This is a genomic window from Gilliamella sp. Occ3-1 (assembly GCF_001690655.1).
Classification (GTDB): Bacteria; Pseudomonadota; Gammaproteobacteria; order Enterobacterales; family Orbaceae; genus Gilliamella; species Gilliamella apicola_P.
Genome location: NZ_LZHQ01000011.1, coordinates 173,015 through 230,685 on the forward strand (window position 1 = coordinate 173,015; position 57,671 = coordinate 230,685).

Here is a 57,671-nt window from a genome sequence, read left to right on the forward strand (position 1 = left end):
TACAAATCTCATTACTATTCTCTCTTACTATCAATAAATTAAATTAGTGTATTGCTTTGTTTATACAAAATAAATTTTGAGTTCTGATTATTATTTTTTATTGTTAAAAAATAATGCTAATCAAGATCACTTGGTGAAAAAGACCAAGGTAATAATTCTCCCACTGTTGTTTCCTGAATTTTACCGTTCATATTGGTCAAAATAACAGGCATATCTTTAGCACAAAACTCACTAATAACTTGACGGCAAGCTCCACATGGTGAAATAGGCCCATCAGTATCTCCAATTACCACCAATTTTTTAAATTTTGTTTTACCTTCAGAAACCGCTTTAAAAATTGCCGTTCTTTCGGCACAATTTGCTAGTCCATAAGATGCGTTTTCAATATTACAACCTAAAAATGCTTCATCATCTTCAGTAACTAGCACGGCACCAACCTGAAATTTAGAATAAGGTACATAAGCTTTGGAACGGGCAGTTTTAGCAAGTTCAATCAGTTTTTCAATTTTCATATGAATAATCCTTTGAGTCGTAATAATTTTAATTAATTTTTAGGTTGAGTATTAATTGGCGACTGCAAATCTATCCGATAAACACCCAAACCAGATGTATCTGTATCGATAAAATGAATAGGGTAAAGTGAATATTTTTCGATATAAGATTTAGCTTCATCTGATGGTGATGATTCAAAGCGAATATCTAATTTTGTATTGCTAGTAATTGGGGAAATTTGCCAATTATTATCGACGGTAACATTGGTTATACCATACTTTTGGGTTGTATTGGTAATGTAAGCGGAAAGGATGACTCTTAAATCATCGGGAGAATTAAATTTAATATTTTTTTCACCTGTGCCTGGGAATATACCACTATAAGCACGATAATTATTAGTGGCAATCAAGAATCCTTGATTAGGATCAATTGGTTTTTGTTGATAAGTAAGATTAATGATTCTTTCAGATGTAGAATTAATTAACTGACAATTTGCATCATAACGGGGTGGTTTGGTAACATCTATTTGATAATTCACTCCATCAATGATATCAAAATTATAGGTTCTGAATTTATCCCAATTAATTAAATATTGTGATTGTGATGAATTTATGTCAATTTGGTTATATATACCTGCTGAACATTCCAGCCACTCTTTAATTTCCTTACCAGTAATTTTTACAGCCGATAAAATATTAGGATAAAGGTAGATATCTGCTGCATTTCTAAACTTTAAATCCCCTTTTTTGACATCAACAAAAGCACTTGGATCGTTTTTTCTACCTCCGGCTTTGAATGGTGCAATAGCGGATAAAATGGGCAAACCATCAAGATCAGGATCTCCTTGAATAAACTGCTTAACGTAATCAATTTGCGCATCGCTAATGAGCTGTAAGGCAGAAGTATCTCCAACCAGTGCTAAATAGCTAGTAATATCTGTTGATACTTTACCTATTGGTATACTAACAAACTCACGTGTTCCTTGGTGATCTTTAGTCAGTATCTTGATAATCTTTTTATCTTCTTTAACTAGTGCTTTTTTATTTATTACATCATAGATTGGTCTAGCTTCTGATTTACCTGAAATCACTTGCCATTTGGATTTATCATCATCAAGAACTAAGTCTACTACCCCCAAATGGCTACCCCATTGACCAGGCATCACAGCAGGAACATGATTAATATTGCCAGTATTAATATCTGTATTTGGTAATGATTTGAAATCTTCACTCGGAAATATGCCGTGAGAATGGCCAAACATAATTGCATTAATACCCTCTACTTGGCTCAAGTAGTACACTGAATTTTCAGCTAATGCTTTATAAGGTTCAGCTGAAACACCAGAATGTGGAATAGCAATAATAACATCAGCACCTTCTTTTTTCATTTTAGGTACTAATAATTTGGCCGTTTCTGTAATATCTTTAACGACAACTTTACCATCAAGATTAAGTTTATCCCATTGCATAATCTGTGGCGGTACAAAACCAATATAGCCAATTTTAATAGTATGTTTATTGCCGTTTCTATCAATAACAGGAGTATCTAAAATAATATATTGTGTAAAGAATGGCTTTTGGGTTTGGGCATCATAAACATTAGCGTTAATGTAAGGAAATTTTGCTCCGGAAAGGCTTTTTTGCAGAAATTCCAATCCAAAATTAAATTCGTGGTTACCAATATTACCCACAGTATAATTAAGTGTATTGAGTGCTTTATAAACAGGATGAATATCGCCATCATTAAAACCCTTCTTTACGGCATAATCAGCCATTGGGCTGCCTTGAATTAGATCACCATTATCAACAAGAACACTATTTTTTACTTCATTTCTTGCTTGATGAATTAAATTAGCAGTTTTTACTAATCCAAAAGAATCAACAGATTGATCTTTAAAATAATCATAATTCATCATGTTCCCATGCAAGTCGGTTGTTTCAATTATCCTTAAATCAATCGTTGCAGCATTAACAACGCCAGATATAAATAGGGTTAAAAGAAACAGGGTTAACTTATTTTTTTTCATGCAAATCTCCTATTATTCTGACAAATAAATTAGTTAACAGGTATGGTTAGTAACAGTTTTTGATACCCTAAAAATCGTTCAATGATTGCTGGATTGTATTCTTTTTCATTAATATTTTTTTTCAGTAATAGCTTATCATTAGAAGTAAAAAATGAAAGAACATGCTCAGTCAAACGGCTTTTAACCGAATCTTCGACAAATGCAGCTTGAACGCCACACAACGTTATATCAAGTAATTCTAATCTTGAAAAGCCAAATACTGTATGAGCAATGTGATACTCTTTTTCAATATCTGTACCAAAAATACCAGCATCATCTGTATTTAAGGTAATGCGAACGCCTTGGTCATAAAGTTGCCTTATTGGATGTTGATAAATATCGCCATGCAGTTCATTCACTAAAATTCGATTACTAGTTAAAGCAATTTCTAGAGTGATTTTTTTTTCGACCAGTTTACAAATAAGCGCTTTGTTTTCAATGGCACGAATACCATGACCAATTCTATTTGCACCGTGTTTAATAGCTTGAATAATGCTCTCATTTGAATCAATTTCGCCAGCATGATACGATTTTTTTAAATTCAGCTTTGCCGCCAACTCATGGGAATCTTTAAAATCATCAAAATGCCCAATCATTTCGTTACCAGCAATATTAAATCCCGTAATAAAGGGATGATAATTATTTTGAATAAAACGCAACGTATCATAAACAACATTAGCGCCTAAGTGCCTAACACCAATAACATGATATCTAACTATAATATCATAGTCGTTTTGTACCTTAATAATCGCTTTGTCCATGTAAGAAAGAGTTTGATTAAATCTTTCTTTATCCCAAATCAACTCTCCATTAACTTCGGTTGTACAAATATGATAGGGGGACAAAAATAGCTCGCAATAAATTAACCCTTGTTTAGCATTCCTATTAAGAAAATCGTAAGTAATAGAATAATAATCTTCAGGATCTTTTAGAAAGCTAGAAACGGTATCATATGTATTAATAAACTCTTCAAATTTGGATTCGTCATACAAATATCTACCATTTTTATATTCTTTGGCATTGTATTGACCAGATTGGTAACATAGTGTACTAGGAAAAGGGATATTATTTTTTTGTGCTAACTGATGAGCCATGACAGGGGTAATACTGCCTTCAATATGCTCGTGCAATATAACTTTAGGTATTATTTTATCGTTCATTAGGTATTTAATCTATTTTTAAATGAGCTAAATTGGCTTTAGTAAAAATGATATTAAACGTTTATTAAAAAATTTTTAATAACATGTATATCATTGTTAATTGGGTTATTTTAACTTGATAAGATACTTATCTGCTATATCTTTTGCATCACTTATTTATATTTTTGTGCGGTAAATCAAATTTTTACGATAATTTATTGTTAGTAAAAAGGCAACAAAATGTATTGTTGCCTACGTATTGATTGAGTGGGAAAAAGCTCCACCACATAATGAACAATTAATAAATGATTTAAACGGTTTTTGAATTAGGCTTTTCGTTTTTAAAAATTAACATAAATACAATTGCTAAAACCAAAGCATAACCTGCAAAAATAAGCCAAACTGTTTGCCATTTAGTAACATTTCCAGCTGTATAATAATCGACTACATAACCACTGCCTACCGAACCTAAATAAGCACCGAACCCATTAGTCATGGTCATAAATAATCCTTGAGCACTATTGCGAATAGTTGGCGATACCGATTTTTCAACATACATTGAACCAGATATATTGTAAAAGTCAAAAGCACAACCATAAACAATCATTGAAAGAAGAAGTAATACAGAACCGAAAAGAGACGGATCGCCATAAGCAAATAAACCAAAACGAGCAACCCAAGCAAGCATACTAATTAGCATAACATATTTAATACCTAAACGTTTCATGAAGAAAGGTACAAATAAGATAAATGCGACTTCTGACATTTGAGAAATAGACAACAGTATAGAAGGGTATTTAACCACTAAACTATCAGCATATTCAGGGAATCTTTCAAAATCATGTAAAAATGGATTACCAAAAGTATTGGTTATTTGTAAAATACCGCCTAATAAAACCGCAAATAGAAAAAATATAACCATTCGTGGCTGTTTGAATAAAACAACAGCATCTAACCCTAATGAGCTAATGATGTTTTTTTCTTCAGTTTTATTTTTTGCTGTTGGAATCAATGGTAGCAAGAATGAATAAAGGCTGAGTAATAAAGCAGATGCAGCTGCAATATAAAGTTGCATGCTGCTCAGTTCTAATTTTAAAATACTTACAAGCCACATAGCAACAATAAATCCAATGGTGCCAAAAATTCTGATGCAAGGGAACTCGGTAATAACATCAAGTCCACGTGATTCTAAGCAAGAATAAGCGATTGAATTTGAAATGGCGATGGTTGGCATGAAAGCTAGGCAATGAATCAATATCACAATCATCATCATGAAAGGAGATGTTATTGAAGCCGCAATAAATAGCGTTAAAGCACTGATTAAATGACAAAGCATATACAAACGGTTAGCAGGTATCCATCTATCCGCTACAATTCCAAGTAAGCCTGGCATAAACAAAGAAGCGATACCCATTGTTCCGTATATCGATCCTACTTCAAGACCAGTAAATTGTAATTTACGTATCATATAAGAACCGAGAGTTATTAACCAACTTCCCCAGATAAAATATTGTAAGAAAAATATAACCCTAAGTTTAAAATGAATATTCATTTATAATTCCTTAATAAACGAGATTTACTATAATCTAATATCTAAATATCAATAAAATAATTATTTGATCAAAATAAAAAATGGCAGATTAACCTGCCATTTTTTTAGTTTTGATTTAATAAAACAGACTCCAGTGCAACAGTGATCATTTCTTTGAACCCTAATTGTCTTTGTTCTGCTGACATTGCTTCGCCTTTTCGGATATGATCCGAAACCGTACAAATAGCCAGTGCTTTTGCACCATATTCAGCCGCAACGCCATAAATGCCAGCTGCTTCCATTTCGACGCCTAAAATATTGTACTTTTCCATAACATCAAACATATCAGGTTCAACACTATAAAAAAGATCAGCAGAAAAAAGGTTACCAACTTTAACATTCACACCCAATTTTTTAGCTGTATTAACGGCATTACAAGTTAAATCAAAATCAGCGATAGCGGCAAAATCATGATCTTTAAAACGTAAACGGTTGACTTTTGAATCGGTACAAGCACCTAACCCAACAATAACATCCCCCAAGTTGACATTAGGGCTAATTGCACCACATGAACCAATACGAATGATGTTTTCAACACCATAAAATTTAATTAGTTCGGTTGTATAGATTGAACAAGATGGAATACCCATTCCATGCCCCATAACTGAAACCTTTTTATCTTTGTAATAACCAGTGAAACCCAACATGGATCTTACATTAGTAACTTCTGTTGCATTCTCTAAAAAGGTTTCTGCAATGAATTTTGCTCGTAGCGGATCGCCGGGCATTAAAACGGTTTTTGCAAAGGCATTATCAACAGCATTAATATGCGGGGTAGACATTAACTTCTCCTGATATTTGTTTCGAAATCGATATTACTTAAACTTAAATTATTTATTTTTTATAAAAGATTTACCGTAATCCATTGGCGATAAATCAAAATAATCGGCAACACTCTGTCCTATATCGGCAAATGTTTCACGATGACCTAAAGAGCCAACAGGCACACTATCTCCGTAGACAATGACAGGTATATGTTCGCGAGTATGATCGGTACCTGACCAAGTTGGATCACAACCATGATCCGCGCTAATAATAAGCAGATCGCCAGGTTGGATAAGCGCTAACATCTCCGGAAGACGACTATCAAAATATTCTAAAGCAGCGGCATAACCTGATACATCGCGGCGATGCCCATAAGAAGAGTCAAAATCGACAAAATTAGTAAATACAATCGTATTATCTTTAGCCTGCTTGATTTCTTCAAGTGATGCATTAAATAAAGCTTCAAGACCGGTTGCTTTTACTTTTTTGGTAATTCCAACTTGTGCATAAATATCGGCAATTTTACCAATTGATACTACGGTACCTTGTTTTTCATCAACTAGTTTTTTAATCATCGTTGGTGCTGGTGGTTCAACAGCAAGATCGTGGCGGTTACCCGTACGCACAAATTCGCCAGCTTTTTTGCCAACAAAAGGTCTAGCAATAACGCGGCCAATGTTGTAATTACCTTTATTTAGCTCATCACGTGCAATTTCGCAGACTTCATAAAGTTTATCTAAACCGAAAGTCTCCTCATGACAGGCAATTTGGAATACAGAATCAGCAGAAGTATAAAAAATAGGCTTGCCAGATGCCATATGTTCTTCGCCAAGTTCATCAAGAATAACTGTACCAGATGAGTGACAATTACCGAGGTAACCAGGAAGTTTTGCACGAGAGACAATTTTATCTAAAAGATCTTGAGGGAAGCTATTAGTGGTATTAGTAAAATAACCCCAGTCAAAAAGGACTGGCACTCCAGCTAATTCCCAATGCCCTGATGGAGTATCTTTACCTGAGGAAATCTCGCTAGCATAGCCATACGAACCAATAATTTCGCCTTCGGTTTGCATGCCTTTAGGGTAGTGACCAGTTGATTCATACGCCGCTTCGATTAAGCCTAATTTGCCTAAATTAGGTAAATTTAATGGGCCACTACGGCCATGTTCTGCTTTACCTAAAGCACAAGCCTCAGCAATATGTCCTAAAGTGTCAGCGCCTTCATCGCCATATTTATTTGCATCTTCAGCGCCACCGATTCCAAACGAATCTAGGATCATAATAAAAACTCTTTTCATAATTTCCTCTATCTAATAAGCAAAACTTAACTTATGTACAATTAATAAAATCAATAGCAATCAATCTAATAAAAATGCCTGCTTTTTGTATTAAAATTCTAACTATAATTCATAAAACGCTACTTAGTTAGCTATAATACACGATAACAAAAAACAAAAAAGATTTAAGCGCTGCTTTAACTGAATATTTGTTTAAATAATGTGATGAATTTGATCTTAGTCATACTTTTGTAGCCCAAAATATATAAAACGTTTTTTGATGACCAGCTAATAGCAAAATTATAGAAAAACTTAAAATCACACACGACTAAATATTTAATCAAATAAGGTTAACCAATGTGGTAATATAAACTCTAAATACGATAGATTGCAAACTATAGAAATAACCTAAAAAATTGATTGATTTTTGGATGTCTATTTTCACAAAAAAATAAAGGTAGTTATCAATGAAACAAAAAATTCCTAATACATTTGGTTTAACTGTTTTTGCGCAAAAAGTTGTTACTGTAACCAGTCCCGAACAATTACAACAAGTTTGGCAAGATAACTCCCAAAATTTACCAATTATGATTATTGGCGAAGGCAGTAACACACTTTTTACCTGTGATTTTGATGGTATGATTATTGTTAATCGCATCAAAGGTATTACCATTAGTGAAACAGAACAAGCATGGCATTTGAAAGTTGGTGCTGGCGAAACTTGGCATGATCTAGTATCAACAACCATCAAGGAAAATATACCTGGGCTTGAAAATCTAGCATTAATTCCTGGATGTGTAGGTTCGGCACCGATTCAAAACATTGGTGCTTATGGAGTTGAGTTTCAAAAAGTTGCTGATTATGTGGAGCTGCTTGAACTAGCTACAGGTAAAATCACCACTGTAACTGATGGCCAATATGGATATCGTGAAAGTATCTTCAAAAAAGCGTATTTGCAAGGTTATGCTGTTATCAATGTTGGTATAAAATTACCAAAACAGTGGCAGCCAGTTTTAACTTATGGGGAATTGCGAAACTTTGATCCCAAAATTGTTACTGCAAAAATGATATTTGATAAAGTGTGCGAAATTCGTTGTAGTAAATTGCCAGATCCAAAGGTTTTAGGCAATGGTGGAAGTTTTTTTAAAAACCCAGTGATCGATAAAATTGTGGCGGACAAGCTACTTGAAATTTATCCAAACATGCCAATATATCCACAAGCTAATCATCAAACAAAATTAGCTGCAGGTTGGCTTATTGATCAGTGTGGTCTTAAAGGCTATCAAATAGGCGGAGCGGCAGTGCATCAACAACAAGCATTGGTTTTAGTTAATAAAGACCAAGCAACAGCACAAGATGTGGTTGAATTAGCTCGACATATAAAAAAATGTGTATTACAAAAATTTTCGGTGAATTTATCACCAGAAATCCGATTTATCGGCAACTCGGGTGAAATTGATGCAGACAATTATTTATAATTAGCACCAAATTATAATTGCCCGCAAATTTTAACCCATAATTATACGTGATAACATTATGAAACATTCGTATTCATTCCCTATTTTATTAACGAGTTTGCTCTTTGTAACAATCTCTTTGTCAGCATTAAACACACAGGTACCATTGTGGTTAGTGCGTAGTGAGTTTTCGCTTGGGCAAATTGGTCTTGTCGGATCAAGTTATTTTACTGGCAACTTGCTAGGTACCATTTTCGCCAATTGGTTTATTAATAAATTCAATGCTCGGCACACATACACCTATAGTTGCATTATTTTTGCCATTGCAACCATTGGATTAAGTTTTTCAATGAATTTTTATAGCTGGATAATGTGGCGATTTTTTATAGGCATTGCTTGTGCGGTCACTTGGGTGGTTATAGAAAGTTGTATATTACTCACTGGTCCTGTACGTACGCGAGGAAAAATGCTGGCAGTTTATTTAACCACTTATTACCTAGGTACGGTTTTAGGGCAAGCTTTGTTGCAGTATTTTCCGCAAAACATATTATATTTTGGATTAGTTATTATGTTACTGATGGGATTAGCAATTTTATTTATTTTGCTGACCCATTATAAATTACCGAAAAGAAAAAAAAGCAGCTTTAACATCATGCCAATGATATTAAATAAACCCTCTCGAATTGGGTTAACCGGTTGTGTGATTGCAGGGATGCTCATTGGATCGTTATATTCACTCTTACCAGCCTATTACTCACACTTAGGATATAGTGATATTCAAGTGGCTAATTGGATGATTTTAATGATTTTATCAGGAGTGATTGCACAAATGCCCGCCAATTGGTGTGCAGATAAATTTGGACGGCAACTTGTATTATTAATTGAATCGTTACTAATGTTAATTGCATGTATTATGCTGATATTCAATTGGTTTAATGCGTTGGCGATTATCTTATTAGGTGCAACCATTTACACCATTTATCCCATATCCATGGCTTGGGCTTGCTCGTGTGTTAGAAAGCAAGATATTGTGGCGATGAATCAAGCAATGCTATTAACCAACACATTAGGGAGTTTAGCTGCTCCTGCGGTGATAGCATTTATTATGGATAAAACAAGTAATACCTATTTATTTGTTAGTTTTGCTATAATTTCGTTATACTTCATTATATTATTAGCCCAAAAAAGAGGAACGGATGCGCAGCTACAAAAATCCGCTTAAATTAATTGAAATACTAGCCGATGGTCAATTCCATTCAGGGGAAGAATTGGCAACAATTTTTGGCATAACCCGTGCTGGTATTAATAAATACATCAAACAACTGCGTGAGTGGGGGATTGGGCTAAACTCAGTACATGGTAAAGGCTATTGCTTGGCAGCGCCTCTTAATTTGCTTAATAAAACCAAAATTAACCAGCATTACCAATCGAATAGTCGATGTGAAATATTACCGATTATTGATTCAACTAACCAATATCTACTGGATCGAATTGATCAACTAACATCGGGCGATTGCTGTGTGGCCGAATTTCAATCCAAAGCACGGGGAAGGCGAGGGCGAAAATGGTTTTCACCTTTTGGCACTAATCTATACTTTTCAATGTATTGGCGACTAGAACAAGGTGTAGCTGCGGCAATGGGATTGAGTTTAGTTGTTGGTATTGTTATTGCTGACACCTTACGTGCATTATCTGGCCAAGACATCAAAGTTAAATGGCCAAATGATCTATATATTAACGATCAAAAACTAGCTGGTATTTTAGTTGAGCTTGCAGGTAAGACTGGTGACTGTGCCCATGTTGTGATTGGTGTTGGCGTCAATTTAACCATGACAAACCCAGATACCAACATAGTTAACCAAAAATGGGCTAATTTAGGCAATGTTGATCGTAACTTATTAGTTGCGCAGGTTGCCAAAACCTTAAAAAGTCAATTAATAGAATTTGAAAAACATGGTTTAGTGCCATTTATTAATGATTGGAATAGACTAGATAACTTTGTTAACCGTCCTGTAAAACTATTAATTGGCGATAACATTATTCGCGGAATAGCAAAAGGTATAAATGACCAAGGAGCCTTATTGTTAGAACAAAATGGTAAAATTGAAGCTCATATTGGTGGCGAAATCTCATTAAGAAGTGATGAATAATAGCCTAATAATCATTTAAGAAACCTATTCCACTTGCTACAAGCGAAATAGGTTAATTAAACCAATTTTAACTTTTATTCTTAAATTTCAAAACTCGAAGCGCATTAGCTGTCACAATCGCAGTCGTACCTGAATCAGCTAACACAGCCAGCCACAGTCCAGTAAAGCCAAATAAGCTGGTAATTAAAAATACTAACTTAATTCCCAACGCAATTGTAACATTTTGTTTAATATTACGAGAGGCAAAACGAGTTAAACCAATTAGCTTAGGCAAACTTAACAAGCTATTTTTAGTTAATGCGGCATCAGCGGCTTCTAGCGCAACATCAGTACCACTACCCATAGCAATACTTGCGGTTGCCGCTTTCATGGCTGGAGAATCGTTAATTCCATCGCCCACCATAGCAATCGACGTTGAGATACGCATCTTTTCAATTTCTGCTAATTTATCGGCAGGTAACAACTCTGCACGGTAATCCATACCTAATTGCGAGGCAATGGCTTTGGCCGCTCGCGCATTATCGCCTGTCAGCATCAAAGTCTTAACGCCAAGCTTATTAAGCTCATTCATTGTAGTAATTGCATCAGCCCGCAACACATCTTGCAATGCAATAATGCCCATCAATTGTTGACTTGTTACTGCAACTACTACAGTTTTACCAGCGTTTTCAAGCTCCTCAATAATTTTGGTATGTTCATCTTTCAATGGTGATGAAACTGTCACAACCTTACTTGGTGACACAATATAAAAAGTCTGATTATCAATCTCGCCTTGAACGCCAACCCCTGCAATCGCTTTACGATTATCGGCCTCATTGATATTTAATTGATTCTGCAATGCATAATCAACAATAGCCTTAGCAATGGAGTGATGCGAACCACTTTCAATAGCGGCAACTAATGTCAATAATTGCTCTTTTGCAATATCTTGACTAATCACATCGGTGACTTGCGGTTTACCTTCGGTTAACGTACCAGTCTTATCAAATGCAACCAGTTTAACTGAACCAATATGCTCTAGCGAGGCACCACCTTTAATTAGCACGCCTTGTTTTGCCGCATTAGATAAGGCCGACGTTATTACAGCAGGCGTTGAAATAACCAATGCACAAGGGCAACCAATTAACAATAGAGTTAAACCTCGATAAAACCAAGTATACCAATCAGCATTGAACAACAAAGGTGGCGCAATAATTACTAACAGAGCAAATAAAGCAATTGCTGGCGTATAATAACGACTAAATTTATCAATAAATCGTTCAATAGGAGCTTTACGCTCCTCAGCATCTTCAATCAACTGTAAAATACGATCTACCGCATTTTGCCCAACTTCTGATACCACTTTTAATTGGATTGTATTATCAACCACGAGCGAACCAGCCAAAACCTTATCGCCTGAAAGATAATTAACTGGAATGGATTCACCGGTTAATGCGCTTTCATCAATATTGGCTTGCTCGCTTATTAAAATCACATCAGCAGGCAACCTTCCGCCAGATGAAATTTCAATAATATCATCGGGTTTCAATCTATGACTGGCAACGGTTTTTCGTACACCGTCAATGATAATAACGGTCTCTTCTGGCATAAGCTGAGCGAGCGAGGAGATGCCTTTTTTGGCTTTACTTGTTGCAACACCTTCTAACATCTCACCAATCATAAATAAAAATATAACCATAGTGGCTTCTTCGGCAGCTCTAATAAACAAAGCCCCAATAGCTGACACGCTCATTAACGACTCGATCGCAAATGGTGTACCACTGCGCGTTAAAACTACCGCTTCTTTCAAAATAGGTATTAACCCAACAATTGCTGTGACCATAAAGGCATATTCGCCAACGGTTTGATTAAATAACAACAGGATATAGCTCACCACAATTAAACCGCTTAATACCCCTAAAGGAATTAATGCTTTTTTATCAAAACTATGGGAATGATCATGATGATGAGAATGTTCTGGAGATGATTCAAAAATAGGCTTATAGCCTAGCTCGATAACTTTGTTTTCTATTAATTTAATGGTTTTTTCATTATATTGGGGAACAAATACCACTAACTTTTCGGTAGAAAAAACAATCTTAATTTGGTTAATATTGGGTAACGCTTTTAGGCTGTTTTCAATTTGTTGTGCACAGTGCGCACAATCCATGCCTTTTATTTTCCAAGTTAATTTAATTTTCTCGCTTAGCCTGTCGGGATCATCAGGGGGATCGTCAAACTCATTTTTAGAAGTAGTATGAGTATCGCCCCCACAGCTATGTATTGATTCTTGATGACAAGTTATATCGTGAGATAAATGAACATGATTATGTGCCATATTTAAACAATCATCATGACAACACTCATGGTGATGATGTTGATGATGCATGTATTTGTTATTATATAACATAACTTTACCTCTATTTATGGATGATTTTGATTGTACGCCAAAAAATAAAAAAGAAAATCATTTTTACCTTTAGTAATAAAAAAAGAACTAACGTTATACAACAATGAATATGATATTAAACGTTTGGTTAAGGACGAAGAGTTCATTGAAGATAAATTAAAATGACGAGTTAAATGCTATAATAAAACCTATTTTGGCGAATTGCTTCAATCCATCTTATTAAGCAAATTTTTACGAATCCCGTATACTCATAAACAAATGGGCAAAGTCAAAAAGTGTAATACGTACTTTAATACAGTTGTAGCATAATCAGCAAATATTTAACGATTCAAAAGATAGAAAATAAAAATTTAAGCAATTTATTAACTTTTTATAAATTTATTAATTTTTATAATACGATTAAAGTGCAAATAACACGTTGTTTTATTATAGGTTAATGGTTATTGGTTAGTTTTGGAAACGGTAATGTTTCAGACGTCTTGACCTTTAGGGGGAAAGAAATAACATTAACTAACTACCTCTTATCCCATACCAGTAAGTAACAAAATAAAGCTAAAACTTAACGAAATTCAGTCTTAACAAAAATTTACAAAAATAATGGACCGAAAACTAGTCATGATTTTTTTTTACAGCTATACTTTTAAAGTTTAAAAAACGATCTTTTTTAAACTTTAAAAGTATAAAAAATAAAACAAATAACTTGACAGGTGAAATATAATGAATCATCAGCTTAACCACTATTATTGGCGGTTTTATTCGTTTGATTTATCAAGAAAACAAGCTGTACGAGTTTTCTCAGAAGCCTCTTTTTTATGTTTGAAGTTATCCTTCAAATTATCATTAAAATTATTTTCTAATGTTCCAATGGCATTAGCGCCGTTGTTATTATTGCCATATTCGTTGGATTCACAGGCATTATCAGCTCATACAAGCAATGTTATTTATGGTACTGGACCTTATTTAACATTTGATAATGGTGTAACTAAAGCTCGCTCAATAGAAAATTTACTAAGTATCAAATTATCAAATGGTCAAGAAATAACACCGCAGAACAATCTCTCAACTCCAACAAATCCAATTGAACTACCTAATGTTGGTGAGCGTTTTACTGATATAGGTATAATGATACCTTCATCAACCAATTCAGTGAGTTTAATTGATTTAGTGACAACGTATGGCTATTGGGGAGATGATGATGGTGATGGTGACTTAACTGCAAGTGGAACTTTAACTGTCAATATCACCGATAGAAATGGTAAAGTCATTAATAATCGAAGTAATGAGCTAGATGTTTGCAGTGCACCTTATAAGGTTGTCTTAACTAGTAATGGAGGAAGATTAACAACTCGATACGGTGAGCCTAAAGATAGTTATTTTGGCAGTGACGCAGCAACATATTACATCACCCCAAAATCTTCACCTGTAATCTGCTTTGTAAAGCCAAGTTTGAGATATGGTAAAGATTATTCATATACAGGGGGCTCAAACTATAAAGGTCCTGATAATATCTGGGATCCGACTAATGGATTTATCCCGCAATCAACAAGCTATGCAACATACGATAGTAATTTCCCTACTACAGGTGCTAATGGATTATATTTTGATTTAGAAGTAAGAGGAGGAGATGGTAAACTGACATGGGCGCCAGTCACTCATGAAGGTATAACAGCTTCTATTTCTATACCACCAACCCGTAGTAGTATTAATACCTCCAGTGTAAGAGTCACTTTAAAAGGTCCAGAGGCAAGCTCTCAAATACACAATAATAATCCTAGTCAAATTAGCCAGCCAGTTTTACCTCAGACATTTGAGTTAATAGGTAGAGATAATAGTGGTAATGAGGTAAAATATGGATTTGTCCTGCAAAAGTGGTTCGTCAACCGAGGAAGAGTAACCGATAATCCTTCAAATCAAACTGCTTGGTGTAATAATATTGGATATCGAATAATAGAAGTTAAAGATGTCACCAATGCAATTTGTTCAGGTTCTTCGATAGGAAGTTGTCAAGGTATTGTTAGCGCAATGCCATCCTCAATTGGTAATTATTACCAGCGTCGAATAGGGGCGGGATTATTTACTGAATGGGGCTACATGAAAAATTACAAAAATTCAAACTTCTTTGCTGATTATTATTGGACTGGAGACGCTACGGGAAACAAAAAGTTCAAAGTGCATTCGAACTCTGGTTACATATCCTACAGTTACACAAGTCCCAATAGACACGGACTTTGTGTCTCTCCTTAGTTTTTTAGTTGTAGTTTAGATTATGGAGCTAAATAAGATTAAGCAACCAAGAAAAGATGCATTTTAGCAAAGAAGTTTACTAAGGCGACAAAGTTTGTGCTTTTGTCGCTGAAAGTAAGATGTTTCCCTAAAATAAAAAACAAAATCCTCCATAAAGTAAATAGAAAACACCTTAATGAGTATTTAATTTTAATTAAATACTCATTAAGGTAATAAATAAAAATTCAGATAAAATTTTAAACTTCACTAATCCTTTGTTGTTGAGTGTTATCGGAATTGCTATTTTCTGCTATATTTTTGAAAGGACAAATGGGACATCAAATCAATCAACAGAATAATGCTATTGAGATTGCTAAAATCGCACAAGCTAATTTGTATATTTTAAAGACTATTCAATGGTGAGCATCACCGATTTATTTATCCTAACCGAGGTTTCGAAAGAAATCTTAAATTGCTACAATACCAAAACTTATTAAAAAGCGTTTAGTTAGTACAACTAAGCATGATTATTTGCATGCTATTTAATGTTTGTGTGAGTGGTAATGAGTGTTTAAAATAAAATATTATAGTTTGCAGTCCGCTTTTTAATCGTTTTAATGTGTGGTGTATACTAAGTTTTTGTATGCCTTTTTGACTGTGATGTGGCCTGCTATGCAAGATTATTTTTCAATAATTTGATTTTATTTATAATAATTAATATGACTTACACTTGAATTAACCTATTTAATCAAATTGTGTTTAATTATTAGGAATCTTCTTGAATAAATCTTTAAAATTTGATAGCTTACAGTAAATATTTTAACATTAAAAACACTAAAAGAAGGTAATTGCTATGACAATCAAAGTAGGTATTAATGGGTTTGGTCGTATTGGTCGTATTGTTTTCCGTGCTGCTCAAAAACGTTCAGACATTGAAATCGTTGCTATCAATGATTTATTAGATGTTGAATATATGGCTTATATGCTTAAATATGATTCGACTCATGGTCGTTTTGATGGCACGGTTGAAGTTAAAGATGGTAAATTAATCGTTAATGGTAAAGCAATTCGTGTTACTGCTGAACGTGATCCTGCAAACTTAAAATGGAACGAAGTTGGGGTAGATGTTGTTGCTGAAGCAACTGGTTTATTCTTAACTGATGAAACAGCTCGTAAACACATCCAAGCTGGTGCCAAAAAAGTTGTTTTAACTGGTCCTTCTAAAGACAGCACTCCAATGTTTGTTATTGGTGTTAATGATAAAGATTATGCTGGTCAAGATATCGTTTCTAACGCTTCTTGTACAACTAACTGTTTAGCACCTTTAGCTAAAGTTATTAATGACAACTTTGGCATTGTTGAAGCATTGATGACAACTGTTCATGCAACAACTGCAACTCAAAAAACTGTTGATGGTCCATCTCATAAAGATTGGCGTGGTGGTCGTGGTGCTGCTCAAAACATTATTCCTTCATCAACTGGAGCTGCTAAGGCGGTAGGTAAAGTCATTCCTGAATTAAATGGTAAATTAACTGGTATGGCTTTCCGTGTTCCTACTCCAGATGTTTCTGTTGTTGACTTAACTGCTCGTTTAGCAAAACCTGCTAAATATGAGGATATTTGTAAAGCAATTAAAGCAGCAGCTGAAGGTCCAATGAAAGGTGTTCTTGGTTATACAGAAGATGATGTTGTTTCTACGGATTTCTTAGGTGAAGTTTGCACATCAGTATTTGATGCTAAAGCAGGGATTCAATTAAGCGATAATTTTGTTAAACTTGTTTCTTGGTATGACAACGAAGTAGGTTATTCGAACAAAGTTCTAGATTTAATTGCTGTTATTTCTAAAAATAATTAATTTTTAACTTTATTCTAAAGGCGACCCTTGGGTCGTTTTTTATGCTTTGGATTTTTTTGCGTGATCTATTTCTAAATATAAAAAACGCTCACTTTGTGTGTGAGCGTTTATTCAAGTATGAAATTTTAAAAGGTCAACTAAATTACAACAACTTCGGCTGCTGCTGGTCCGCGAGGGCTATCTTGGATTGCAAATTCAACTTGTTGTCCTTCAGCTAAAGTTTTAAAACCATCACCTGAAATAGCAGAAAAATGAACAAATACATCTTTACTTCCATCCGCAGGGGTAATAAAACCAAAACCTTTACTTTCATTAAACCATTTTACTTGGCCTGTTTTCTTATTCATTTACTAGACATCCTAACAATAATTAATAATTAGCCTTTACGGCCGTAAGGGTTTTAACATTGTATTAATTATGTTACTCAACTCTGATAATGTGTTTAACATACATTATTAGAATTGATCGTTTTCATAATTTTTACTTTGTTGTTTAACCAGTGATATTACCGCATAAATTATAATCAAAAGCAAGCTGTTAATAACAATTTTTTTAACTTAGGATGAAGTTTTTCCTTGAATTTTTAGAAATTTAATCTTTAATTGATAAAAAGCAAATTATTTCATCTTTAAAATTTAAATTAACTTTCAAAGTTACTAAATTATGTAATTAAAAAAGCCATAAAACATTATTTATGGCTTTTGTATAGGTTTATTTTTTTGTCATTCAATTTTATTTATTTTTTGCTCGTTCAAAAGACTCAATAATTTCTTTACGAGCTGCATCAGCATTATCCCATCCGTCAACTTTAACCCATTTACCTTTTTCTAAAGCTTTATATTGTTCAAAGAAATGTTTAATTTGCGATTTTAGTAATTCTGGTAAATCATCAATATCTTTAATGTGATCATATTCTTTAGATAGTTTGCTATGAGGTACTGCAACTAGTTTTGCATCTTGACCTGCTTCGTCTGTCATTTTTAATACACCAACTGGGCGGCAGCGGATAACCGAGCCTGGCTGTAATGGGTATGGTGTTGGGACTAATACATCTACTGGATCGCCATCTAATGATAATGTGTGATTAATATAACCATAGTTACATGGATAAAACATTGCTGTTGCCATAAAACGATCAACAAATACAGCGCCAGTGTCTTTATCTACTTCATATTTAATTGGATCTGCATTAGCTGGAATTTCAATCACAACGTAAATATCATCTGGTAATTCTTTACCTGCTGGTACATTTAAAAGTCCCATTTTTGTATCCTCTATCTAAGTTTATATAGTGTTTGTGAATAATAATAAGCGCACATTATAATGATTATTCAGCGTCGCTCAATTCTTTTAAATACTGAAAAATTTGCCTTGCCGTTTTGGCTGGTTTGTTCGCTTCTTGCTCTTTTTTTGCTAAACGGGCTAAGGTTCGTAGTTGCTGGCGATCGGCTGTTGGGTACAAACCGATAATGGTTTCGGCATCGCTATTTGCAATTAATTCATCACGAAGTTTTTCAAGTTTGTGAAATAGGGCAATTTGCTGATTATGACGATTTTTAAGCTTATCAAGCGCCTGACTAATTGGGTCAATATCTCGATTACGCAGCAGTTTACCAATGTATTGGATTTGGCGGCGATATCCTTCTTTTTTTATTTTTTGTGCAAGTTCAATTGCATAAATAAGATCTTCATCAAGAGGAATTTTTTCAAGTTCATTTTTGCTTAGCTTGACAAGTTCAATCCCTAATTTTTTTAAAGCTTCGGCATCGCGTTTAATTTCACTTTTACTAACGTAGATGATTTCTTTATCTTCGGTGTCAATAGCAAAGTTGGGTTCTAAATTTGTTTCTTGATTGTAATTCATGTTATTTCTTTTATTAACTAATATCTAATTCTAGCTTATTATAACGTATCACTAGCAGAATTGTAGAAAATAATAAAATGGGTATTGAACAGATTAAAAAAGAAGCATTAAATCAAAAAGAAACTTTATCGACAATTGTTGCTGATGCTATTGAGCAAGCAAGATCACGTGTTGACGAAGTTGAGGTGTCGGTTAATAAGTCAACAGGTATTAATGTTAGCACTCGGATGGGGAAAGCCGATAATGTTGAATTTAATTGTGATGGTGCGCTATCCATCACTGTTTATCAAAATCAACGTAAAGGTAGTGCTTCAACTAATGACTTGTCCTCTCAGGCTATTTTGCAAACGGTAAATATGGCAATTGATATTATGCAATATACTTCGCCAGATCCTTGTTCAGGTCTGGGGGATGTGAGTCAAATGGCATTTAATCCCCCCGATTTAGATTTATTTTATCCTAGTGATTTAAACGTTGATAATGCCATTGAGCAGGCCAAACAAGCCGAATTAACTGCCTTAAATCATTCCAAATTGATTAATACTGATGGCGGTTATTTTAGTAGTCGCTATGGCGTTTATGTTTATGGTAATAGTTTGGGGATGTTGCAAGGTTATTGCGCAAGTTCACATTCACTTTCATGCTCAGTTATTGCTGAACAAGTAGGGCAGATGGAAAGTAATTATGCTTATACTTTATCACGTGATTTTAGTCAGCTCAAGTCAGCTGATTGGGTTGGTTTGCAGGCGGCTGATAGGGCGATCTCACATTTAGGTGCTAAACAGATTGCAACAATGCAAACTCCTGTGCTATTTAGTGCAGAAGTTGCCGTTGGACTCATTAGACATTTAGTGGGTGCCATAAGTGGGGGGGCCATTTATCGTAAATCTTCTTTTCTTTTAGATAGTATAGGGAAGGCGATTTTTCCTAATTGGTTAACTATTTATGAGGATCCTTTTATTTTAAAAGGCGTTGGATCATCGCCTTTTGATAGTGAAGGGACAAAAACAGTTAAGCGCAATATTGTTGAGCAAGGTGTATTGCAAACTTATTTGTTAGGCAATTATTCAGCACGTAAATTAGGCTTAACATCGACTGGACATGCTGGTGGGATTCATAATTGGTTTGTATCACCAAGTCAAGCAAATGCTAGTTTTAATGAGATGCTAAAAAAAATGGATAAAGGCGTGGTAGTAACTTCGTTAATGGGGCAAGGTGTTAATAGTGTGACTGGAGATTATTCGCGTGGAGCTACAGGATTTTGGGTTGAAAATGGAAAAATTCAATATCCAGTTAGTGAAATAACCATTGCAGGTAACCTTAAAGATATGTATAAAAACATTGTGGAAATTGGAAATGATATCGAAATAAGAACGAGTATTCAATGTGGCTCAATTTTGGTTGATAATATGAGTATAGCAGGAAAATAAGGATTAGCATGGGCGGTTTGTTACACGGTACTTTTTTTCAAAAACTAATTTCATTGATGCCGGGATTAGGTAGTTTATTGGAGTATAAACGAGAATATCTTAATTTTGATATTAAGGCTGGTTTATCAGTTGCTGCTGTTTCGTTACCTGTTTCAATTGCTTATGCTGAATTGACTGGTGTTGGCGCTATAGCTGGACTGTATTCGACTATTTTGCCTTTAATTGTGTATGCGCTTTTTGGTTCTTCTAAACAATTGATTGTAGGACCTGATACTGCAACTTGTGCTGTGGTTGCCGCAGTGGTGTTGCCTTTAGCAGCTAATGATCCAATATTGCGTTGGCAATTAGTTATTATATTAACAATAATGATTGGCATTTGGTGTATCATCGCTGGAAAGTTGCATCTTGGCGCCTTAGCCGATTTACTTAGTCAACCGATTCTAATTGGTTTACTTAATGGCATTTCAATTACCATTATGGTCGATCAGTTAGCCAAAACGTTAGGCTTTAGCTACGATTATTCTTATTTGATTGAACGAATTGTCTATTTCCCTTTTAAATTGTCGGAAATCCATATAGGCACAGCAATAGTTTCGTTTCTTACTTTATCTATTTTAATTGCTTTAAAGCGATTAAGGCCCCTGTATCCGGCTCCTTTATTAGCAGTTATTGTGATGACGTTTTTTTCGTGGGCGTTTAATTTTGACCATTACAACATTTATATTATTGGTAATGTTAACAATGATTTAATTCCTCTAGAATCATGGCTTGATTTTGATAAAGGATTAATGCGTGATTTAGTTGTTTCTTCACTTAATATTGCTATCATCTGTTTTGTTAGTATGATGATAACTGTGCGCAGTTTTGCATCGAAAAATAACTATGAAACCAACTCTGATGTTGAATTTAAAGCATTAGGTTTAGCCAATATTGTAGCAGGATTATCACAAGGCTTTGTTGTTAGTGGTACATCATCAAGAACTGCTGTAAATGATTCTAATGGAGGTAAAACACAACTAGTTTTGATTATTGCAGCAATACTAATTGGTATTGTGGTAGTTTTTTTTCTTTTACCTTTACAATATATTCCAACTTGCGTGTTAGGAGTGATTTTAATATATTCTTCAATTTCACTCATTAATTTCCAAACCATCGTTCGCTTTTTTAGATTTGATCGAGATGCTTTTTATTTAAGTTTGATAACACTTGTTTCTGTACTTGTTATAGGTATTATTCCTGGTATGGCATTAGCGGTATTACTTGGGTTATTTTTATTTTTAAGACGGGTATTTAGACCTAAAGATCAGTTATTAGGTGTTGATAAAAGTGGTCGAATTCATTCAATAAGCCAGAATGTGCAACCGATTAGTAATACAATGATTTATCGATTTAATTCTCCGTTGACTTATTTCAATATCGCTTATTTTAAACGAAGAATTATCAGTTATATTGATGATTCTAAAGAACCAATAAATTACGTTATCGTTGATGCCATTCCTTGTTTTACTTATAAAGATGTAAGTGTGTTATCGGGGATTGATGAATTAGTGAGGTTTTTAAAAGTAAGAAATACCATTCTAATTTTATCAGGTCGACGTAAAACACTTAAAAACTGGTTTAAACAAATGAATATAAAGCTTGATGATGAGTATATTGAGTTTGCTTATGATCTATATTTTGCCGTTAAGTTAATCCAAAGTAAGGAGCATATGGATAATTAGAATGATGATGAATTTGAATATTTATTATGACTGATCATCAAATTTGTGTGGAGGGGATATTTTTTATTTATTTTAGATCCCTTAATTCTGGTAGATAAAGTAATATTAATATAGACAATTACCTAGAAATTTAAGTACAATACTAGATCATTTCAAATGAAGCATTTTAAAAAAATTTAGAGGTAAAAATGGCACGTGTAACTGTTCAAGATGCAGTAGAAAAAATTGGTAATCGCTTTGATCTCGTTCTTGTAGCAGCGAGACGCGCTCGCCAACTACAAGTAGAAAATAAATCACCACATGTACCGGTAGAAAACGACAAAGAAACCGTTATTGCTCTACGTGAAATTGAAGATGGTCTTGTCAATAAACAGATTCTTGATATTGCTGATTTTCAAGCCCGTCAGAATGAAGAGGCAGAAACTCGCACAACACTTCATGAGTCGATTCTTCTCGAAAATACACCGTCGTACGAATAAGCTTTATAGGAATTGCCTATGCAATATTTTAATGGCTTAAAAGAGGTTGTAGCATCATATCTTCCGTCTAGACAAGTCGAATTGATACAAGTTGCTTATCTCTTTGCTAAAAATGCACATGAAGGGCAATTCCGATGTAGTGGTGAACCTTATATTACTCACCCAGTTGCGGTCGCAGCAAATTTAGCTGAAATGCGGCTTGATTATCAAACAATTATAGCCGCACTTTTACATGATACTATTGAAGATACTCCTGTCACCTTTCAAGATATTACAAACAAATTTGGTAAACATGTTGCCATTTTAGTCGAAGGTGTTTCTAAACTTGATAAATTAAAATTTCGTAACAGGCAAGAAGCACAAGCTGAAAATTTTCGGAAAATGGTTTTAGCAATGACTGAAGATGTGCGTGTGATTTTAATTAAACTTGCCGATCGTACTCACAACATGCGTACACTAGGCGCTTTAAGACCAGAAAAACGCCGTCGCATTGCTAAAGAAACTCTGGAAATTTATGCGCCTCTAGCTCATCGTTTAGGAATTAATCATATTAAAACTGAGCTTGAGATTTTGAGTTTTACAGCAATGCATCCAAATCGAGCTAAAGTAATTAACAAAGTGGTTAAAATAGCGCGAAATACACGAAAAGAGCTTATTCAACAAATTTTGTCTGAAATACGTAGTCGATTACTAGAAGCTTATATTTATGCAGAAGTTACCGGTATCGAAAAGAATATCTATGCTATTTATCAGAAGATGAAACTACGTGAACAACATTTTCATTCTATCATGGATATTTATACTTTTAGGATTGTGGTAAAAGATGTAGATGCTTGTTATCGTACACTTGGATTGGTGCATAATTTGTATAAACCACGGCTTAATCGTTTTAAAGACTATATTGCTATTCCTAAAGCAAATGGCTATCAGTCGCTACATTCATCGTTAATTGGACCTCACGGTACGCCGGTTGAAGTTCAAATCCGTACCGAGGATATGGATCAAATGGCAGAAATGGGGGTTGCAGCCCATTGGGTATATAATGTAGCTGATGAACTGAACAATACTACCGCACAAATAAAAGCTCAGCGCTGGATGCAAAGTCTATTAGAATTACAACAAAGCGTGGGGAATTCTTTTGAATTTATCGAAAACGTTAAATCTGACTTATTTCCTAAGGAAATTTACGTTTTTACTCCCAAAGGACGTATTGTGGAGTTACCTGAAGGAGCAACTGCAGTTGATCTTGCTTATGCAGTCCATTCTGATATTGGTTATCAATGCATTGGCGCACTAGTTGATCGTAAACCTTATCCACTATCACAACCATTAAGTAGTGGGCAAACTGTCGAAATTATTACTTCACCAGAAGGGCATCCTAATGCTAGTTGGTTAAACTTTGTGGTTAGTGCTAGGGCAAAGTCTAGGATTCGTCAGGCGCTTAAAGCACTTAAACGTGAAGATGCAATTGAATTAGGTCGACGTTTACTTAATCTTTCGTTAATTAAATCTGGCGGTATTAGTGCGCTGTCAGAAAATCAAAAAGCTAGAGTGATTGAGCTAACCAAGTTGTCATGTTTTGATGATGTCTTGGTTGAAATTGGGCTAGGTAATATTATGAGTCATTTTATTGCCAAAGGTTTAGAACATAAAGCACTGTTACAAAATAACTCAGACTCAAATAAAACCCTTGTTATTACCGGTAGTGAAGGCGTTTCTGTGACGTTTTCAAAATGTTGTCATCCCATTCCTAATGATCCTATTGTTGGACATGTTAGTCCTGAGAAGGGGCTAATAGTGCATCATGAATCTTGTCGGAATATTTCTGGTTATCAAAACAATCCAGAAAAATATATTTCACTAAAATGGGCTGCAGATATTTCTCAATGTTTTGTTGCTGAAATTTGGATCGATATTTTAAATACTCAAGGTTCCTTGGCGCATATACTTTCAATTATTAATGATGAAAATACTCGCTTACAATGGTTAAATACCGAAGAAAAAGATAGGCAGATTTATACAGTTATTCTACAGATAGAAGTAAAGAATACTCAGCAACTTAATGAATTAATTCGTAAAATTTCACTACAACCAGATGTTGTAAGTGTTAAACGAAATATAAATTAGTCATTATGATAAATCGTCTTTTTGACCATTTACCGTTAATAAAACTAACGGGAATTGGTGATAGTCTAGAAAAAAAGTTCAATACACTAGGTATCTATACCACCAAAGATCTGTTATTGCACTTTCCTTTACGCTATGAAGATCGTACTTCATCTTGCGCTATTGCTGATGCCAATATTGGCGAATTTACGACCATTGAAGGTATTATTATTAAAAGCGAAATTGCTTTTGGTCGTAAACAAATGCTAGTTTGTTATGTTCAAGATGATTCTGGTATTGCAATATTACGATTTATGCATTTTACTGCCAGCATGAAGGCTTCGCTGATTAAAGGTAAGTGGATCAGTGCTTATGGTGAATTAAAACGTGGTAAAAATTATCTTGAAATAATTCATCCGCAATTTAAATTAAAAATAAGTCGAGACGAAAAATCTATCACATTAGGTGATGTTCAAGAAAGATACACACCCATTTATTCAACTACCCATGGGTTATCTCAGGCGGTGATTCGACGATCAATTATGACTGCGCTTCTCTTGCTGAAAAATAATCCTTCAGAGGAAGTTTTCTCCCCTCAGCTGGCTTGTCGGTTTTTGTCGGTTTTTGATTCTTTAAATATTATTCACAATCCACCAATTGATACTGAGATTGAACAGTTGGAGTCGGGTGATCACCCAGCTATTAAGCGGTTTATTTTTGAAGAATTGATTGCTTATCATTTAAGTATGTTAATGATAAAAAAGCATAATCAAAAACAGCAAGCGCACTTGTTTTCCCCAACTCAACACTTGATTAAACCGTTTTTATTATCATTACCTTTTACGCCAACCCATGCTCAAAAGCGAGTTGTACAAGAGATTTATCTCGATATGGCAAAATCAGTACCTATGATGCGATTAATTCAAGGTGATGTTGGTTCTGGTAAAACATTAGTAGCTGCTTTAGCAGCCTTGAATGCAATTGAAAATGGTTGCCAAGTGGTTTTAATGGCACCGACAGAAATATTAGCAGAGCAACACTATAACAATTTTAGTGCTTGGTTTGAGCCGTTGGGAATTAGTGTTGATTGGTTGTCAGGGAGATTAACTGCCAAAAATAAGCGACAGCGTTATGAGCGCATTAAAAAGGGTGAAATTACTATGTTAATTGGTACCCATGCAGTATTTGTTGATAAAGTAAAATTCACCTCGTTAGGTCTTGTAATCATTGATGAACAGCATCGATTTGGTGTTAATCAACGGCTAAGTCTTTGGGAAAAAGGAATTAAAGATCATTTTTATCCACATCAATTAATTATGACGGCAACTCCTATTCCAAGAACATTAGCCATGACTGTCTATGCTGATTTAGATGTTTCTGTTATTGATGAATTACCTCCAGGAAGAACACCAATTAACACAGTTGTAATACCTAATAATCGTCGAGATGAAATTATTGAACGTGTAAATCAAGCTTGCTTAGCAAACCGCCAAGTTTATTGGGTGTGTACTTTGGTTGAAGAGTCCGAAATACTTGACGCCCAAGCGGCTGAAATGTTGGTTGCAGAATTGCAAATGCGTTTGCCGCATTTAAATATTGCGTTGGTGCATGGTAAAATTAAATCTGATTTAAAACAATCAGTTATGCAAGAATTTAAAGCAGGGAAAATTCAACTTCTGGTCGCTACAACAGTTATTGAAGTTGGTGTTGACGTTCCTAATGCTAGTTTGATGATTATCGAAAATGCAGAACGTTTAGGTTTAGCTCAGTTACATCAGTTACGTGGACGAGTCGGACGTGGCACAGCTGTATCTCATTGTGTATTGATGTATCAAGCTCCTCTAAGTAAAGTTGCCCAAGCACGCATGAAGGTAATGCGTGAAAGTACTGACGGATTTGTTATTGCCCAAAAAGATCTTGAACTTCGTGGCGGTGGCGAAATCTTAGGAACTCGGCAAATGGGTATGGCTAATTTTAAAGTTGTTGATTTGATTCGCGATCAGCATTTGATTAGTGAAATTCAAAACATATCTTATGACATCCAAAAAAACCATCCCAAAAGTGCTGAACAATTAGTCGATTGTTGGTTGCCAAATCGTGAGAAATATATTAATGCTTAATTAAAAGGCTAGCGTCAACGTGTGGACGGTAGTGCTTGTTTTTTAAATCAGTCCACACGTTGAATTCAACTACGTTGACCGATTATAAGAATGAGCGATACGGCAATTCTGGCTCGTCGGTAAAGATATCTCTAAAGCCACGATAATGTTGATAATGCATTTTATGTTTATCTGTTGGATAAGTGTATCTACCTCCAACTTGCCAGAAAAAAGGTGTAAATTGATAGTTAAGACGATCTTTCTTCATTTGCCATAAAACTTCGATTTCACGAGGATCGCTTTGGAAGTTTGCCCAAATATCATGGTGGAAAGGGATCACTACATTAGTATTAAGAGATTCAGCTGCGCGCAAAATATCGGCTGATGTCATTTTGTCGGTCACGCCTCGAGGATTTTCACCATAAGAAAGCAACGCTACATTAATTTCGTAGTTATTACCATGTTTTGCATAATAGTTAGAATAGTGGGAATCACCAGAATGATATAGGGAACCGCCTGATGTTTCAAATAGGTAGTTGACCGCTCTATCATTCATACCATCTAAAATAGATTTATCGGTTGATGATACGCCTTGTGGCAGAGTTACCAACGATGTTCTATCAAAGGAGTCTAACACGCGAATTGTGATATCACCCACCTGAATAGTTTCGCCTACCTTGGCTACAATACAACGATCTTCTGGTACGCCCCAGCTTTTCCATAATTCTACACAAGCTTTCGGACCGATAAATTTTACTTTTGGTGAACAGTTTTGAATAACTGCAGCAGCAACATTCACATCAATATGATCAGCGTGATCGTGCGTTGCCATCACTGCATCAATTTCTTTTATTGCAAAAGGATCAAGAACAAATGGGCTAGTTCTTAAGTTAGGCTGTAATTCACGAACTCCTCCCATTCGCATCATCTGATGTTGTTTATTCATTAATGGGTTTGTATGGGTTTTTTTACCAGTGCCACACCAAAAATCAACGGAAATATTGGTATTACCAGCTGATTTTAACCAAATACCTGTACAAGCAAGCCACCACATAGTAAATGTATTGGGTTTAACCTCTGTAGTTTCGATCTCCTCATTAAGCCAAGTTCCCCACTCAGGAAATGTATTTAATATCCACGATTCACGGGTAATTTCATTTACTTTACTCATACTCTGTTCCTTTTACAATTTAATAGTTAAACTAAGATAACTTCAACGCCTTGATCCTTAATGCATCCAATTACTTCTTTATTGGCTTGTTTTCCAGTAATCAAAATATCAATTTTATTTACCGGGCAAAAAAGCATTCCTGAGTTGGCTTTGGTATCAATTTTTGAACTGTCTACTACCACAACTAATTTTTCGACTTGTTCAAGTATTTGCTGTTCTGCAACAGCGCCTAAAATTTCGTTTTTATATAAGCCTGTTGGTGTTAAAGTTTTGCCACTGGTAAACATCCATTTACCTGCATAAGAATTGGTAATATTTGCAACGGGGTTAAGAATAATATTTTGTGTTTTGTTGTATAATCCTCCCATAATGATGACATTTTCATGATCATGTTCAATTAAGTAACAAGCGAGGGGAAAATAGTTAGTAATAATTGAAACATTTTTACCACACAATTCGCGTCCAAGTAAAAATGCCGTTGAACCACAGTTGATTACAATATTTTCGTCACTCCTACACAGTTTTGCTGCACGAATCGCAATACGTGCTTTTTCATGGTAATGATCGGTATTATTACTGTCGATTGGAACCCAAATCGGTTTGATTCCCTCTAATCGTACAATACCATTGCGGACCTTTATAACGCGTCCTTCCTGATTTAGTTTAGTAATATCACGCCTTGCTGTTGCTGGTGATATAGAAAAGTTTGCGATTAACTCGGTCACTTTAACCATACCTTTTTCATTTACTAATGCCACAATTTCGTTATGTCGTGTGATTTCGTTCATTACCACCTCTTATTATGATTATTTTTTATTAAATATGATTATTTGTGATGATAATTTTCATTTGTACTATTGTCAATTGTTATAAGTTAATTACTATTAGTAATAAATTATTTAATATATTGATAATAATAATTTTAATTTTGTTTTTTGCTTGCGTTTTTTTATTAAATTGTGATGTTGGTCACATATGTCATGATGATTAAATAAGAAAAGTGATCTTGATCAAAATAATCATAAATAATCATTGAGTGATTTGTTTTGATTGTGGAATATAGCAAGTGTTATTAATAAGCGATGATGACTAACGCAAATTAAATGGAGTTTCCATTCATTCGCTTTACAGACTTTGAAAAACTTGATGAAAGACATTTAAATGAAACTTGTTTATTAGGGATATGTGTTGTTAGATCAAGGTAAATATTAATAACTGATGAGAGGAACATATGGAAGTAATCTACAACGTATTTTATATTTTTTATAGTCAAGTAATGACAAAAGCTCCTTTGTTACTTGGTCTAGTGACAATGCTTGGGTATTGTCTGTTACATAAAGATCTAACTACCGTGTTAAAAGGTACAATTAAGACTATTGTTGGTTTTATGCTATTGCAAGTTGGATCTGGTGTTTTGGTTTCAACGTTCAAACCTGTTATAGCCAAACTGGCAGAATACCATGGTATTAAAGGCTCAATTATTGATACTTATGCCTCTATGGTTGCTGTTGAAAATGGTATGGGTGAGCAATACTCATGGGTAGGTTATGCGGTTTTGCTCGCTTTAGCTATCAATATTGTATTAGTTATTTTTCGACGCCTAACAGGTATTCGAACTATTATGTTAACTGGCCATATTATGTTTCAACAGGTTGGTTTAATAGCACTATTTTACTTCCTTTTTGGCTACAGTATGTGGGAAACCATTATCTATTCGGCTATTATCACTGCTCTTTATTGGGGTATATTTTCTAATATGATGTACAAGCCAACAGAAGCGGTAACCGGTGGTGCAGGATTTTCAATTGGCCATCAACAACAACTCGGTTCATGGATTGCGGTGAAATTGGCGCCAAAATTGGGTGATAAAAACGATACAGTTGATAATCTAAAATTACCAAAATGGCTACATATTTTTCACGATAGTATTGCAGCAACCACGATTGTGATGACAATTTTCTTCGGTATTATTTTGCTTTCATTTGGGTTAGATAATTTACAAACAATGGCAGGAACCACTCATTGGACCATCTACATATTTGAAACAGGATTAAAATTTGCAGTTGCAATTCAGGTTATTGTTGGTGGTGTACGTATGTTTGTTGCCGAATTGTCTGAAGCTTTCAAAGGTATTTCAGAAAAACTGATTCCTAACGCAGTATTAGCCATTGACTGTGCGGCAATTTACGCTTTTTCTCCAAATGCAATGGTATTTGGTTTTATCTGGGGAGCATTAGGGCAATTCTTAGCGATTGGCTTGCTCCTTATCTTTAAATCGCCAATTATGATTATTCCGGGATTTATACCGATGTTCTTCTCGAATGCAACTATCGGGGTATTTGCTAACCATTTCGGTGGTTGGAAAGCGGTAATGAAAATATGCTTTGTCATGGGAATGATAGAGGTATTGGGTTCAGCATGGGTGATTAATATTTTTGCGCAAAACGGTACACCGATTGATTCATGGATGGGTATGGCAGATTGGGCGATTTTATTCCCACCTATTTTGCAAGGTCTGTCTTATTCTCATTTATTTATTTATGTACTGATAGCACTTGCGTTAATTTACATGCTCTTTGCTGCTAAACAGCTGCGCCAAGAAGAAAACCCGCAACAAGTTCAACTAGAAATTAACGATAAACATCAAGATATTAACGAAGCTGTACTTGAAAAAATGGATGTGGTGGCAATTAGTGAAGGTCGCCCAATTCGAATTTTAGCAGTATGTGGTAGTGGGCAAGGTTCTTCTATGATGATGAAAATGAAGATTGCCAATTATCTAAATAAAAAAGGCATTCCAAATGAAATGGATTCCTGTGCTGTAACAGATTACAAATCACGTTTGCCAAATGTCGATATCATCGTCGCATCTAAACATCTTATTCATGAAATTGAGGTTAATGAAGGTCAACACGCATTAGGTGTACAAAATATGCTAAATCCACAAACATTTGGCAATGAACTTATAAAACTGATTGAGCAAGTGTTTTCTAAATAAATTTTAAATACTAAGGAGTGCCCCATGGTTTTAAAAGAATCATTAATTGAAAATAACTCTATTTTACTCAAAGCGAATGCTACAACTTGGCAGGAAGCTGTCAAGTTAGGTACAGATATGTTAGTTGCTTCTAAAGCGATAAAACCTTCTTATTACGATGCTATTATTCGTTGTGTCAAAAAAATGGGACCTTACATTATTATTGCACCAAATTTTGCCATGCCACATGCAAGGCCCGAAGATGGTGTAAATCGCACAGCTTTTGCTTTGGTTACTTTAAAAGATCCTGTTTATTTTGACGGCGAAGAAGATCCAGTCGATGTTTTAGTGACATTAGCGGGTAGTACGTCTGATCAGCATATGGAAGGGTTGATCGAAGTGACTCAAATCTTAGATGATGAAAATAGTGAAACTGGGATTGATCTAGATAAATTAAGACGTTGCAACACTAAAGAAGAAGTTTATTTAGTTATAGATCAAGCCTTAAATGGAGGTTGAATCATGTATCAAGTATTAAAAGAACGTGTATTGAAAGCCAATTTATTGCTACCCAAACATCATTTGGTGACTTTTACTTGGGGTAATGTATCTGAAATCGATCGTGATAAAAGCATTATTGCCATCAAACCTTCTGGTGTTGAATATAGTGATATGACGGTTGATGATATTGTGGTTGTTTCGCTAACTGGTGACATAGTTGAAGGTAAGTTAAACCCTTCAAGCGATACCGCAACGCATATTGAATTGTATAAAGCATTTCCACAAATTAGTGGTATTGTGCACACACATTCTCGTTATGCCACTATTTGGGCACAAGCGGAATTAGATATTCCTGCTCTAGGTACAACTCACGCTGATTATTTTTATGGCGATGTGCCTTGTACGCGAAAATTAACAGATAATGAAATTGCGTTCGATTATGAAAAAAATACTGGATTAGTAATAATAGAAGAATTTAAACGTCGAGGTTTAGATCCAGTTGCAATGCCGGGGATCGTTATATCTGGTCATGCACCATTTTGCTGGGGAAAAAATGCCCTAGAGGCTGTACATAATGCTGTTGTATTGGAAGAAGTAGCAATGATGGCAATTTCGACTCGACAACTTAATCAAACAATAAAAATCCAACAAACACTATCTGATAAACACTATTTTCGTAAACATGGAGCAAATGCTTACTATGGTCAGAAATAACAAATACGAGGACAACAATATGACAGCACCTAAATTACAAATAGCTTTAGATCAAGCCAAATTAGTGCCAGCCTTAGACGTTGCGAAAAATGTAGCTGATTTTGTTGATATCATTGAAATTGGCACTATTTTGGCCTTTGGCGCAGGAATGGAGAGCGTCAAAACCTTAAGAACGTTGTATCCAAGCCATATTTTGGTTTGCGATTTGAAAACTACTGACGGTGGTGCTATTTTGGCTAAAATGGCCTTTTCAGCTGGAGCAAATTGGTTAACCGTATCGGCTGCAGCACATATCGCAACTGTAGAAGCATGTAAAAAAGTAGCTGATGAATTTAATGGCGAAATTCAAATCGAATTATATGGCCATTGGACATTAGACGACGCTAAAGCATGGCGGAAATTAGGTATTAAACAGGCAATCTATCATCGTTCTCGTGATGCTGAGCTTTCCGGTATTGGTTGGAGCGAAGATGATATAACTAAAATGCGTCAGTTATCTGATTTAGGGCTTGAATTATCAATTACCGGTGGAATTGTGCCAGGAGATATTCATCTATTTGCGGGTATAAAAACCAAAGCCTTTATTGCTGGTCGTGCGCTGGCTAACGAAAACGGTCAAAAAACTGCGAAGGCATTAAGAGATCAGATCGCAAAATATTGGTAATGACAATATGTAGTCGAAAAAATCGGCTGCATGGTATCTTTTTATATAAAAAATGGATTATCACTATGTCGCAAAGTAAAGATATATCAAAAAAACTGTATCAACCCCAAAATACTCCTCGTATTGGTATTTATGAAAAAGCCCTACCTAACCAGCTATTATGGCAAGATAAATTAAAAGTAACTAAAGAGTTAGGATTTGATTTCATTGAAATTTCTATCGATGAATCGGATGAACGTCGCGCCAGATTAGATTGGTCTGACGATGAGATTTATTCACTCAGACATCAATGTGAAAAAATCGGAATTCCTCTACATTCCATGTGTTTAAGTGCGCATCGTAAATATCCATTCGGTTCAGCCAATAATGACATACGCAATGAAGCTAAAATCATTATGGATAAAGCTATTACGTTAGCTTATAAGTTGGGGGTGAGAGTAATCCAGTTGGCTGGATATGATGTTTATTATGAAACTGCTGACTTACAAACGCATCAGCGTTTTATTCAAGGTATGCAGTGGGCAGTTAAGCAAGCTGAGCGAGCAGGGGTGATGTTAGCCGTTGAAATTATGGATACGCCGTATCTTAACAGTTTAAGCAAATTCGAAATCCTCAAAAAAAATATCGATTCGCCTTACTTTATGGCTTATCCTGATGTCGGTAATATTACCGGCTGGAATTATGATACTTGCACTGAGCTCATGTTAAGCTGTGATCATATCGTTCAAATTCATCTAAAAGATACCTTCAAAGTTAAAGCTGATTATTCGGGACAATTTAGGAATCTGGTTATTGGCGAAGGCGAAGTTGATTTTGATGCTATTTTCAATACACTTCGTGCTATGAATTATGTTGCACCATTGGTGATTGAAATGTGGGCAAAAGATGAAAAATGGCAAGACAACATAATTATTGCCCAAAACCGCTTAAAAAAGATAGGTGAAAATGCTAATTATCCTTTATTTTCAGCACTCAATAATTAATAAAAAATTTAATGATAATTCACCATCTGCAAATAAAAAACTTCAAGCTCCACCAAAATAATTTTGTAGTGGAGTATAACGTTAATTTTGATTGATACGATGGTTATCATTCTTTTTAATAAATAGATTTCGCTAATTCTCAATTAATTACCAAACGGTGTAGACTCCTGAATATTTTTAATAAAAGTTAATTTATTTTTGAACCAATAAAATAGATAGTAACCCTCATATAAATGAAAAATTCACTCAACTTGACTGCACTTAAACGAATGAGAAGGTTGATAGAATGTTTAAATTGGGGTGTGGCAGAATTAGCAAATATTTAGCGATTCAAAAGCGATAAAACAAAAGCTTAAACGCTTTATTAATTTTTATAATACCGTTAAACCGCATAAAGAGATTTTTGGAAAAACGCCTTATGAGTTTTTAGATGATTATTTTAACCATGAAGTGTAAACAACTCAGCGTTTTTTTACAAACAATGTTATAAATTATTAACTTAAATTTTATTTAAATTCCACCAGTGGAATGAATAACATTATTTAACCTTGCCTTGCAAATTCTCCTGCTTGCCTTACTAACTCATCGCTCGGGGTTACACCGGTATATAACACAAACTGTTCAAGCGCTTGTAAAACAGCAACATCAGCACCTAACACAATGATTTTATTTAGCTTTTTGGCATATTTTATCATGGGAGTATCAACGGGAAGGGCAACTACATCAAACACAATATCGGCATTTTTTATCATAGTTGTGGGAAATGCAAGCGCCTCAGACTCAATACCACCAAGCATACCAATTGGGGTAACATTGATAATCAATTTGGCTTGATGTGGCAATATTTCTTGCTCATCTTTTACCCATTTATAGCCATATCGTTTGGATAATGTTTCGCCTTTTTGTTGGTTGCGTGCAGCAATAATACCATTTTTAAATCCCGCATCATAAAAAGCTCCGATCACCGCATTAGCCATGCCTCCGCTGCCTTTTAATACAAATGGTGTTGTGTTATCAATCTTATTTTCTACAATGAGTTTAGCAACAGCAATATAATCAGTGTTATAGGCTTTTAAATGATGGTTGGTATTAACAATGGTATTTACCGACTGAATAGATTTTACCGAGCCATCTAATTCATCAATAAACTCAATGCAAGCTTCTTTATAAGGCATTGAAATTGCGCAACCTCTAATAGCTAAAGCTTTAATGCCATATATTGCATCTTTCAAATTATTGGTAGTAAAGGCTTTATATAAGTAATTAAGATCGAGTTTTTCATACAAATAGTTATGAAAGCGGGTACCAAAATTGCTTGGTCTTGCCGAAAGGGACATGCAAACAGTTGTATCTTTATTGATAATTCTTGCCATTACAACAAATCCTTGTAATCATATTCGGTATTTTTATTTTATCACATTCTTAATTAACGTGTATGTAATTATGGTTGCAAACAATAACGGTCCTAAAATACAAAAAGAAAAAGCAACAGTTAGTGCGATGATCTATTTATATTGCCGTAAACAACATCATAGCCAACATCATCAGTTATGTGAGGAATGCAACGATTTATTGCAATATGCTATGCAACGCTTAACAATGTGTCGTTTTGGTGAAGAAAAAACGACGTGTGAACGTTGCCCTAAACATTGTTATCGTAAAGATTATAAACTAAAAATTAAACAGGTAATGCAATTTTCAGGCCCTAGAATGTTAGTTTATCATCCTACAATGGCATTAAGGCACCTTTATAAAAACTTGGTGAGTAGGTAAGTTATTACGATTATTAACGTCTACCATGACAAAACAAATGTTAACTCGTCATAAAGTTAACATTACGGTTTAGCATATTCTCTTGATTAAAAATACTAATTCTCAAAAATACCTAAAATTTATACCGATTTGTATGCTGTGAAAAATTTGTTATTATTAGAAACAGAATTTAAAATAATGGCTTGATAAGAGTCTGGAACAAAGAAATGTCTATTGTAGTTGTTGAAGTTAATCGTCAAGCAGTTATTCATAATGTTGAGTATCTCAAAAAAATGGCTCCAAATAGTCAACTAGTTGCAATTATAAAAGCCAATGCTTATTCACACGGTATTGAGGAGATTGCTCAATTACTACATGATAAAGTGAATTATTTTGGTGTATCGCGCTTTACCGAAGCCATGCAATTGCGAAACAATTGTATTAACACGCCGATTCTGGCTTTGGAAGGTTTTTTCCCGCATGATGATTTGGATTATTTTATTGATTTTAATGTTCAACCAGCTATTCATAGCAAATGGCAAATTGATATATTGCAAACATCCCTCCGTAAAGATCAAATTACCACATGGTTTAAGCTTGATACAGGGATGCATCGGTTAGGTTTTTGTCCTGATGAAGCAAAGGACGAATTTTATCGTTTGGCTAGTTGTTCAGTAGTTCGTAAACCAATTAACATTATGAGCCATTTCAGTTCGGCTGATGATCTCACTTCAAAACAAACGTTAAAGCAAATAGAACTATTTGATCGGTTTATTGATTCCATTGATGATAAATCGCTTATTGGCAAGTGCTCAATTGCCGCATCGGGCGGTATATTAGCCTGGCCAGAAGCTCAGCGCGATGTTGTGCGTCAGGGTATTGCTTTATATGGTGTTTCACCTTTTGATGAACCGATTGCCGAGCTACAACCCGCGATGACGTTTAAATCTGAATTAATTGCTGTACGGAAACACAAAAAAGGTGAATCAGTTGGCTATGGTCAAATATGGTGTAGCCAGCAAGATACTGAATTGGGTGTGGTTGCAATGGGTTATGGTGATGGTTACCCACGAAATATTCCAGAAAATACTCCAGTATTGATTAATGGGCGAAAAGTACCAATTGTAGGTCGCGTCTCAATGGATATGATTGTGGTTGATTTAGGTATAAATTGCCTTGAAAAACCCGGTGACGAAGTCATATTTTGGGGACCTGGACTTCCCGTTGAAGAAATTGCAAAGCACACAGGAATTAGTGCTTACGAATTAATAACGCGCTTAACTTCACGCGCAAAAATTCATTATAGTAGATAGATAAATTAGGTTATGATTAAAAAAATATTTTTATACACTTTATTCACCCTTATATTAATTGTTGGTGGCTCGATCAGTATTGGTTATTACTTTTTACAACAGTTTTCTAAACAACAGATGCAAGTTACTGCCGAAAATCAAATGTTTGTTTTGAAAAAAGGCACATCCATGCATCAGTTAGTTGAGCAAGTTAAAGAAAGCCAATTACTCGAAAGGGCATATTTGCTCCCTTATTTGTGTAAATTAGAACCCTCATTAAGATCCATTAAAGCAGGAACTTATCAATTACACCCGCATATGACTGTTGAAGGGTTTTTGCAATTATTAGTGTCGGGCAAAGAAAGCAATTTTTCAATTCAGTTTGTGGAAGGTAAACGAGCTAAAGATTGGTTAAATGTTATTCAAAATACCCCTTACATTGGGCAAACTTTAGTTGGAAAAACAGATAAAGAAATTGCTAAGTTATTAGGCATTGAAGGATCGATTGAAGGCTGGTTATCGCCTGATACTTATCTTTATACCGCAGATACTTTAGATATTAATATCCTAAAACGTGCGTATATGACGATGAAAAGTAATCTGCAAAAAATTTGGGACAATCGCGATGAGGATCTTCCATATCAATCGCCTTATGAGCTCCTTATTATTGCATCAATTATTGAAAAAGAAACCGGCATTAGTTCTGAACGGGCAAATGTGGCTTCGGTATTTGTTAATCGTCTAAAAAGAAAAATGAAGTTACAAACTGATCCCACCATTATTTATGGTTTAGGTGATGACTATAAAGGTACTATTAGACGCGTTGATTTAACCGATACTGGAAATCCTTATAATACTTATGTTATTGAAGGATTACCGCCAACTCCAATTGCAATGCCAAGCCTTGCCTCGCTTGAAGCAGCTGCACATCCAGCTAAAACTAATTATCTGTTTTTTGTGGCGAATGGAACAGGGGGACACACATTCTCACATACTTACAGTAATCATCAGCAAGCGGTTAATCAGTATCGCCGAATGAATAATAGTGGAAATTAATCTAAAAAATTTCAATAAAATTAATATTCCGACGGAAGGCTTTTGGGCTGTGATTATCATAATTATTACCGCATATTAATGCGGTAATTTATCATGATTAAATTTCGCTAAATCATCAAGTTGCTTAATTAGATAAAGTAGATAATTAACATCTTGTTCTTGCTCTTTTAGCGCTTCTTCAAAATAAGGGTGTAGAGCAAATTTGGGTAAATTTGTTTTGGCGTCAATCATTGCTTGTATACGTGGAATAAAAATCCATTGTAACCACTCGTGTGCTTGCATGGTGTCAATAGCAAAAGGTTTTTGGCTTAAAAATGCATCGGGATTTGGCGGTATAGTTTGCCATAACTTGATTTTTTGTAATTCTTCAATAATTTGTTTAAGCTGATTTAGTAGCTTTTGTCCTTGCGATTTTTGTGTTAGTAAATTCTGATAATGTTGCCAATCAAAACAGGGGCCGGGATCTGTTTTTCGATCTGGGGCAATATCGCTATGGCCAGTAATACCTTTGATGGCATAAGTTTGTTGTAATAATAACGTCACATTTACTAATTGCTGATATTGTTGTTCGGTAAAGTTATCGTTATCGCATCCTTCCATTTCAATACCGATCGAAAAATCGTTACAATTTTCTTGCCCTTCAAATATTGATTTTCCTGCATGCCAGGCACGTTTATCAAATGGAACAAATTGAATAATTTCGCCATCACGTCGAATAAATAGATGGCTTGATACTTCAAGTTGATGAATCGAAGCAAAGTACGGGTGCTGGTTGGAATCGAGCCGACCAGTAAATAATTGCTCAACATAAGGACCACCATATTGGTTGGGCGGTAAGCTTATATTATGGATAACAAGTAGTGATATCGGTTTATTAACAGGCCGTTCATTATAAAAAGGCGAAACAACCTGCTTTATACCTTGTAACCAGCCATTAACAATTTTTAGGGACATATTGACTCCAAACTTATCTGATAAACCGATGTATGGATTGTTTGTTTTGCGATTTGCTTCGCAAAAATTGAACATACAACGTAATAATTAACAGCATTAAGGATTTTACTTTCCAATTTTGCTGTTTTGTTATTATTCCATTCTTTTGTTTCGTTATAAAGGTTCTTCCATTAAATCATTAAATAAAAAACGAGGTATTTATGTCTAATCAATCAGGCTTTACATTATTTGAACTTATGATTGCAATTATTGTTGTCGCTATCTTAGCCGCTATCGGCGTACCTACTTATCAAGGATATGTAAAAAAAGCTGCCTTAACCGATATGTTGCAAACAATGACATCGTATAAAACAGCTGTCGAAATTTGTGCAGTCGAGCAAGGCGGTTTAACCAATTGTAGTAATGGTATTAACGGTATTCCTGCGAGTCGAACCACAAATTATATTACTTCTATTACAGTCGATAATGGGGTCATTACATTAGTAGGGACCAGTGCCTTAACAGGGTTAACTACCACACTCACACCAACAATCAATGCTACTCATGGAAATTTAGATTGGAGTCGAGTTTGTACCACATCTCCAACAGATACTAATTTAACCAGTGCTTGTGAAGATATTTTTAAATTCTAATGTTCGTATTTTAAAATTGACGGATAAGGAAATGCCTTTATGCAAGAAGAACAGTTGATCGAAAGTATCGATAAATTGCTGCTTGGAGCATTAGATAAGCGCGCTTCGGATATTCATTTTGAACCTTATCAACATAGTTATCGTATACGCATGCGTATTGATGGTGTTTTACATGATATGTTGTCACCGTCCCTTGCATTAGCTAAGCAGATAACAGCAAGACTAAAAATCATGTCTCAATTAAATATAGCTGAACATCGATTGCCACAAGATGGCCAGCTCGTTATTGACAGTTATACCATGCGTATTGCTACTTTACCTGTAATGAATGGGGAAAAAATTGTTTTAAGAGTAATGGATAACCATGAATCTGAATTAACAATTAATGATTTGGGGTTAACCGACACTGATTTGTTAACATTTAAACAAATTTTAAACTATCCACAAGGATTGATTTTAGTTACAGGTCCAACAGGAAGCGGTAAGACGGTAACGTTATATAGTGGATTAAAGTGGCTAAATAAGATCGAACGCAACATCTGTAGCGTTGAGGATCCCATTGAAATTCCTTTAGAAGGCATTAATCAAACCGCTATTAATCTTAAGGCTGGGCTGACTTTTGCTATCGTATTACGTGCCTTATTGCGGCAAGATCCTGATGTGATGATGATAGGTGAAATTCGCGATCGTGAAACTGCTGAAATTGCTATACAAGCAGCTCAGACTGGACATCTAGTTCTATCTACTTTGCATACTAATTCAAGTGTAGAGGCAATAACACGTTTAAAGCAAATGGGCATTGAAAATTATCTGCTTGCATCAAGTCTAAAATTAATCATCGCTCAGCGGTTAGTTAGAAAATTGTGCCCACATTGCAAGATAATAGCGAATGAGCTGGTTATGTTTGGCAATGAATATGTACCACATAATTTGGCTTCAGGATGCTCTAATTGTATTGGAGGTTATAAAGGAAGAATTGGATTATACGAGCTGTTAGTCATCACCCCCGATATTCAACGACAAATGTTAGCTAATCAAACTATTTTATCCTCCAACATGATTTCGTTAAAAAAAGCAGGACAAAAATTAGTGATACAGGGTATGACAACGTTAGCTGAATTAAATCGGGTACTGGGAGATTTGGCATGAAAAGGCTTTATTATTGGTATGATTTAGATTTTAATCAAAACAAAATCATTGCTGAGTCATCAAAAGCGGTTAAACGGCAGTTATTGTTGCAAGGTAAAATAGCCATTAAGATTAAAGCTGGTAAAATTATTACCGCACGTAGTTTTAATCGTACAGATCTATTGTTGATTACCAAGCAATTAGCTACCATGTTAAAGGCTGGATTATCTATTATTGATACATTACAATTGCTTGCTCAAGAGCAAACCAAACCGCATTGGCAATATTTGTTGCTTGATATCAAACAACAAGTTACTAAAGGCGAATTTTTATCTCAAGTATTGCAGCAACATCACTTGGTGTTTTCCCCCTTGTATTGTGAAATTATTGCAACTGGTGAACTAACTGGGCAGCTCGATGAAAGTTTTGAACAATTATCGTTATTGCTTGAAAAAGCAATTAAACTACAAAAAAGCTTAAAAAAAGCAATTCGTTATCCATTGTTTTTATTATTGATTGCAATGATTGCAAGTTTAGTAATGTTATTATTTGTCTTGCCAAAATTTTCGGATATTTATGAAAATTTTGATGCTGATCTGCCAGTTTTTACGCAAGGTGTTATTGATTTTTCTAATTATTTACAACAAAGCTGGTTAATTTGGTGTGTCGTCTTTTTTATCAGTTATTTTTATTATCAACGCTATTTAAAAGTGCGCTATCGCCGCAAAATCGAAATGATGGTAATAAAATTTCCTTTTATTGGGAAAATTATTCAAACCAGTTGCTTAACTCAAATTTTTCAAACAATTGCAATCACTCAAAAAGCAGGTATACCATTATTGGCTGGTTTAACTGCGGCGGCTAATACTACTTGTTATTGTCTTTATCGTGATAGTATTTCTCAAATTATTACTGGCATTGAACAAGGGCTTCCATTCAGCCATGTATTGCATGGGCAACTATCCTTTCCTAATTTATGTTCGCAGTTAATTCATGTGGGTGAGGAGTCAGGCACACTAGATTTAATGCTCGATAAATTAGCAACTTATTATCAAGAACAAAATCAAACCTTAACCGATAATTTATCACAAGCATTTGAGCCATTATTAATGCTTGTTTTATCTGTAATTATTGGCAGTTTAATTGTGGCTATGTATTTACCGATATTCAAAATGGGCGATGTGATTCACTAATGTTAGTATTTATTATTATTTTTATCTATTTAGGTCTTTGTATCGGTAGCTTTGTTTATGTTGCTTATTATCGTTATTTGCCAACACTGACACCATACCAGTATTTATGTCGAATTAGTTTTCATCGATCTGCTTGCCCACATTGTCATAGTAAGCTTAAAGCTTGGCAATTGATACCGATTATTTCTTGGTTAATACTAAAACGACGCTGTTATTACTGCAATACCAATATTTCCTGCCAATATCTTATTATTGAATTATTTGTCGCTGTTTTATTTACTTTTATCTATATTGATAAAAGCATCAATTATCAAAGCGGTATTTTAATGATTCTGGGTTGTTATTTTTTGCTTTTAACTTTAATCGATTTTAAATATTATTTATTGCCAGATTTGTTTACCCAACCATTAATGTGGACAGGTGTAATGCTTGCCTATTTTGATATGGCAAATATCGTCTTAACCGATGCTTTACTAGGTATCTTTTGGGGATATTTATTATTAAAAGTGCCTGCTACTTTATTTTATTTGGTATCTAAAAAACAGGGATTAGGAGGAGGAGATATCAAATTACTTGCCGCACTTGGCGCTTGGTTGCCTTATACATTATTACCAATGTTATTATTTTTTGCTTCCTTATTGGGGATTATGTATTTTCTTTTTTTGCAATATGAGATCAATAAACCAAAATCAAAAGTTATTCCATTTGGTCCTTTCTTATTAATTTCTGGTTATGTGATTTATTATTTTTGTTAAAAAGTTTCAGGAAAACTTGTGTTTTAATCAATTTATTGTTAATCAAGAAAGTATTAAAATTTTATAAAGCTATTATTTTTTCAATAGATGTAATATATAACTAAAATTGATATCCATAGTAAAATTAGTTATTTTTATAAAAGTAAAAATTGCGTTATATTGTTAGCTAGCTTGTTGAACTGCAAGTTATTCAGTAAATAAGGAATTACTATGATATCTAATAGCATTAATCAATTGAAAACCAATATGATAGCATGGCGTCATCATATTCACGCTCACCCAGAAACAGCCTTTGAAGAGGTAAAGACCACGCAATTTATTATCGAAAAGTTACAATCTTTCGGTATTACCGAGTTATATACTGATTTTGCGCCAACAGGAGTTGTCGGTATTATTAAAGGTAATCGTGATGGACGATGGATTGCTCTGCGAGCTGATATAGATGCATTAGATATTATTGAAGAAAATAATATTGATTATTGCTCAACCATTTCCGGCAAAATGCATGGGTGCGGTCATGATGGGCATACCGCTATGTTACTAGGTACGGCTAAATATCTTAGTGAACACCGTGATTTTGCCGGCACTGTTGTCATTATTTTTCAACCAGCTGAAGAAAACGAAGGCGGAGCGCGAGTCATGGTTGAAAATGGTTTATTTGAACAATTTCCGATTGAAGCAGTATATGGCATGCATAATCAGCCTAATATGGAATTAAATCACTTTTATATTAATCATGGTCCAATGATGGCATCGTATGATGTGTTTGAGATCAAAATAACAGGTATTGGTGCTCATGCCGCTGCACCTCATCTAGGCAAAGATACAATTTTGACAGCTACGCAAATCGTAAATGGATTACAAAGTATTGTGAGCCGTAATGCTGATCCTTTAAGTTCGTTGGTAGTTAGCGTAACGCAAATTCATAGCGGTGATACTTGGAATGTGTTACCTCAGGAAGCAGTTATTCGTGGTACTGTTAGGACATTTAGTGAACAAGTACAAGATATGGCTGAAAATCGTATTAAACAAATAGCAACGGGTATTGCCACAACATTTGGAGGCGAAGTGGAAGTTGATTATCAACGTCGTTATCCAGCTACCATCAATTACGCTAAACAAGCAGATATTGCTATTGCCGCTGCTAAAAAAGTTGTGGGACAAGATAGCTTAATTATTGATCATCTTCCTTCAATGGGTTCAGAAGATTTTGCTTTTATGCTACAAAAAATCCCAGGTGTTTATGTATGGTTGGGCGCTGGTAAAGGGGCTAATTTACATAATTCAGCTTTTAACTTTAATGATGAAGTGTTAACAACAGGTGTAAGCTATTTTGTTGAAATTGTTAACCAAGAACTTGCTAACTAAGTTAAAACGAGATACCAAAGACAGCTGGAATAAACATTGTGTTATTCCAGCTTATTAGTTGAATAACAATTAAAATGTCATTCGGCTGTTGTCATTTCCATATACTCTAAATGGCGTATTTAAATCAATTCCATTATTAAGTACCACTTGGACACAAACACCGTCTTTTTCGTCTAGTTTGGCCGCAGCTAACACAAGTCCTCCTTCTCGCCAACCACCGGCAAGTTTATACTCAAGCCTACTGCCTATTTTAGGTAGAACATCACTCGTACCTTTTATTACATACATTCCACGAGTATTTGCTCCACGGAATTGTGCTCTAGCTACCATTTCCTGACCACAGTAACAACCTTTTTCAAAGCTGATTGCGTCATAAGATTGCAAATTACAGGCTTGTGGTAATAATATTGCCATATTGTCATTATCAATAATAGGGTAACCAGCTTGCAAATCAAGTTTTAGCCAGTCGTTACACGGATGTAAATCTTCAGAAATAGGCTCTGGTGTTACCATAATAACACGCATTTGCGGTAAAGGTAGTTTGATATAGGTGATATTATTTTCAGTAAAACAGTTTTTATCGCTTAATTTTCCTACTATTTCAGTGGGAATAGCATCCCCAACCAAGCCGACCATATTTAAATCTTCGACTGGTGCAATAGTTACTTTAGAAAAAACAGCGTATTTTGCTAGTTCGGCAACCTGTTTTTTAACAACACTTTTACGCTCAATATAGTAAATATCGTTACCTCGTTGAAATAACAATAAAGTACTCCACATTCGGCCTTTACTATCACAATGAGCAGCATAAAGCGTAGATTGTTCTGAAATTCGGTTAATATCGTTGGTTATTTGACCTTGCAGAAAAGCGCGGTTATCCTCACCAGTAACTTTAACTAATTGCCAGTCAGCAAGAGAGGTTGGTTTAGAAGAAATATTGCTCATATTTGTACCTTTGGGTGATGAAGAATCCTAGTACCGTTATGGCTAGAAATACTTATCTTCTGAGTTTATATAAAAAATAAAAAAATAACAATAAAATCAACTAGAAATATTTAAATAAAATAGATAGATTATGGATAATATTCATAATATTTTAAAAATTAATTTTATTAGTGGACATTTTTTCTTTAAGAAACTTAGGCAATTGACTTTAATTGATTTTGTTTATAAGTTGATGCAAAATAAACCACTAAATGACTAATCAGTTACATTGGAGGCAACAACCATGGCAAAACTGTCAGGCGCGGAGATGGTTATTCAATCTTTGATTGACCAAGGAGTAAAACAGATATTTGGCTATCCCGGTGGTAGTGTTCTTGATATTTATGATGCCATTCACACGTTAGGAGGCATTGAACATATATTAGTTCGTCATGAACAAGCTGCGGTACATATGGCTGATGGTTACGCCAGAGCAACTGGGAATGTTGGTGTTGTTTTAGTGACATCAGGACCTGGGGCAACAAACACTATTACTGGTATTGCAACAGCTTACATGGATTCGGTTCCACTAGTTATATTGTCTGGACAAGTTGCCAGTAACCTAATTGGTAATGATGCATTCCAAGAATGTGATATGATCGGAATTTCGCGTCCGATTGTTAAACACAGCTTTTTAGTCAAAGATAGTAAAGATATTCCAGAAACCATCAAAAAAGCATTTTATATTGCATCGACAGGTAGGTCTGGCCCAGTCGTTATCGATCTACCGAAAGATATTGTTAATCCGGCTAACAAATACAATTATCACTATCCAAAATCAGTTTTAATGCGATCTTACAATCCAACTATTCAAGGCCATAAAAAACAGATCAAAAAAGCATTAACCACGTTATTATCGGCTAAAAAGCCAGTGCTATTTATTGGTGGAGGGGTTATTGCCGCCGATGCTAGTAATGAAATAAAGACACTTGCAGAAAAACTAAACTTACCTGTTGCTTCAACGTTAATGGGTATTAGTGCTTTTCCGGGAACTGATAAACATTACCTTGGTATGATAGGCATGCACGGTGTTTATGAAGCCAATATGGCCATGCATAATGCCGATGTAATTTTTGCAATCGGTGCCCGTTTTGATGATCGAACAACTAATAATGTTGAAAAATATTGTCCAAAAGCCAAAATTATTCATGTTGATATCGATCCGACTTCTATTTCAAAAACTATATCTGCTTCTATTCCTGTAGTTGGAGACGCAAAAGTTGTTCTTGAAACTTTGCTGTCTATGTTAGATGAGTCAAATATAGAACGTGATCTTGACGCATTAATTGATTGGTGGAAACAGATAGAACACTGGCGAACACGTCACTGCTTAGCTTATAACCATGAAGGGCAAAGCATAAAACCACAAGAAGCTATACAAGTGTTATACAAACTAACCAAAGGCGATGCATTTGTGACAACCGATGTTGGCCAACATCAAATGTTTACTGCGCTTTATTATCCATTTGACAAACCGCGTCACTTTATTACCTCGGGTGGCCTTGGCACGATGGGATTTGGTTTGCCAGCGGCGCTGGGAGTCAAATTGGCATATCCTAAAAAAACCGTTGTATGCGTAACAGGCGATGGTAGTATCCAAATGAATATTCAAGAATTATCAACCGCATTGCAATATGGCTTACCAATAGTGGTTTTAAATTTGAACAACCGTTTTTTAGGTATGGTTAAACAGTGGCAAGATATGATTTATGCTGGACGACATTCAAGTTCTTATATGGAATCTTTACCTGATTTTGCCAAAATTGCAGAAGCCTATGGTCATGTTGGGATGGTAATAACGAAACGTGAGGAACTGGAACCTAAACTGAAACAAGCATTGGCAATTAAAAACCGTTTGGTTTTTGTTGATGTAATGACCGATGCAACTGAACATGTATATCCAATGCAAGTTCGAGGTGGTGCAATGAACGAAATGTGGCTTAGTAAAACGGAGAGAACCTAATGCGTTATATATTATCAATCTTAACCGAAAACGAACCCGGCGCATTATCACGAATTATCGGCTTGTTTTCGCAACGTGGTTTTAATATCGAAACTATCACCACTGCGCAAACCGAAGATCCAACCATGCACCGCATGACAATCCAGACCTCGGGCGATGAGCATGTGATTGAACAGATCCAAAAACAATTACATAAGCTCGTCAACGTCTACCGTGTGCATGATTTGACCGAAGGACCACATGTAGAGCGTGAAATAATGCTAGTAAAAGTGGAAGCAAAAGGTTCACAGGCGCGTGATGAGGTTAAACGTTGTGCTGATATTTTTAGAGGATCGATCGTAGATGTCACTGCGACACATTATATCATACAATTATCGGGTACTAGCGAAAAACTAGACTCATTTTTAGCCTCAATCCGTGAAACATGCAATATTGTTGAAACCGTTCGCTCAGGAATTATAGGCTTATCGCGCAGTGAAAAAACAGTCAAATAGCTATATTTATTGTTAGCATATTTAATTAAGGTGCATAAGCGCCTTAATGGGGTTAAATATTAGCATAAGAAATAATAACTATTTGTTTTATTTATATTTATAAAAAAATAGACAAATAAAAATAAAAACAAAGAACTACCTGTGTGTTTTTTATAGGGAAAAAACTAATTTTGGGCAGATAAAAGTTAGTGCTTTTTTTATATATATTCATTACAGTAGTTTCTCCAATTACTGTAATCAACGCGAATCATTTCAACAAATTATTGATATTAAACAACGGTATTTATCAAAAAAGTTAAATTTTTTGATAAAATAGTTTATACTCTGTTTGCGTAATCGTTAGTGTTGCCATTATGCTTAAAATAGCAATAATAAACAATGGAATATTGATAAAAGAATCACATAATAAAAAATAAAATAAGTGAATTATAAGGAAATAAGGAGAACAATATGGAAAACAGACTTAATCACATAGTTGGTCAATTAGGTGAGGGACTCGCTGACAAATTACTTGGTGGTTTGAGTGATGTTAGCCATAATCGTTCTACCTTAACCGTAGATGAATTCGGCTTGCCGATGTCGGTTTTGCATGTTGAAAGAAAGGCATTGTTAAACCAGCCTTGATATTATACGATTTGTTTTACCAGTCCCGACAAAAGCTTATCGTCGTATGCTTTCCTTAACCAAAAAGCGCACTTTACCTTTAATCCTGTTATCAACAAACCATTAACTTTCGCTATTCAATCATTAAGTGACTTGCCCACGTTGAGTAATAAACGCACCTTGCATGGGGTGATTACCGAATTTAGTCAGTTTATCGGTCAATAAAGATGAAGCGCATTATCAGGTGGTATTATCTTTGTGCTTAGCGAGATTGGCAATGGGGCAAAATAGTGCAATATTTCAACATTAAAGTGTGGTCAGTGTGGTTGAAGAAGTACTACGCAGTCATAGTTTGACGGGGATTGATTATCGTTTAGCGCTAAAAGACCGCTATCCTGAGCGGGAGTTTATCACTCAGTGGCAAGAAAGTGACCTGGCCTTTATTCAACGCTTATTGGCCGATGTGGGGATTTGGTTTCGCTTTGAAACGCACGTTGAGCACCACTGTGATGTGATGGTGTTAAGTGATTATGAGCAAGGTTATGCGCAGGTGGCCGATATCGACTATAAACAACCCAGTGGCATGGCAGATACTGGCGTTGAAAGTGCGTGGGATATCACCTTGCATAGCGAAGTGGTAGTCTCCTCAGTCAAGGTACAAGACTATAACTACCGTGATGCACAGGTGCTTATCCAGAACAAGATGAACACCCAACCCAAAGACCGCACCACCTATGGTACCGACTATCGTTATGCTGAGCACTACAAAGGCTTAAATAGCAACGGACAGCAAACCACAGCAACATTCAAAGCATATTAGATTTTGACCCTAACATAAACCGTGACCAGCTACCTTATGATGAAAATCGATACCTTAGTTTCAATAAAGACAACGAAAACGCCTAAGCATGGGTAAAATTTAATGAACAATTTAGTAAAGGTCGTGAACAACAATACCAATTTGACGCAAAAATGTTAGACAAAAACAGCACCTGTGAACCTTGGACTGATTTTACATCAAACTCAAGCAAACACTTAGCGCTCACCATGGAGCGTTACAGTCCAAGAAAAAAAACGATGATTATTGCGATTGGGTATTGCAACCGAATTAAATGGTTATTATAACGAATCCTATGTCCCTGTTTTACATTATCAGAAAGAACGAAAATTAGAATACGATGCCTTAGGCTACATTGAGCAAGCAAAATCTTTGGCAGTAATGAAAAAATATTACAAAGACTATTCCTTTCCGAACCATAATAACCAGTATGTTAAATAGGTAATGAAAAACGGCAAAATAGAACATCACCCCGACAAACTTATGTATTGCACTAGCCGCGGGCTGGAAACACTAATCCGTGAACAACTTTACAGTAAGCCTGATGGGTATGGCTACTATAACGATTTTTATAAGTTTAGTTTATATCAAAAAGCTGGTGGTGAAGTATTTAATATATCAATTTATGAAAATTTAGTTCAAAAATAGAAACTTAATTGCATAAGCCCGAGTGAAGCAATGTTAATTAAACCGCTTCAAAACGAGTTAGTACAACAGTATAACAAATCGGTTAAAGATTTTTTCAGCCAAGAATCGGTATTAAAAACGAAGTGTGAACAAGATATCAAAAAATATCTGCGAAAATATGAAGAGTTAGTTAATATTAAACCATTTGAAGACAAACACAACGAATTGATAAAGTTGGTTGAAGAAAAATATCAAAGCCGTGTTAAACAACTTATCACGTGGATACGTGACAGTAATTTTTACACAACTGTTTACAAAGACATTGACGGTAATGCGTTATATGATTTTGATAATGACAATTCCCCTGAACTTCAAAAATTGGAAGAAAAGTTCGAAAAAAAACTATAAGAATCCCTTAAATTGGGCTAAATCAATGAAGCAGATCTCGATGATTTACGGAAAATTAATATTGAAGGCATTTTATTTGCGTTTATTATCAACAAAGTAACCCAAGGGGTTGAACAGTGTGAAGAAGGCAACACCTTTTTACAACCCATGACCAGTTTAGACTACGCCAAACCCAATATCGATAGTGTTAATGGCATGTTATGGCGTATGTTTGCTTACCATAATGATGAGTTACTTAGCATGATTGACCAAGTGGTAACTACAGTCAAGTCGAATCAAAATAAAACGCTTATCGAAAAATCGGTTGAGAAACTGATAACCAATTTAGATTCACTGTCTTACGCTAAAATATCGTTATCGTTTAAAAAAGTACAAGATGTCATTATGACCCTTGACGATTTAGAGCGTAACGATCCCAATAGGAATATAAAAGAAATTTTATTCAAGTCAAAAAAGTTTTACAATCCCTTTCAAATTAAAATTAAAGGATTCACATCTGGTGAAGAAACGATCGCTAAAATAACCAACGTATTACAACCGGTATTTAACCAACTTGCTAACGTGCTTTATTCTGTCAGTACTGCAATGTATAAAATGCTATCGTTAACCTCGGCAGGGGTATTAAAAGGAACGGCGATCTCCTATTTACATTTAGAATACCAAATGATCGCAGCCATAATTAACTTAGATCAAGGTCCTAACTTTGGCACCGCTAATGCGCCACGGTATCATCCTCGCTGGGAATTGCGCAAAAGGGCCCCAATCAGCAAAGCGAGCTCATTGCTAAACGATGCTATAGTTAAAACCTTGATCGGCGGCTTAACATTGTAGTTAACCGCACCTTATCACAAAATAAAGCTAATAAATTTTTACACTTTATTTTTAAAGCGAGCGATGCCGAACTCGGCATTTCCAAAAACTTTTCTACCACACTGAAATCCAAGTGTATGGCAGCGGTGGTTGCCATGCTTGAGCTGTATAATTTCAATAGTCTAAGCAAAACCCACCCTAATTTAAAATAAAATGAATATTTTTTAACCTTAAAAGCCTCTGTTGGTTTTGCTTTAGCCGCGGCTAGCGTCGAATTAATGGCAATGGTAACGGCGGCATTTAAAGGAATGAGGAATGTTGTATTTAGTATTGGTAAGGCATTATCGGGGGGGGGATTGCATCTTTTCTATTGATTTTAAATGAGATAAATCAACTTGGTGAAAGTGATAAAAAGCGTCATAGTACAACTTTAAAGGTGTTGCTGAGGGCTAAAATTGTTACATTATTTGTAATAGTAAGTGCTAGTACCCTTATAGGATTTTCCTATCACTTTATCTGGTTTCGGCGGTTTTTAACTACTAGATTCACATTCTGGATGATTAAAATGTTAGGTAAAGGTGTAGGTGTGCAGAAAATTGCTTCTATTTCTGGACTACTGTTGGTCTTATGGATGTTTGGTGGCTTGGTAGGTTTAATCGCAATGGTATTAGATTTTGCGATTACTATGCTATCTGATGATAATCTTGAAACTTGGCTTAAACGTTGCGCGTTGCGTACCGATAAATATTTAATGCCTCATAATAAAAGTCATATTTATCAAACTCCACAACAGCAAACCACCGCGTTTGAAACTGAAGTATTAAAGGATATGTTTGATATTAACAAAAATGATTCACAAGCTAATAACAATACCAACTATATTATTGATATTGATGAAGCATTAGCATTAATTGAATAAGATGTGGATGAAAGAGGATTTTTAAATGGCTAGGCAGTAAAAAGGTACAAGGAAAATTAGAGTATATAAGTTTTAAAGACGGCGATTATGTAGAAATGGTGGTAGGTCAAATTGACCTAACCTATGAATCAATTTGTGTATTTGCTCATATTTAAAGTACTCTATTGAGTAAGAAAACTGAGAAGGCCGAGCATCTTGAACGTGAAAAAATCAGAAGAAGCATGATAGAGAAAGCGATTTTGAGCTACAGTTCGTCAAAAAACATCGAACGCAAATCGATAAAATCAATCATCAAATCTTATTTTTGTATGCTAAAGGCATGGCCATAAGGGAAATTACGAACACTTTCAAAGCAATGTACTCTCTAACTCTCATTTCGAAAGTGACCGATTCAGTGAAAGAACAAGTGATTGAGTGGCAAAATCGTCCACTTGATAATCTGTATCCAATGTGATCCTCGCCAGAATATTAGACAGTGCCCGCCTCTATCATTTTTTCGTTTTGGTAATATTGTTGTTCATATTGTTCAGGTGATACCCAGCCATTGGCTGAATGACGGCGTATCCGATTATAATAGATTTCAATATATTCAAATAGTGCTTTATTAGCCTGCTTCCTCGTTTTGTAGTAACAGTCATGAATAATGTGTGTTTTGAGTGTATGAAAAAAACTTTCAATAACCGCATTATCAAAGCAGTTTCCTCTTCGACTCATGCTTTGCCTTAGTTCATATTGTAACAATAATTGCTTGAAATCAGCACTGCAATATTGGCTTCCTTGGTCACTATGAATGAGTACATTTTTAGGAAGGTGACGCCGAAATAAGGCTTGTTTTAATGTATTACACACTAAATGACGGTCTATGTAGCGACTGGTTTGCCTAGCAATCACTTTTCGTCCATATAAATCGATAATCACCGATAAATATAACCAACCTTCCAGTAATATCGGTTACCCATGTCGTATTCGGCTTATCAGGGTTAAATTGCCTATCTAACGTGTTGGGCGCAATATTGCGATGAGTCGTGTCTGTTTTATACTTGAATTTACGTGCTGCTTTACTCCGTAATCCCAATTGTTGCAAAACACGGCTAATTGTCCTTTCTGAAACTTGATAGCCCGCTTCTCTTGCATCATGAAGCAGGCTTGGCGCACCCAAACGAGCTTTATGTTGCCAATACTGCTTTTGGATATACTCGCTGAGTTTAGCTGATTTGTTTGCTCTTTTTAACCAAGCATAATAACCCGATGAACTGACACCAAGTAATGAGCATATCCTAGTAACGGGATAGCAGGTTACATGATTTTTCATATAAGCGTACTTCATCGACTTGGATTGTTGATGATATGCACATGCGCCTTTTTTAGTATATCATTGGCCATTTTCTGTTCTTTAATCTCTTTTTCTAACGCCATAATCCGCTGTTGCTCAGCGGTTAACTCTCGACGGCTAGTTTTATTCGGGGAAAGTTGCCTAATCCATTTATCTAGGGTTGATTTACCCACAACCTAGATGGTTGGCAAGTTCGCTGATAGAAAGGTGTGCATTAGATAACGCATAATCCACTGATTGTTGTTTGAATTCGATACTAAATTTTTTGACCATGATATTTGTCTCCTATGATTTTTGTTTATATCATAGAGGCAACTTTTGTCCACTTTTTTGGCGAGGATCAATGGTTTATTTGGACTGTCTTGTTGTAAAAGTCAAACAAGATGGTAGCATTATCAATAAGTCGAAAAATATATTGAAGATGTCAAAATGTGTAATAACCATCGTATTAATCAAGAATTAACCAAACCCGCCTACTCACAAACGAATGGGAAAGCCGAAAGAGTGATACGAACTTTGAATTGAGATGTGGCATAATCAGCAAATATTTAGCGATTTAAAAGATAGAAAACAAAAGCTCAAATGCTTTATGAGTTTTTCGAATTACCATAGACATTATGACTGATTACTCAAACTACTATTCTCTCAATTTTGTATATCTGTTTGGAGAATGTATGATGATTTGCGCTTTGCAGCATTGTGCCTATCGTGTAATATAGATAGCATTATAAAAAATGGAAAGAATTGCGAAAATTGTATGAAATCAACTATAAAATTACTCTCTGTCTGTTTTGTTACATTGGTATTAGTGGGATGTGGATTAAAAGGTCCGCTTTATCGTCCTGTTGAAAAAATAGTAATGCAGCAAGCAAAAATAACCACAGCCTCAATTCAATCTGATTTATTTATTAAAACTGCATAATGGAATAAAGTGATGGATTTTTTAAATTATCAACACAATCGCTTATTTGCCAATCAGATAGCGATAGCAGATCTTGCTAAGCAATATGGTACACCATTATATGTTTATTCGGCTGAATACATAAGTAAACAGTTTTTAGAATATGAACATGCTTTGGTTAATAATAAACATTTGGTTTGTTATGCGGTTAAAGCTAATAGTAATTTGGCAGTTTTGAGTTTACTTGCAAAACTGGGTGCTGGTTTTGATATTGTTTCACAAGGTGAGTTAGAACGAGTATTAAAAGCAGGAGCAGATCCTAAAAAAATTGTCTTTTCAGGTGTTGCTAAATCAATAGTTGAAATTGAACGTGCGCTTGAAGTTGGTATTAAGTGCTTTAATGTTGAATCTGAGGATGAATTATACCGAGTTGATGAAGTTGCTAAAAGATTAGGTAAAATTGCACCGATTTCATTGAGAATCAATCCTGATGTGGATGCTAAAACACATCCTTATATTTCAACAGGTCTTCGCGAAAATAAATTTGGTATTAGCTATGAGTTAGCTTTAGATGTTTATCGAAAGGCAAACTCATTAGCTAACATTAAAATCGTTGGTATTGATTGCCATATTGGCTCTCAATTAACTCAATTGTCACCATTTCTTGATGCTGCCGATCGTATGCTCGCTTTAGTTGATAAATTGCAATCTAATAATATTGTAATTGAACATATTGATTTAGGTGGAGGTTTAGGGGTCTGTTATGATAACGAACAACCACCAACAGCATCGCAACTTGTAACCGAACTTAAGAACAAATTAGTTGATTATCCTGATATTGAAATTTTGTTCGAACCTGGGCGTTCGATTGTTGCTAATTCAGGTTTGCTAATTACTAAGGTGGAATATACCAAACACCAAGATAATAACCATTTTGCAATTGTCGATGCAGGTATGAATGATTTAATTCGTCCCGCTCTTTACGATGCTTGGATGAGAGTGTTACCTGAAAAGCAACCACAAACTGGTGATGAATTTTTGGTCTATAATGTTGTGGGGCCTATTTGCGAATCTAGCGATGTATTGGCTTATCAGCGTGAGCTTTCGGTTAAACAAGATGATTTATTGGTAATTTGTAGTGCAGGTGCTTATGGCTTTAGTATGGCATCAAATTACAATAGCCATTTACGACCAGCAGAAGTGATGCTTATTGATGATAAACAACATAAATTAATTCGCCAGCGTGAATCCTTCGATGATTTATGGCGAGGTGAAGTAGTTTTATAATATTTAACAGTTTATTGAATGCTTAGTCATAATAGCATTCCTCTTTTAGTTTATGTTGATAAACAATTTTAACTAAAAGTAAAAAATAAAAACATGTTTGGCAACAGAAGGTACAATAACGATGAACTTTTCAAAAATGCATGGACTCGGAAATGATTTTATGGTTATTGATGCGGTGACGCAAAATGTTCATCTTTCGACAGAAATGATCAAACGTATGGCAGATCGATATACTGGTGTCGGGTTTGATCAACTTCTTATTGTTGAGCCACCTTATGTACCGGATAGTGATTTTCATTATCGTATTTTTAATTCAGATGGTACTGAGGTTGAGCAATGTGGTAATGGAGCGCGTTGTTTTGCACGTTTTGTTCGTTTAAAAGGTCTCAGCCGGAAACGTGTCTTAAAAGTTAGTACCATGAAAGGCAATATTGTTTTAACCGTAAATGATGATAATACCGTGCGAGTTAATATGGGACAGCCTATTTTTGAACCTAACAAAATTCCTTTCAAAGCTATCAAAGAAGAAAAAACCTATATAATCAGAGAACAAGAACAGACTATATTATGTGGTGTTGCATCTATGGGTAATCCTCATTGTGTTGTTCAAGTCGATAATATTGTAACTGCAAAAGTAGCAACAATAGGTCCGTTATTAGAACAACATGAACGCTTTCCTGAACGTGCCAATATTGGATTTATGCATATTATTGATCGCAATAATATTAACTTGCGTGTATTCGAACGTGGGGTTGGCGAGACACAAGCTTGTGGTACTGGTGCCTGTGCAGCGGTAGCAGTGGGTATTAATCAAGGGTTATTAAATAAACATGTTAATGTTAATTTACCTGGTGGCAAATTATTGATTGAGTGGAAAGGTGGAAATCAGCCACTTTATATGACTGGGCCTGCTACGCATGTATATGATGGTTTTATTGCTACTTGACTTTAATATCATCACCGATAAATTCTGTAACTTATTGGCAGAAAATGATAAAGCCAAAAGATTGGTTATTATGTTGGGTTTATTTAATTTCTATTGTTTAACCGAAAGTGGTAGAAACATGAGATAACACGGTAATAAATTAGACGCTAATTATGGTTGGTAAAAATATACGAAATTTAAGAGTAAAAAAAGCGCGACGATCACCTTCATCATTAAAATTAAATGATGAAATTGTTTGTCAATATATTATCGATAATCCTGAATTTTTTGTGAGAAATGCACGACATGTTGAGAGTATGCGAGTGCCTCATCCTGTTCGAGGTATGATTTCTTTACCTGAATGGAACATGGCGCGTCAGCGCAACAAAATCAACCAATTAGAGTGCGAAATTTCATCGTTACTAGAGCATGCCAGTGCTAACGAATTGTTGTTTAACCAGCTAATGGATCTACAAATTGAATTAATTAAAACACAAGATTTAAATCAACTAATTATATTATTAAATGCATGGGCAAAATCATTAGGACTTAGCGGCGCTTATTTATACCTTTTTGACGATAAATGGTTGCTTAGTGCGCCATCAAATTACCATTACATAGCTTTAGATTCATCACGATTTGATTTTATTCGTGTCAGACATTTCCAGTATAGTCAACAGTATTTAGGTACATTAAATTCAACCGAGCTTGATTTTTTATTACCTGATGAACACGGTTATGTTGGCTCAGTGGCATTATCTTTGTTAGGTCAATTTGGTGATTTAGGGCTTTTAATGTTTACTAGTGCTAATCCAGAACATTATCAATCAGGGCAGGGTACATTATTACTTGAAAAAATGAGTGAAATTTTACCAATTTTAATTAGTAGATGGATTATGCGAACAAAATAAGGACATATCATGGCGCAGCCTAATAAAAAAGATAATATGACATTAACGTTGCCCGTTGATCAATTTTTAAATTACCTGAAATCAGAAAAGCAACTAAGCTTAAATACTCAGATTAATTATCGGCGTCAGCTTTATGCTCTTATTTCGTTGGCAAGTGAGGTTGAAATTTCGAGCTGGCAAGATCTGGACTCATCCGCAGTTAGATTATTAATCAATCGTAGCAAACAGACAGGATTACAAGCAAGAAGCTTATCTTTAAGGCTCTCTGCTTTGCGTAGTTTTTGTGATTGGATGGTAAAAAAAGAGCAGCTTACTGCTAATCCAGCTCGAGGCGTGCTAAATCCAAAATTAGGTCAACACTTACCCAAAAATATTGATATTGATGAAATTAATCAATTGCTTGATATTGACCATGACGATCCTCTT

Annotated in this window: 52 protein-coding genes and 4 pseudogenes (2 of these 56 running past the window's edge); 38 read left to right on the forward strand and 18 right to left on the reverse strand. The window is 35.0% G+C overall.

Features of this window, described 5'->3' with window-relative positions:
* The 7 genes from A9G43_RS04005 to A9G43_RS04035 all read right to left on the reverse strand — a co-directional run.
* Positions 1-12, reverse strand: partial view of a pyrimidine-nucleoside phosphorylase gene (locus A9G43_RS04005; RefSeq protein ID WP_065606819.1) — the start only. The gene continues 1,290 nt to the left of window position 1, outside the view; only the first 12 of its 1,302 coding nucleotides appear in the window; it begins with the start codon at positions 10-12; the stop codon falls past the left edge of the window.
* A gap of 104 nt (positions 13-116) precedes the next feature.
* Positions 117-518 carry a cytidine deaminase gene (locus A9G43_RS04010; RefSeq protein ID WP_411588595.1) on the reverse strand — a complete coding sequence of 134 codons (402 nt, stop codon included), beginning with the start codon at positions 516-518 and terminating at the stop codon, positions 117-119.
* 26 nt (positions 519-544) lie between these two features.
* Positions 545-2,518, reverse strand: a complete 1,974-nt coding sequence (locus tag A9G43_RS04015) for a bifunctional 2',3'-cyclic-nucleotide 2'-phosphodiesterase/3'-nucleotidase (RefSeq protein WP_065606823.1) — start codon at positions 2,516-2,518, stop codon at positions 545-547.
* Between the two features lie 29 nt (positions 2,519-2,547).
* On the reverse strand, positions 2,548-3,717 hold the full coding sequence (gene add / locus A9G43_RS04020) for an adenosine deaminase (protein WP_065606825.1): 1,170 nt from the start codon (positions 3,715-3,717) through the stop codon (positions 2,548-2,550).
* A 289-nt stretch (positions 3,718-4,006) separates the two neighbouring features.
* A complete protein-coding gene (locus tag A9G43_RS04025; protein WP_065606827.1) occupies positions 4,007-5,248 on the reverse strand; it encodes a nucleoside permease in 1,242 nt (413 codons plus the stop codon).
* Positions 5,249-5,352: 104 nt separating this feature from the next.
* On the reverse strand, positions 5,353-6,069 hold the full coding sequence (gene deoD, locus A9G43_RS04030; RefSeq protein ID WP_065606829.1) for a purine-nucleoside phosphorylase: 717 nt from the start codon (positions 6,067-6,069) through the stop codon (positions 5,353-5,355).
* 48 nt (positions 6,070-6,117) lie between these two features.
* Positions 6,118-7,350, reverse strand: a complete 1,233-nt coding sequence (locus tag A9G43_RS04035) for a phosphopentomutase (RefSeq protein ID WP_065606831.1) — start codon at positions 7,348-7,350, stop codon at positions 6,118-6,120.
* 446 nt (positions 7,351-7,796) lie between these two features.
* Between A9G43_RS04035 and murB the strand changes: the two genes are divergently transcribed.
* The 3 genes from murB to birA are packed head-to-tail and all read left to right on the forward strand — an operon-like array spanning position 7,797 to position 10,936.
* Positions 7,797-8,807, forward strand: a complete 1,011-nt coding sequence (gene murB / locus A9G43_RS04040) for a UDP-N-acetylmuramate dehydrogenase (RefSeq protein ID WP_065606833.1) — start codon at positions 7,797-7,799, stop codon at positions 8,805-8,807.
* A 58-nt stretch (positions 8,808-8,865) separates the two neighbouring features.
* Complete coding sequence (locus A9G43_RS04045) at positions 8,866-10,008, forward strand: MFS transporter (RefSeq protein ID WP_065606835.1); 1,143 nt, start codon at positions 8,866-8,868, stop codon at positions 10,006-10,008.
* The gene (birA, locus tag A9G43_RS04050) at positions 9,983-10,936 is read left to right on the forward strand and encodes a bifunctional biotin--[acetyl-CoA-carboxylase] ligase/biotin operon repressor BirA (RefSeq protein WP_065606837.1); all 954 of its coding nucleotides are present in this window, start codon (positions 9,983-9,985) and stop codon (positions 10,934-10,936) included. Before A9G43_RS04045 ends, birA begins: the two co-directional genes overlap by 26 nt.
* A 67-nt stretch (positions 10,937-11,003) precedes the next feature.
* On the opposite strand, the gene A9G43_RS04055 is transcribed toward birA, so the two are convergent.
* Positions 11,004-13,325 (reverse strand): heavy metal translocating P-type ATPase, encoded by a 2,322-nt coding sequence (locus A9G43_RS04055; protein WP_218058607.1) that lies wholly within the window; start codon positions 13,323-13,325, stop codon positions 11,004-11,006.
* Positions 13,326-14,042: 717 nt separating this feature from the next.
* Between A9G43_RS04055 and A9G43_RS04060 the strand changes: the two genes are divergently transcribed.
* Both A9G43_RS04060 and gapA read left to right on the forward strand, forming a co-directional pair.
* The gene (locus tag A9G43_RS04060) at positions 14,043-15,569 is read left to right on the forward strand and encodes a hypothetical protein (RefSeq protein ID WP_065606839.1); all 1,527 of its coding nucleotides are present in this window, start codon (positions 14,043-14,045) and stop codon (positions 15,567-15,569) included.
* An 832-nt stretch (positions 15,570-16,401) separates the two neighbouring features.
* On the forward strand, positions 16,402-17,403 hold the full coding sequence (gene gapA / locus A9G43_RS04065) for a glyceraldehyde-3-phosphate dehydrogenase (RefSeq protein WP_065606841.1): 1,002 nt from the start codon (positions 16,402-16,404) through the stop codon (positions 17,401-17,403).
* A 137-nt stretch (positions 17,404-17,540) separates the two neighbouring features.
* On the opposite strand, the gene cspE is transcribed toward gapA, so the two are convergent.
* The 3 genes from cspE to yjgA all read right to left on the reverse strand — a co-directional run bounded on the left by cspE (position 17,541) and on the right by yjgA (position 19,267).
* Entirely contained in the window at positions 17,541-17,750 is a 210-nt protein-coding gene (cspE, locus tag A9G43_RS04070) for a transcription antiterminator/RNA stability regulator CspE (RefSeq protein ID WP_025315032.1), read from the reverse strand.
* A gap of 385 nt (positions 17,751-18,135) precedes the next feature.
* On the reverse strand, positions 18,136-18,666 hold the full coding sequence (gene ppa / locus A9G43_RS04075) for an inorganic diphosphatase (protein WP_065606844.1): 531 nt from the start codon (positions 18,664-18,666) through the stop codon (positions 18,136-18,138).
* Positions 18,667-18,730: 64 nt separating this feature from the next.
* Positions 18,731-19,267, reverse strand: a complete 537-nt coding sequence (yjgA, locus tag A9G43_RS04080; RefSeq protein ID WP_065606846.1) for a ribosome biogenesis factor YjgA — start codon at positions 19,265-19,267, stop codon at positions 18,731-18,733.
* 77 nt (positions 19,268-19,344) lie between these two features.
* On the opposite strand from yjgA, the gene pmbA reads away from it, so the two are divergent.
* The 5 genes from pmbA to recG all read left to right on the forward strand — a co-directional run bounded on the left by pmbA (position 19,345) and on the right by recG (position 27,123).
* Positions 19,345-20,697, forward strand: a complete 1,353-nt coding sequence (pmbA, locus tag A9G43_RS04085; RefSeq protein WP_065606848.1) for a metalloprotease PmbA — start codon at positions 19,345-19,347, stop codon at positions 20,695-20,697.
* 8 nt (positions 20,698-20,705) lie between these two features.
* On the forward strand, positions 20,706-22,418 hold the full coding sequence (locus tag A9G43_RS04090) for a SulP family inorganic anion transporter (RefSeq protein ID WP_218058608.1): 1,713 nt from the start codon (positions 20,706-20,708) through the stop codon (positions 22,416-22,418).
* 188 nt (positions 22,419-22,606) lie between these two features.
* The gene (rpoZ, locus tag A9G43_RS04095) at positions 22,607-22,897 is read left to right on the forward strand and encodes a DNA-directed RNA polymerase subunit omega (RefSeq protein ID WP_065606850.1); all 291 of its coding nucleotides are present in this window, start codon (positions 22,607-22,609) and stop codon (positions 22,895-22,897) included.
* A gap of 18 nt (positions 22,898-22,915) precedes the next feature.
* Positions 22,916-25,024: a bifunctional GTP diphosphokinase/guanosine-3',5'-bis pyrophosphate 3'-pyrophosphohydrolase gene (gene spoT / locus A9G43_RS04100; protein WP_065606852.1), complete on the forward strand. Its 2,109-nt coding sequence runs from the start codon at positions 22,916-22,918 to the stop codon at positions 25,022-25,024.
* A gap of 5 nt (positions 25,025-25,029) precedes the next feature.
* Complete coding sequence (recG, locus tag A9G43_RS04105) at positions 25,030-27,123, forward strand: ATP-dependent DNA helicase RecG (protein WP_065606854.1); 2,094 nt, start codon at positions 25,030-25,032, stop codon at positions 27,121-27,123.
* An 82-nt stretch (positions 27,124-27,205) separates the two neighbouring features.
* Here the strand turns inward: recG and ulaG are convergent, their stop codons facing one another.
* Positions 27,206-28,273, reverse strand: coding sequence for an L-ascorbate 6-phosphate lactonase (gene ulaG, locus A9G43_RS04110; protein WP_065606857.1), 1,068 nt, complete (start codon positions 28,271-28,273; stop codon positions 27,206-27,208).
* 26 nt (positions 28,274-28,299) lie between these two features.
* Positions 28,300-29,061 (reverse strand): HTH-type transcriptional regulator UlaR, encoded by a 762-nt coding sequence (gene ulaR / locus A9G43_RS04115; RefSeq protein ID WP_065606859.1) that lies wholly within the window; start codon positions 29,059-29,061, stop codon positions 28,300-28,302.
* Positions 29,062-29,549: 488 nt separating this feature from the next.
* Here ulaR and A9G43_RS04120 point away from each other — a divergent pair, with 488 nt between their 5' ends.
* The 5 genes from A9G43_RS04120 to A9G43_RS04140 all read left to right on the forward strand — a co-directional run bounded on the left by A9G43_RS04120 (position 29,550) and on the right by A9G43_RS04140 (position 34,112).
* A complete protein-coding gene (locus A9G43_RS04120; RefSeq protein ID WP_442903313.1) occupies positions 29,550-31,271 on the forward strand; it encodes a PTS ascorbate-specific subunit IIBC in 1,722 nt (573 codons plus the stop codon).
* 24 nt (positions 31,272-31,295) lie between these two features.
* Positions 31,296-31,769, forward strand: a complete 474-nt coding sequence (locus A9G43_RS04125; protein ID WP_065606863.1) for a PTS sugar transporter subunit IIA — start codon at positions 31,296-31,298, stop codon at positions 31,767-31,769.
* A gap of 3 nt (positions 31,770-31,772) precedes the next feature.
* On the forward strand, positions 31,773-32,465 hold the full coding sequence (locus tag A9G43_RS04130; RefSeq protein ID WP_065606865.1) for an L-ribulose-5-phosphate 4-epimerase: 693 nt from the start codon (positions 31,773-31,775) through the stop codon (positions 32,463-32,465).
* A 19-nt stretch (positions 32,466-32,484) separates the two neighbouring features.
* Entirely contained in the window at positions 32,485-33,129 is a 645-nt protein-coding gene (locus A9G43_RS04135; RefSeq protein WP_065606867.1) for a 3-keto-L-gulonate-6-phosphate decarboxylase UlaD, read from the forward strand.
* Between the two features lie 95 nt (positions 33,130-33,224).
* Positions 33,225-34,112 (forward strand): L-ribulose-5-phosphate 3-epimerase, encoded by an 888-nt coding sequence (locus A9G43_RS04140; protein WP_411588594.1) that lies wholly within the window; start codon positions 33,225-33,227, stop codon positions 34,110-34,112.
* A gap of 542 nt (positions 34,113-34,654) precedes the next feature.
* On the opposite strand, the gene A9G43_RS04145 is transcribed toward A9G43_RS04140, so the two are convergent.
* Complete coding sequence (locus tag A9G43_RS04145; RefSeq protein WP_065606871.1) at positions 34,655-35,485, reverse strand: shikimate 5-dehydrogenase; 831 nt, start codon at positions 35,483-35,485, stop codon at positions 34,655-34,657.
* A 70-nt stretch (positions 35,486-35,555) separates the two neighbouring features.
* Here A9G43_RS04145 and A9G43_RS04150 point away from each other — a divergent pair, with 70 nt between their 5' ends.
* From A9G43_RS04150 to mltG, 3 genes are all read left to right on the forward strand, one after another.
* On the forward strand, positions 35,556-35,885 hold the full coding sequence (locus A9G43_RS04150; RefSeq protein WP_065606873.1) for a nitrous oxide-stimulated promoter family protein: 330 nt from the start codon (positions 35,556-35,558) through the stop codon (positions 35,883-35,885).
* A gap of 206 nt (positions 35,886-36,091) precedes the next feature.
* A complete protein-coding gene (gene alr / locus A9G43_RS04155; RefSeq protein WP_065606875.1) occupies positions 36,092-37,177 on the forward strand; it encodes an alanine racemase in 1,086 nt (361 codons plus the stop codon).
* 12 nt (positions 37,178-37,189) lie between these two features.
* A complete protein-coding gene (mltG, locus tag A9G43_RS04160; protein WP_065606877.1) occupies positions 37,190-38,212 on the forward strand; it encodes an endolytic transglycosylase MltG in 1,023 nt (340 codons plus the stop codon).
* 75 nt (positions 38,213-38,287) lie between these two features.
* On the opposite strand, the pseudogene A9G43_RS11370 reads toward mltG, so the two are convergent.
* A pseudogene (locus tag A9G43_RS11370) lies at positions 38,288-38,596 on the reverse strand (YqcC family protein); the annotation flags it as partial.
* Positions 38,597-38,617: 21 nt separating this feature from the next.
* Positions 38,618-39,166: pseudogene (gene ampD / locus A9G43_RS11375) on the reverse strand (1,6-anhydro-N-acetylmuramyl-L-alanine amidase AmpD); the annotation flags it as partial.
* 200 nt (positions 39,167-39,366) lie between these two features.
* Here ampD and ppdD point away from each other — a divergent pair.
* From ppdD to A9G43_RS04190, 5 genes are all read left to right on the forward strand, one after another.
* Positions 39,367-39,798, forward strand: coding sequence for a prepilin peptidase-dependent pilin (gene ppdD, locus A9G43_RS04170; protein WP_065606881.1), 432 nt, complete (start codon positions 39,367-39,369; stop codon positions 39,796-39,798).
* 39 nt (positions 39,799-39,837) lie between these two features.
* A complete protein-coding gene (locus tag A9G43_RS04175; protein ID WP_065606883.1) occupies positions 39,838-40,947 on the forward strand; it encodes an ATPase, T2SS/T4P/T4SS family in 1,110 nt (369 codons plus the stop codon).
* Entirely contained in the window at positions 40,944-42,119 is a 1,176-nt protein-coding gene (gene hofC, locus A9G43_RS04180; RefSeq protein ID WP_065606885.1) for a protein transport protein HofC, read from the forward strand. The genes A9G43_RS04175 and hofC overlap by 4 nt, the downstream gene beginning before the upstream one ends.
* Positions 42,119-42,874 carry a prepilin peptidase gene (locus A9G43_RS04185; RefSeq protein ID WP_065606887.1) on the forward strand — a complete coding sequence of 252 codons (756 nt, stop codon included), beginning with the start codon at positions 42,119-42,121 and terminating at the stop codon, positions 42,872-42,874. The genes hofC and A9G43_RS04185 overlap by 1 nt, the downstream gene beginning before the upstream one ends.
* Before the next feature lie 210 nt (positions 42,875-43,084).
* A complete protein-coding gene (locus tag A9G43_RS04190) occupies positions 43,085-44,242 on the forward strand; it encodes a M20 aminoacylase family protein (RefSeq protein ID WP_065606890.1) in 1,158 nt (385 codons plus the stop codon).
* Positions 44,243-44,311: 69 nt separating this feature from the next.
* On the opposite strand, the gene ygfZ is transcribed toward A9G43_RS04190, so the two are convergent.
* A complete protein-coding gene (ygfZ, locus tag A9G43_RS04195; RefSeq protein WP_065606892.1) occupies positions 44,312-45,187 on the reverse strand; it encodes a tRNA-modifying protein YgfZ in 876 nt (291 codons plus the stop codon).
* A gap of 283 nt (positions 45,188-45,470) precedes the next feature.
* Here ygfZ and ilvI point away from each other — a divergent pair, with 283 nt between their 5' ends.
* From ilvI to A9G43_RS10690, 10 genes and pseudogenes are all read left to right on the forward strand, one after another.
* Positions 45,471-47,189: an acetolactate synthase 3 large subunit gene (gene ilvI / locus A9G43_RS04200; RefSeq protein WP_065606894.1), complete on the forward strand. Its 1,719-nt coding sequence runs from the start codon at positions 45,471-45,473 to the stop codon at positions 47,187-47,189.
* On the forward strand, positions 47,189-47,683 hold the full coding sequence (gene ilvN, locus A9G43_RS04205) for an acetolactate synthase small subunit (RefSeq protein WP_065606896.1): 495 nt from the start codon (positions 47,189-47,191) through the stop codon (positions 47,681-47,683). The genes ilvI and ilvN overlap by 1 nt, the downstream gene beginning before the upstream one ends.
* Before the next feature lie 450 nt (positions 47,684-48,133).
* Positions 48,134-48,307, forward strand: a complete 174-nt coding sequence (locus A9G43_RS11005; RefSeq protein WP_176701693.1) for a hypothetical protein — start codon at positions 48,134-48,136, stop codon at positions 48,305-48,307.
* 301 nt (positions 48,308-48,608) lie between these two features.
* On the forward strand, positions 48,609-49,106 hold the full coding sequence (locus A9G43_RS04210) for a contractile injection system protein, VgrG/Pvc8 family (RefSeq protein ID WP_065606898.1): 498 nt from the start codon (positions 48,609-48,611) through the stop codon (positions 49,104-49,106).
* Positions 49,107-49,370: 264 nt separating this feature from the next.
* Positions 49,371-49,565, forward strand: a complete 195-nt coding sequence (locus A9G43_RS04215) for a hypothetical protein (RefSeq protein WP_065606900.1) — start codon at positions 49,371-49,373, stop codon at positions 49,563-49,565.
* 3 nt (positions 49,566-49,568) lie between these two features.
* Positions 49,569-49,772: a hypothetical protein gene (locus A9G43_RS04220; protein WP_065606902.1), complete on the forward strand. Its 204-nt coding sequence runs from the start codon at positions 49,569-49,571 to the stop codon at positions 49,770-49,772.
* Between the two features lie 30 nt (positions 49,773-49,802).
* Positions 49,803-50,159, forward strand: a complete 357-nt coding sequence (locus A9G43_RS04225; RefSeq protein WP_065606904.1) for a hypothetical protein — start codon at positions 49,803-49,805, stop codon at positions 50,157-50,159.
* 147 nt (positions 50,160-50,306) lie between these two features.
* A complete protein-coding gene (locus A9G43_RS04230; RefSeq protein ID WP_065606907.1) occupies positions 50,307-50,990 on the forward strand; it encodes a hypothetical protein in 684 nt (227 codons plus the stop codon).
* A 544-nt stretch (positions 50,991-51,534) separates the two neighbouring features.
* The gene (locus A9G43_RS04235; protein WP_065606909.1) at positions 51,535-51,888 is read left to right on the forward strand and encodes a hypothetical protein; all 354 of its coding nucleotides are present in this window, start codon (positions 51,535-51,537) and stop codon (positions 51,886-51,888) included.
* 223 nt (positions 51,889-52,111) lie between these two features.
* Positions 52,112-52,339 (forward strand): annotated as a pseudogene (locus tag A9G43_RS10690) (transposase); the annotation flags it as partial.
* 17 nt (positions 52,340-52,356) lie between these two features.
* Here A9G43_RS10690 and A9G43_RS04240 read toward each other — a convergent pair.
* Positions 52,357-53,494 (reverse strand): annotated as a pseudogene (locus tag A9G43_RS04240) (IS3 family transposase).
* Positions 53,495-53,978: 484 nt separating this feature from the next.
* On the opposite strand from A9G43_RS04240, the gene lptM reads away from it, so the two are divergent.
* The 5 genes from lptM to xerC form a co-directional block, all read left to right on the forward strand.
* Positions 53,979-54,143, forward strand: a complete 165-nt coding sequence (lptM, locus tag A9G43_RS04250; RefSeq protein WP_176701694.1) for an LPS translocon maturation chaperone LptM — start codon at positions 53,979-53,981, stop codon at positions 54,141-54,143.
* A gap of 12 nt (positions 54,144-54,155) precedes the next feature.
* Positions 54,156-55,409 (forward strand): diaminopimelate decarboxylase, encoded by a 1,254-nt coding sequence (gene lysA, locus A9G43_RS04255; protein WP_065606914.1) that lies wholly within the window; start codon positions 54,156-54,158, stop codon positions 55,407-55,409.
* Between the two features lie 121 nt (positions 55,410-55,530).
* The gene (dapF, locus tag A9G43_RS04260; protein WP_065606915.1) at positions 55,531-56,355 is read left to right on the forward strand and encodes a diaminopimelate epimerase; all 825 of its coding nucleotides are present in this window, start codon (positions 55,531-55,533) and stop codon (positions 56,353-56,355) included.
* 152 nt (positions 56,356-56,507) lie between these two features.
* On the forward strand, positions 56,508-57,245 hold the full coding sequence (locus A9G43_RS04265) for a DUF484 family protein (RefSeq protein ID WP_141674015.1): 738 nt from the start codon (positions 56,508-56,510) through the stop codon (positions 57,243-57,245).
* A gap of 9 nt (positions 57,246-57,254) precedes the next feature.
* Positions 57,255-57,671: the 5' portion of a tyrosine recombinase XerC gene (gene xerC, locus A9G43_RS04270; protein ID WP_141674016.1), read on the forward strand. Its footprint extends 504 nt past the window's final position; the window shows 417 of its 921 coding nt (coding positions 1-417); the start codon lies at positions 57,255-57,257; its stop codon lies off the right edge, out of view.

Excerpts from the sequence above, each read along its gene's own strand:
- alr (WP_065606875.1), top strand. The coding sequence starts at position 36,092 with ATGTCTATTGTAGTTGTTGAAGTTAATCGTCAAGCAGTTATTCATAAT.
- recG (WP_065606854.1), top strand. The coding sequence starts at position 25,030 with ATGATAAATCGTCTTTTTGACCATTTACCGTTAATAAAACTAACGGGA.
- A9G43_RS04015 (WP_065606823.1), bottom strand. The coding sequence starts at position 2,518 with ATGAAAAAAAATAAGTTAACCCTGTTTCTTTTAACCCTATTTATATCT.
- A9G43_RS04265 (WP_141674015.1), top strand. The coding sequence starts at position 56,508 with ATGGTTGGTAAAAATATACGAAATTTAAGAGTAAAAAAAGCGCGACGA.
- dapF (WP_065606915.1), top strand. The coding sequence starts at position 55,531 with ATGAACTTTTCAAAAATGCATGGACTCGGAAATGATTTTATGGTTATT.
- ppa (WP_065606844.1), bottom strand. The coding sequence starts at position 18,666 with ATGGGACTTTTAAATGTACCAGCAGGTAAAGAATTACCAGATGATATT.
- A9G43_RS04125 (WP_065606863.1), top strand. The coding sequence starts at position 31,296 with ATGGTTTTAAAAGAATCATTAATTGAAAATAACTCTATTTTACTCAAA.
- A9G43_RS04035 (WP_065606831.1), bottom strand. The coding sequence starts at position 7,350 with ATGAAAAGAGTTTTTATTATGATCCTAGATTCGTTTGGAATCGGTGGC.
- spoT (WP_065606852.1), top strand. The coding sequence starts at position 22,916 with ATGCAATATTTTAATGGCTTAAAAGAGGTTGTAGCATCATATCTTCCG.
- A9G43_RS04190 (WP_065606890.1), top strand. The coding sequence starts at position 43,085 with ATGATATCTAATAGCATTAATCAATTGAAAACCAATATGATAGCATGG.
- ilvN (WP_065606896.1), top strand. The coding sequence starts at position 47,189 with ATGCGTTATATATTATCAATCTTAACCGAAAACGAACCCGGCGCATTA.
- birA (WP_065606837.1), top strand. The coding sequence starts at position 9,983 with ATGCGCAGCTACAAAAATCCGCTTAAATTAATTGAAATACTAGCCGAT.
- yjgA (WP_065606846.1), bottom strand. The coding sequence starts at position 19,267 with ATGAATTACAATCAAGAAACAAATTTAGAACCCAACTTTGCTATTGAC.
- A9G43_RS04175 (WP_065606883.1), top strand. The coding sequence starts at position 39,838 with ATGCAAGAAGAACAGTTGATCGAAAGTATCGATAAATTGCTGCTTGGA.
- A9G43_RS04120 (WP_442903313.1), top strand. The coding sequence starts at position 29,550 with ATGACAAAAGCTCCTTTGTTACTTGGTCTAGTGACAATGCTTGGGTAT.
- ulaG (WP_065606857.1), bottom strand. The coding sequence starts at position 28,273 with ATGAGTAAAGTAAATGAAATTACCCGTGAATCGTGGATATTAAATACA.
- rpoZ (WP_065606850.1), top strand. The coding sequence starts at position 22,607 with ATGGCACGTGTAACTGTTCAAGATGCAGTAGAAAAAATTGGTAATCGC.
- murB (WP_065606833.1), top strand. The coding sequence starts at position 7,797 with ATGAAACAAAAAATTCCTAATACATTTGGTTTAACTGTTTTTGCGCAA.
- lysA (WP_065606914.1), top strand. The coding sequence starts at position 54,156 with ATGGATTTTTTAAATTATCAACACAATCGCTTATTTGCCAATCAGATA.
- A9G43_RS04225 (WP_065606904.1), top strand. The coding sequence starts at position 49,803 with ATGTTAATTAAACCGCTTCAAAACGAGTTAGTACAACAGTATAACAAA.
- A9G43_RS11005 (WP_176701693.1), top strand. The coding sequence starts at position 48,134 with ATGGAAAACAGACTTAATCACATAGTTGGTCAATTAGGTGAGGGACTC.
- A9G43_RS04230 (WP_065606907.1), top strand. The coding sequence starts at position 50,307 with ATGACCAGTTTAGACTACGCCAAACCCAATATCGATAGTGTTAATGGC.
- A9G43_RS04150 (WP_065606873.1), top strand. The coding sequence starts at position 35,556 with ATGGTTGCAAACAATAACGGTCCTAAAATACAAAAAGAAAAAGCAACA.
- A9G43_RS04055 (WP_218058607.1), bottom strand. The coding sequence starts at position 13,325 with ATGTTATATAATAACAAATACATGCATCATCAACATCATCACCATGAG.
- A9G43_RS04090 (WP_218058608.1), top strand. The coding sequence starts at position 20,706 with ATGGGCGGTTTGTTACACGGTACTTTTTTTCAAAAACTAATTTCATTG.
- A9G43_RS04060 (WP_065606839.1), top strand. The coding sequence starts at position 14,043 with ATGAATCATCAGCTTAACCACTATTATTGGCGGTTTTATTCGTTTGAT.
- A9G43_RS04130 (WP_065606865.1), top strand. The coding sequence starts at position 31,773 with ATGTATCAAGTATTAAAAGAACGTGTATTGAAAGCCAATTTATTGCTA.
- ppdD (WP_065606881.1), top strand. The coding sequence starts at position 39,367 with ATGTCTAATCAATCAGGCTTTACATTATTTGAACTTATGATTGCAATT.
- A9G43_RS04220 (WP_065606902.1), top strand. The coding sequence starts at position 49,569 with ATGAAAAACGGCAAAATAGAACATCACCCCGACAAACTTATGTATTGC.
- cspE (WP_025315032.1), bottom strand. The coding sequence starts at position 17,750 with ATGAATAAGAAAACAGGCCAAGTAAAATGGTTTAATGAAAGTAAAGGT.
- mltG (WP_065606877.1), top strand. The coding sequence starts at position 37,190 with ATGATTAAAAAAATATTTTTATACACTTTATTCACCCTTATATTAATT.
- ulaR (WP_065606859.1), bottom strand. The coding sequence starts at position 29,061 with ATGAACGAAATCACACGACATAACGAAATTGTGGCATTAGTAAATGAA.
- ilvI (WP_065606894.1), top strand. The coding sequence starts at position 45,471 with ATGGCAAAACTGTCAGGCGCGGAGATGGTTATTCAATCTTTGATTGAC.
- ygfZ (WP_065606892.1), bottom strand. The coding sequence starts at position 45,187 with ATGAGCAATATTTCTTCTAAACCAACCTCTCTTGCTGACTGGCAATTA.
- A9G43_RS04135 (WP_065606867.1), top strand. The coding sequence starts at position 32,485 with ATGACAGCACCTAAATTACAAATAGCTTTAGATCAAGCCAAATTAGTG.
- hofC (WP_065606885.1), top strand. The coding sequence starts at position 40,944 with ATGAAAAGGCTTTATTATTGGTATGATTTAGATTTTAATCAAAACAAA.
- A9G43_RS04045 (WP_065606835.1), top strand. The coding sequence starts at position 8,866 with ATGAAACATTCGTATTCATTCCCTATTTTATTAACGAGTTTGCTCTTT.
- A9G43_RS04145 (WP_065606871.1), bottom strand. The coding sequence starts at position 35,485 with ATGGCAAGAATTATCAATAAAGATACAACTGTTTGCATGTCCCTTTCG.
- gapA (WP_065606841.1), top strand. The coding sequence starts at position 16,402 with ATGACAATCAAAGTAGGTATTAATGGGTTTGGTCGTATTGGTCGTATT.
- pmbA (WP_065606848.1), top strand. The coding sequence starts at position 19,345 with ATGGGTATTGAACAGATTAAAAAAGAAGCATTAAATCAAAAAGAAACT.
- lptM (WP_176701694.1), top strand. The coding sequence starts at position 53,979 with ATGAAATCAACTATAAAATTACTCTCTGTCTGTTTTGTTACATTGGTA.
- A9G43_RS04235 (WP_065606909.1), top strand. The coding sequence starts at position 51,535 with ATGTTAGGTAAAGGTGTAGGTGTGCAGAAAATTGCTTCTATTTCTGGA.
- add (WP_065606825.1), bottom strand. The coding sequence starts at position 3,717 with ATGAACGATAAAATAATACCTAAAGTTATATTGCACGAGCATATTGAA.
- A9G43_RS04025 (WP_065606827.1), bottom strand. The coding sequence starts at position 5,248 with ATGAATATTCATTTTAAACTTAGGGTTATATTTTTCTTACAATATTTT.
- A9G43_RS04185 (WP_065606887.1), top strand. The coding sequence starts at position 42,119 with ATGTTAGTATTTATTATTATTTTTATCTATTTAGGTCTTTGTATCGGT.
- deoD (WP_065606829.1), bottom strand. The coding sequence starts at position 6,069 with ATGTCTACCCCGCATATTAATGCTGTTGATAATGCCTTTGCAAAAACC.